Origin of the sequence: Streptomyces sp. MA5143a (genome assembly GCF_900290235.1) — a bacterium.
Lineage (GTDB): Bacteria > Actinomycetota > Actinomycetes > Streptomycetales > Streptomycetaceae > Streptomyces.
This window is the reverse complement of the sequence record NZ_OLMK01000028.1, coordinates 170273-227072: the sequence shown is the minus strand read 5'-3', so window position 1 is coordinate 227072 and position 56800 is coordinate 170273. Positions and strand designations below refer to the sequence as shown.

The window sequence follows — 56800 nt, the reverse complement described above, 5'->3', positions numbered from 1 at the left end:
GCACAGGCTCTCCTTGCAACGCGAAAACACCCCTTGGACCAGGGGTTTCCGACGGGTTGGACGATCACGATGGTGGCACAGGGTGCATTGATCAATGAAATAGCTACACTCGGTCGGGTTGATCGAATGTAGTTATCAGTGACTGTCAGTGAAAGGTGGGGTCATAGGTGCGGCCTCCCGTGAACGGTGCCGTCCGTCGCCGGCCCAGCCTCTCCCAGTTGCGGGCCTTCGCGGCCGTCGCCGAGCATCTGCACTTCCGGGACGCCGCGACCGCGATAGGGATGAGCCAGCCCGCCCTGTCCGGCGCGGTCTCCGCGCTGGAGGAGACGCTGGGCGTGACGCTGGTCGAGCGGACCACCCGCAAGGTGCTGCTCTCGCCCGCCGGCGAGCGCCTTGCCGTACGGGCGCGGGCGGTGCTGGCGGAGGTGGCGGCGCTGATGGAGGAGGCCGAGGCGGTGCGGGCGCCGTTCACCGGGGCGCTGCGCCTGGGCGTGATCCCCACGGTGGCGCCGTATCTGCTGCCGACGGTCCTCAACCTCGTCCACGAGCGCTACCCGGACCTCGACCTCCAGGTGCACGAGGAGCAGACCGCGAACCTGCTCGACGGCCTCACCACCGGCCGTCTCGACCTGCTGCTCCTCGCCGTGCCGCTGGGCGTCCCCGGCGTCACCGAACTGCCGCTGTTCGACGAGGACTTCGTGCTCGTCACCCCGCTCGGCCATGAACTGGGCGGCCGGCAGGGCATCCCCCGCGAGGTGCTGCGCGCGCTCAACCTGTTGCTGCTCGACGAGGGCCACTGCCTGCGCGACCAGGCCCTCGACATCTGCCGGGAGGCCGGTCGCGACGACGTCCCCGTCACCACGACCGCGGCCGGTCTCTCCACCCTCGTCCAGCTCGTCGCCGGCGGACTCGGGGTGACCCTGTTGCCGCGCACCGCCGTGACGGTGGAGACCAGCCGGAACCCCCAGCTGCTGACGGGACGCTTCGCGCACCCGGCCCCGAGCCGCCGCGTCGCCCTCGCCATGAGGGCGGGAGCGGCGCGCGGGGCCGAGTACGAGGAACTGGCCGCAGCGCTCAGGGAAGCGCTGCGGCCGTTGCCGGTCCGGGTGCTGTAGCCGCGCCTCGCGAACGGGCCGGACCGCTCCGTCTACTCCGTGCGGAGCCCCTCCGGCCGCATCAGCCTCAGCAGCGGCGGCATGCTCAGGGCCGTGACCAGGACGACGACACCCGCGCCGATGCCTGCCATCGACAGCACGCTCGCCCAGTCGACGCTCACGGAGGCGTTCGTCATCTTCAGCAGGACGGCGCCCAGGGTCAGGCCGACCGCCAGGGCCAGGACGAGGCCGAGGGTGATCGGGATCGCCGTCTGCCACAGCACGGACAGCCCGAGGGTGCGGCGGCGGGTGCCGAACGCGACCAGCGCGGACAGCAGCTTCCTGCGTTCCCTCAGCTGCTCCAGCTGGGAGACGAGGAGGCTGGCGCCGATCAAGACGAGGACGGCGGTCGCGCCGACCAGGAGTCCGGTGCGGATGTCCGTGAACTGCTCCGCCTGCTGGGTCGACTCCCACTCCCAGGTCCGGATGAGCGGATCGATCGCCACGGCCGCGTTGCGCACCTCGTCGAGCGCGTCCGGGACAGCCGGATCCGGCCGTACGTACACGGTGCTGGTGAAGTCCGACGCGGTCTTCGCGGGCAGGGCGCCCGGGGTCACCAGCAGCCCCCACGCCCCCGGCATCAGGGAGTCGGCGCGCTCGGACGCCTTCCTCATCCCGGCCGGCAGCTTCCAGGCGATCTCGGCGCCCGGCGGCTCCTCCCCGCTGTAGGACGGGCCGAAGTACACGGTGCGGCCCGCGGTGGCGAGGTTCGCCGCGGTCGGGTCGGTCGGGTCGGGCACCACGAAGACGTCGCCGTCGTGGCACGAGGGGATCCTCGCGAGCTCGCGCAGGGCGGCGCAGTCGCCGACGGTCACCCCCAGCCACTGCTCGGGGTCCTTGGCGGTGGCGGCCACCTGCGTCGTGGACAGCGCCGCGGTGGTCGCCGCGCCCTTGACCCCCCTCAGCTTCTCCCCGACGCCGATCATCGAACCGTCCTGCGGGAGGGCCAGCTCCAGCCGGGCGCGTGAGGTGTCCTTGCCTGTCGACGCCGTGAACCGGCCCTCGACCCCGGCGAACAGCATCTGCAGGGCGATCGCGCCGGCCACCGCCACCGCGATGCCGTTGACCATGCGGGCCGCCGAACCGCTGCTCAACTGGAGTCGGCGGACGGCGAGTTGCCAGGAGACCGAGCCGGAGCCGAGCCGGGCGACGAAGGCCTCGACGGCCCAGGGCAGCAGCGCCGTGATGCCGAAGAGCAGCAGGACGACACCGCCGGTCACCAGGTATTCGTTGAACTCGCCGTTCTCCGAGCCCTGGCCGAGCATCGGGTAGAGCAGGGCGAGGCCGCCGAGCGGCAGCAGCAGCCGCCACCAGAGCCTGCGGCGGGCGGGTTTGGCCGTGCGGACCACACCGAGGGGTTCGATGACGACGCCGCGCAGCGCGAACAGCGTGACGAGGACGGCGGCGGCCGGCACGGCGAGCGCGACCAGCAGCGCCAGAGCGGGGGAGGGGTTGAGGTCGCTGGGGAACACGCTGACGCCGAACACCTCGACCGAACCGGCGACCTCCCTGCCGACCAGGAAGAACCCCGTCCCGAAGAGCAGCCCCAGCACGGACCCGGCGAGGGCCTCGCCCGCCGCGATCCGACGGGTCATCCGGCTGTCGGAGCCGACCAGCCGCAGCGCCGCGAGCCTGCGGTCGCGCCGCTCGCCGCCGAACCGTACGGCCGTGGCGATGAAGACGGCGACCGGCATCAGCAGCACCGTGAAGACGACCACGATGAGCAGCAGCAGGATCGGGTCGAGCTCCTGCTCGGGCTGGTCCGTCGAGGCACCGAACCGATCGATGCGGGCCACCACCGAGCCGTCGAGCCGCTCGCCGAGCCCCTTGGCACCGGCGTAGTAGCTGAGGTCGCCCGAGCCGATGAGCCCGGCCTGGCCGACGGTCCCCACCGTCTTGTACGGCAGCCGCTCGCGCAGCAGCTTCCCGGCGTCGGAGCCCAGCAGTTCGGAGAGGGCGGGGGAGACGACCATCTCGCCGGGAGCGGGCAACTTCGCGACCCCCGGCGGCAGCGGCGCGTCGGCGCCCTCGGGTTCGAGGAGCCGTCCGCGGATCTCCTGGTACTGGTACTCGGTGTCCGTGTCGGCGATGAGCAGACTTCTGTCGGTCGGCTTGGACTCGGTGTTGTTCTCGAGGTAGCCGATGCCCCGGTCCTGCCGGGCCTCCTCGCGGGCGTCCCGCGCGGACAGCACGTTCGGCACGGCCGCGGTGAGCAGGAGCAGCGCCACACCGAGGCCCACACCGAACGCGGTGAGCACGGCGCGCACCCACCCCTCACGGCCCCCGGTGAAGGTGAACCGCACACCCATCGCCAGGTCCCGGTACCACTGACCGACCACGGCGGACCTCATATGACGCGCTCCATGTCCCGCGACTTCCCGTCCCGTACGACGATCTCGCGGTCGGAGTACGCGGCCACCCGCGCCTCGTGGGTGACCAGGACGACCGCGGCGTTGGCGGACCGGGCGGCCTCCGTGAGCAGCTCCATCACCCGCTCGCCGTTCAGCGAGTCGAGCGCGCCGGTGGGTTCGTCCGCGAACAGCACCCGCGGACCGGTGACCAGCGCCCGGGCGACGGCGACCCGCTGGCCCTGACCTCCGGAGACCTCGCCGGGGCGCTTGCGGGCGAGGTCGTCGACCTCAAGGCGTGCCATCCAGGACAGCGCCGTCCGCTCGGCCTCCTTGCGGGAGGTGCCGTTCAGCCGCAGCGGCAGCGCCACGTTCTCCACGCAGGTCAGCTCGGGCACCAACCGGCCGAACTGGAAGACGAAGCCGAACTCGCTGCGCCGCAGGGCGCTGCGCTGGGCGTCGTTCATGGTGGCCATCTCGTGGCCGTTGTACGTGATCGACCCGGAGTCGGGCGTCACGATCCCGGCGAGACAGTGCAGCAGGGTCGACTTGCCGGAGCCGGAGGGCCCCATCACCGCGACGACCTCGCCGGGGTGGATGGAGAACCCGGCGCCGTCCAGCGCGGTGGTCGGGCCGTAGGCCTTGCGCAGATCGGTCGCGACGAGCAGGGAGCCGGCGGGCGGCGGGGTCATCGGGTCACCACCTCGGCCAGCTTGCCCAGTCGGGCGGCGGTCAGCTCCAGCCATCGCAGGTCGGCCTCCAGATGGAACAGGGCGTGGTCGCAGATCAGTTGATCGGCGAGATCGCCCTTGCGTTTGCGGTCGGTGAGGATGCGCATCATGCGCAGGTGCTCGGAGCGCTGGGTGTCGAGGATGTCCGCCGCGTCCCGGTGGGTGAGCAGGGCGAGCACGACCTTCGTGTAGAGGGTCGACTGGAGGTACGGCTCCGGCTTCTCCGGCGTGGCGAGCCACCGCTGGACATCCGTGATGCCCGCCTCGGTGATCGCGTACCGCTTGCGCTCGGGACCGCCGCCGGGCTCGATGCCGTCGACCTCGACCAGGCCGTTCTTCAGCAGCCGCGACATCGTCGAGTAGACCTGGCCGTAGTGCAGGGGCCGGTCATGACCGAACTTCTCGTCGAAGGCCCGCTTCAGGTCGTAACCGTGTCGGGGCCCGGACTCCAGGAGTCCCAGGAGTGTGTGACCGATGGACATGACACGACTGTACACACCGCGTATACACACCACGTATACCTGCCGTGTATAGGTGGCGTCGGCCGGTGGATCCGCCGCAGGTCATACGCGAATGTCACGGTTCTGTCACCGATGCGGCCCGCAACTCGTGGGCCTGCTGGGGCAACCATCGGGCCTGCTGGAACGTCCGTTCCGGTGGGACTAGGTATGCGAGCTTCCGTTGCGCGTGCGCATTGTCACGCCGGACGAGGCCCTATCGACTCCTCTTTGTCACAGTCCTCGGTGTTAGCTTGCTGAGCTGACATTGACCTGAGTGACGTACGAGACCGAGCAGAGGCGGAGCGGACCGGAGTCATGGGACGAGCGGAAGAAAGACGAGCGCGGCAACGCGGCGGTCGCCGCGCGGCGCCCAAGCGCTCGTCCGGCGGTGAGGCAGGGGCGACCGCGGTCATAGAGGCGCCCGCGGGCGGTGGCAGGGCGGCGGCCCGGGCCGCGGCCAAGGGCGCCAAGGGTGGCGGGAAAAAGAAGAAGACCGGGATACGCCGCTTCTTCACCTGGAAGAAGATCCTCGGCACGTTCTTCGGTCTCTGCCTGCTCATCATGGGCGCGTTCGTCGTGCTGTACCTGATGATCCCCATCCCCGAGGGCAACCCGGACGCGACCAAGGAAAGCAACGTCTACCAGTTCGAGGACGGCAAGCTCCTCGCGCGCACGGGCAAGGGCACGACCGCTCGCGAGATCGTCGGACTCGACCAGGTGCCCCCGGCTGTTCAGAAGACCTTCGTCGCCGCCGAGAACAAGAGCTTCTACGACGACCCCGGCGTCGACCTCAAGGGCATGACCCGCGGTGTGATCAACACGCTGTCCGGCAAGGGCAAGCAGGGCGGCTCGACGATCACCCAGCAGTACGTCAAGAACTTCTATCTGACGTCCGACCAGACGGTGACCCGCAAGCTCAAGGAGCTGGTCATCTCCCTGAAGCTGGAGCGCAACGAGACCAAGGACACCATCCTCGCGGGCTACATCAACACCAGCTACTACGGCCGCGGTGCCTCCGGCATCCAGGCCGCGGCCCAGGCGTACTACCGCAAGGACGCCAAGGACCTCACCGTCGCCCAGGGCGCGTACCTCGCCGCCCTCCTCCAGGCCCCCAGCCAGTACGACCTGGCCGTCGCCTCCCCGACCAGCAGGAAGCTGGTCATGGCGCGCTGGAACTACGTCCTCGACAACATGGTCGAGATGAAGTGGCTGAAGGCATCCGAGCGCGAGGGCATGAAGTTCCCCAAGCTGAAGCCGCCGCAGGCCACGCCCGACATGGCCGGTCAGACCGGCTATCTGGTGGAGGCCGCCAACAGCGAGCTGGCCCGCCAGCTCGTCGCCAGCAACAGGGTGGACAACCGTGAGCAGGCCATAGCGCTCATCGACAAGGGCGGCTGGACCATCAAGCTCAACATCGACCCGAAGAAGCAGGCGGCGCTGGAGAAGGCCGTCAAGCAGCGGCTCACCAGCAAGCTCGACCCCAAGAAGCGCAAGGTCGACGCACACATCCAGGCCGGCGCCGTCTCGGTCGACCCCAAGTCCGGCAAGGTGCTCGCCATGTACGGCGGCATCGACTATGTGAAGCACTACCAGAACAACGCCACGCGCCGGGACTACCAGCCCGCCTCCACCTTCAAGCCGGTGATCCTCGCTGCGGCCGTCGACGGACAGGCCGAGACGCAGGACGGCGACCCGATCGCCGCGAACACCCTCTACGACGGTGACAGCAGGCACCAGGTCCTCGACAACGGCACCAAGGTCGGCTTCGCCCCGCCCAACGAGGACGACGTCAACTACGGCGACGTCACCGTGCAGACCGCCATGAACAAGTCCATCAACTCCGTCTTCGCCCAGATGGGCGTCGACGTCGGGATGGAGAAGGTCATGGAGGTCGCCGGGAAGCTCGGCATGGACACCGAGGGCATGCAGGCGGTGCCCGCCCAGACCCTCGGCTCCATGGGCGCGAGCCCGCTGGAGATGGCCGGCATCTACGCCACCCTCGACAACCACGGCAGGAAGGTCACCCCGACCATCCTCGCCTCGGCCTCGCACCGGGACGGCCCGCTCGAGATGGCCGACCCGATCGGTGAGCGGGTCATCACCCGCGAGGCGGCCGACACGGTCACCTCGGTCCTCACCGGCGTGGTCGACGACGGTACGGCCAAGATCTCCGTCCGGGACAACCCCGCCCGGGGCGGCCAGCAGGTCGCCGGCAAGACGGGTACCTCCGACGAGAACCGCTCCGCCTGGTTCACCGGCTACACCCCGAGGCTGGTGACCTCGGTCGGCCTCTTCGGCGAGGACATGAGCAAGAACGGCAAGCACGTCCCGATGTACGGGGCGGCCGGCGTCGAACGCGTCAACGGCGGTGGCTTCCCCGCCCAGATCTGGGCCACGTACACCTTCGGCGTGATGGGCCAGAAGACCAAGTTCGACCTGGAGACCACCCAGGGCGCCGCGGTCGAGCCGACGGAGTCGCCGAGCCCGAGCCCGACCCCATCGGAGTCCCCGGAGGCGAGCCCGTCCAAGTCCCCGGAGGCGAGCCCGTCCAAGTCCCCGGAGGCGAGCCCGTCGAAGTCCCCGGAGACGACGCCTGAGGAGACTCCCGAGACCACGCCGGAGGAGACCCCCAGCGACGGCGACATCGACCTGCCACCGGACCCGAACGACCCACAGTCAGGCGGCTAGCCACACAAGGTCACACAAAAGGGGGCGCCCGGTGAAAACCGGGCGCCCCCTTCCGTAGTTAAGGGGCGCGGGGAACTGCGCGATCAACCACACACAACCCGCAGCCCGCAGACCACGGCCGCCCCCCGAGTCGGCCCCGAGCTATGACCGGCCCAACCCAGCGGAGCGCTCACGCCTGGTTCAGCTCGAACCAGACCACCTTCCCCGCACTCAACCGCGTCGCCCCCCACCGCTTCGCCAACCGGTTGACGAGGTAGAGCCCGCGCCCGCCCTCGTCGGTCGCCCGGGCCTGCCGCAGCCGCGGCAGCTGGGGCACGTCGTCGGTGACCTCGCACCGCAGCACATCGGTCCGCAGCAACCGCAGCGTCACCGGCCGCGTCGCGTACCGCACCGCGTTCGTCACGACCTCACTGATCAGCAACTCGACCGAGTCGGTCAGTTCCTCCAGCCCCCAGCGGGACAGGGCGTGACGAGCGAGACGACGGGCCCGCCCCGGAGCCATCTCCTCCGGTTCCAGGAACCAGTAGGCGACGTCACTGGGAGCGATCCCATCGAACCGTGCGGCGAGCAGCGCGATGTCGTCGTCCCGGTCACCCGGACCGAGCATGTCGAGCACCTCGTCGCACAACGCCTCCAGCGGCGGCGGGTGATCCGGCCCGGTCAACTGCGCGGTCGCGGCGAGCTTCTCGCGGAGCTGCTCTATCCCCGTCCACACGTCCCGGAGCCGGGACTCCACCAGCCCGTCGGTGTACAGCAGCAGCGTGCCCCCGGCCGGTGCGTCCAGCTCCACCGCCTCGAAGTCCACCCCGCCCACACCGATCGGCGCGCCCGGCGGCACCCGCAGCACCTCGGCACGCCCGCCCAGATGCAGCAGGACCGGCGGCGGATGCCCGGCGTTGGCGATGGTGATGCGGTGCGAGACCGGGTCGTAGACCGCGTACAGACAGGTCGCCATCCGGTCCGTGCCCAGCCGCTGTGCCTGCTCGTCGAGGTGGTGCAGCACCTCCTGCGGAGGAAGGTCGAGGCCCGCCAGCGTCTGCGCGGTCGTCCGCAGCTGGCCCATGATCGCGGCGGATGTCATCGAGTGGCCCATGACATCGCCCACGACCAGCGCGACCCGGCTCCCCGGCAGGGGAATCGCGTCGTACCAGTCGCCGCCGACCCGGGCCGTCTCCGCGGCCGGCAGATACCGGTGCGCGAGCCGGACGCCGGTGCACTTCGGCAGCGCCTCCGGGAGCATCGTGCGCTGCAACTCGTCCGCGATGTACGCCTCACGCCCGTACAGCACGGCCTTGTCGATACCGAGCGCGCTGTGGGTGGCGAGCTGCGCGGCGACCAGCAGGTCGTCCTGCTCGAACGCCATCCGCTCCGGGCGGCGCAGGAACACGGCCGCGCCGATCACCCGGCGCCGCCCGCGCAGCGGAGCGAGGATCGCCCGCTGCCCCGTCGGCACCGTCAGCTGCGCGTCCGGGCCGAGCAGCTCCGGCAGCGCGTCGTGCGCGGCGGGCGCGTCCGCGAAGACCGGCCGCACCCCGCGCAGCACCTCGGCGAGCGCCCCGCCGGGCCGCACCTCGCACTGCTCGGCGGTGACGACCGCCAGATCGAGGGGCTCGGGCTGGAGCGCGGGCATGAAGCCGCCCTCGGTGTCCCGTTCCTCGGGGATCCGGTCGGTGCGGCGCAGCCGCAGCAGCATGGGGCCCGTGGGCCGTTCGTCACCGACGGGCAGCGGCTCGCGCAGATAGACGAGGATCGCGTCGGAGAACGTCGGCACGGTCGCCCGGCACAGACCCATGACGATCTCGTCCAGGTCGATGCCGCGGGCGATCCGCCGGGTCGCGGCGCCGACGAACCGCAGCCGGTCGCCGTCGCGCCGCATCGGCATGGGGGCGCCCGGCGGGACACCCTGTCCGCTGCGCCGCTCCAGGCCGCCGACCGTGCCCGTGGACCGCTCCGCCTCGCCGCCGGGCTGCGCCGGAATGGTCTCCGGTGCCGGGCGCGGGCGGTGCGGGTCGGGCTCGGTGGCCGCGGGCTGCGAATGCTCGGAGAGCGCCGGCTGGGCGTGCTCCGAGGGGGCTTCGCCGTTCTTCGGGCACGGGGTCGCCGTGCCCGGCTCGGCGGCCGTGTCACCCGTACGGGCCTGTGCGTCACTCATGCGCGCCTGTGCGGGTAAGGCCCCGGCGGGCGCCGCGCGCAGCGGCTCCTGGGTACGCAGAACCGCCCCGCGGGCATCCGCGGGGCCGGCGCCGCTCTGAGGGCGCTCGTGGGAGGTGGGGTGCTCCGTCACGCGTGTCGAATCCATCCGTCCGGGACTGCGCGAGCTACGCGCAGTTCGTCCCGCAGCAAACCCGATACTTCGTCCCGCAGAAAGGCCGATACCCGGATTACGTGCCCCAGGAACGGATTTCCCGCGTGGTCAGAGGCAGTTCCTGTGCCACACACGGTACCGGCGGACCCGCCGAACGACAGTACTGACCGTCCGTCTGGCCTTCTCCGGTTTCTGCCGGTGTGGCCCTCGTACCCCTTGATCACGTCCTGCCGCCCCTCGGTGACGTATGGTCAAGCACTGCGCGAACTGCGGGACTTACCCCTGTGCATCCTCGCGGAGGACGATCCTACGGTTGTGGACCGGGGGCGCATCAAGGGTCTCATGAGGACAAGTGCGCAGGCGTACGGTCCCAGTCGTCAGGGAGAGACGGTACTCCCCATGCGGGATTCGGGCGCCAGTGCTGCCATCCGTCCGAGAACGGCGGGCCCCAGGCGCGGATCGTCTCCACCGCCGAACGCCCCGCCTCCCGCACCCTTTCCGCCGCGTGACCGTCCATCAGCCCGTCCTGCTGGGCCTGCGCGAACTCGTCCTCGTCGCGCCAGTCCCAGGACCGGTCCGGATACACGCAGATGTCCAGGAAGTGATCCACGGAGTCCACACCACCGTCCCAACGGGCCAGTGGTGTCTCCAGGTTGACGTACCAGTTCTTGAAAAGCCAACCCGGGTCCCAGAACAGCCACACCGACCACGGCTCGCCCGGCCGGGCGAGCTTCAGCACACCCGTGCCGAACCAGCGGTCGCGCTGGACCTCGCGCGGCTTCTTGTAGCGGGTGGCGAGGGGCTCCGCGTGCGGCGGGGTGCCGTCCGCGAGGACGGGCTTGACGCACTCGGTGCCGGGTGCCATCCACACGGCCAGCAGTTCCTCGTCGTCACGGACCACGGTGACGGGGCGCGCGATGTGGAAGCGCTCGCCCGCGTTCTCCCGGTAGCGCCACAGGATGTGACGTCCCGGCTCCCAGAACGCCGTCGGGCCGCCCGCTTCCACTCGTCTCACCGCTCCACCATCCGCCATGCACAGATATTAGGTGTCATGCGCATATGACGCTGCGGTGCCGGTGATGGTTCACGCCTGCGCGGGAATCGGTTACCCGTGTGTCACCCGGGACGGCCGCCGTGCGCCGCCCGGTCACGGCCGCGTCATCCTGAGGACATCGAGCGCCTCGTCGAGCTGTTCCACCGTCAGATCGCCGCGGTCGACGTAACCGCTCTCCAGGACGACCTCGCGAATGGTCTTCCGCTCGGCCAGCGACCTCTTGGCGACCTTCGCCGCCTCCTCGTAGCCGATGTACTTGTTGAGCGGGGTGACCACCGACGGCGACGACTCGGCGTACTCCCGGGCCCGCTCCCGGTGGGCGACGATCCCGTCGACCGTCCGGTCGGCCAGCAGCCGGGAGACGTTCGCGAGGAGCCGGATCGACTCCAGGACGTTCTTCGCGATGACCGGCAGCATGACGTTCAACTCGAAGTTGCCGGAGGCGCCGGCGACGGCGACCGTCGTGTCGTTGCCCGTGACCTGGGCGGCGACCATGAGGACGGCCTCCGGGACCACCGGGTTGACCTTGCCCGGCATGATCGAGGAGCCCGGCTGGAGGTCCGGCAGGGAGATCTCCGCGAGCCCGGTGCGCGGCCCGGACGCCATCCACCGCAGATCGTTGGCGATCTTGGTGAGGGACACGGCGATCGTACGGAGCTGCCCGGACGTCTCGACGACGCCGTCCCGTGCGCCCTGCGCCTCGAAGTGGTCGCGCGCCTCGGTCAGCGGCAGCCCGGTGGCCCGCGCGACCTCGGCGATCACGGCGGCGGAGAACCCGGGAGGGGTGTTGATGCCGGTGCCCACCGCCGTACCGCCCAGGGGCAGTTCGGCGAGCCGGGGCAGCGACGCCCGCAGCCGCTCCACGCCGTACCGCACCTGGGCCGCGTATCCGCCGAACTCCTGGCCGAGTGTGACCGGGGTGGCGTCCATCAGGTGTGTGCGGCCGGACTTCACGACGTCCGCGAACTCCTCCGCCTTGCGGGAGAGCGCCGCCGCGAGGTGGTCGAGCGCCGGGATCAGATCGTGGGTGACGGCGGCGGTCGCGGCGATGTGGAGGGAGGAGGGGAACACGTCGTTGGACGACTGCGACGCGTTGACGTGGTCGTTGGGGTGGACGGGCCGGCCGAGCCGCTCCGTCGCCAGGGTGGCGATGACCTCGTTGGTGTTCATGTTCGACGACGTGCCGGAGCCGGTCTGGAACACGTCCACCGGGAAGTGCTCGTCCCAGCGGCCCTCCGCGACCTCCGCCGCCGCTTCCCGGACGGCCTCGGCGATGTCCTTGTCGAGGACCCCCAGCTCGGCGTTGACCTTCGCCGCGGCGCCCTTGATCCTCGCCAGGGCCTCGATGTGGGCGCGCTCCAGGCGCTGGCCCGAGACCGGGAAGTTCTCCACCGCCCGCTGGGTCTGCGCACGCCACTTGGCGTCCGCCGGGACCCGGACCTCGCCCATGGAGTCGTGTTCGACGCGGTAGTCACTCATGACCGGTACAGCGTCCCGGCCCGTCCCGATGTTCCCGGATTCCCTCGGACGAGTGAGGGCGCAATTCCCGGGCCCTTGTCGGCGGTGTGCAGTAGCGTCGCCCCGTTGACCCAACGGTCGAACGAACCTCGACGAAAGAACGTGCATTGAGAAGCGCTGTCATACGCCGGTCCTGCGCGGCCGGTGTCGCCGTCCTGTCGCTGACCCTGCTGGCCGGCTGCTCGGACTCCGGTGAGGACGGGAAGGAGGCGGGCAAGGGCGGTTCCGGCTCCGCCGGGAAGAAGACGCCCGCCCTGTCCGCCGCGGACCTGGAGAAGGTCGTGCTGAAGGACGGCGACGTCAAGGGGCACAAGGTCACCGCCCCCACCGTCACCGTCGAGCAGAAGGACATCACCACCGAGGACAAGGCGTGCGCCCCGCTGGCGTACGCGACGATCGGCTCGGTCGTCGACCGGCCGGGCGCCACCGTGCAGCGTGAGACGGCGAGCGTGCCGAACCCCGCGGACCCCAAGAGCCTCGACATCACCCGCACCCTGATCCGTCTGTCCTCCTACGAGGGCGACGGCGCCAAGACCGCGCTGGCCTCCCTGACCAAGTCCGTGGACGCCTGCGGCAAGGGCTTCAAGGTGACCGCCGACGGCACGGACCAGCAGGTCACCAAGGTCGCGAAGACCGACGCTCCCGGTGGCGCCGACGAGGCGGTGGCCCTCGACATCGTGTCCGAGGCCGAGGACGCCAAGGTCCCGATGAAGGTCGTCGTGGTCCGCAAGGGCGCGACGGTGGCCTACTTCACCGCGCTGAACATCGGATCCCTCGCCACGGGCAAGGACTTCGACTTCCCGACCGAGATCGCCGACGCGCAGATCGCCAAGCTGGCCTGACGGCCCGCCGGGCGACCGCGGCTCGCAACGACGCCCGCGCCCCCGAAGGCTCGGCCTTCCGGGGGCGCGGGCGTCGCCCTAGGCCAGGCCCGGTCCGCGGACCGGGATGGTGGTGAACGTCGGTGCGGGCGCCGGGTCCTTGAAGAAGTCGTTGCCCTTGTCGTCGACGACGATGAACGCCGGGAAGTCCTCGACCTCGATCTTCCAGACGGCCTCCATGCCGAGCTCCTCGTACTCGACGACCTCGACCTTCTTGATGCAGTCCTGGGCGAGGCGGGCCGCCGGGCCGCCGATGGAGCCCAGGTAGAAGCCGCCGTGGCTGCCGCAGGCGTCGGTGACCTGCTGGGAGCGGTTGCCCTTCGCCAGCATCACCTTGGAGCCGCCCGCCGCCTGGAACTGCTCCACGTAGGAGTCCATGCGGCCGGCCGTCGTCGGGCCGAAGGAACCGGAGGCGTACCCCTCGGGGGTCTTCGCCGGGCCGGCGTAGTACACCGGGTGGTCCTTCAGGTACTGCGGCATCTCCTCGCCCGCGTCCAGCCGCTCCTTGATCTTGGCGTGCGCGATGTCGCGGGCCACGACCAGCGGACCGGACAGCGACAGCCGGGTCTTGACCGGGTACTTGGTCAGCTCCGCGAGGATGTCGTCCATCGGCTGGTTGAGGTCGATCCGCACGACGTCGCCGGCCTCGTCGAGGTGCTCGTCCGTGGTGTCCGGCAGGAACCGCGCCGGGTCCGTCTCCAGCTGCTCCAGGAAGACGCCCTCGGCGGTGATCTTCGCGACGGCCTGGCGGTCGGCGGAGCAGGACACGGCGATCGCGACCGGGCAGGACGCGCCGTGCCGGGGGAGCCGCACCACACGCACGTCGTGGCAGAAGTACTTGCCGCCGAACTGCGCGCCGATACCGATCTTCTGCGTCAGCTCGAAGACCTTCTCCTCCAGCTCCTTGTCCCGGAAGCCGTGCCCGAGCGGCGACCCCTCGGCGGGGATCTCGTCCAGGTAGTGCGCGGAGGCGTACTTGGCGGTCTTGAGCGCGTACTCGGCGGACGTGCCGCCCACGACGATCGCCAGGTGGTACGGCGGGCAGGCGGCCGTGCCCAGCGAACGGATCTTCTCCTCCAGGAACTTCATCATGGAGGCCTCGTTCAGGACGGCCTTCGTCTCCTGGTAGAGGAACGACTTGTTGGCGGAGCCGCCGCCCTTCGCCATGAACAGGAACTTGTACGCGCCGCCGTCCGTCGCGTACAGCTCGATCTGCGCCGGGAGGTTGGAGCCGGTGTTCTTCTCCTCCCACATGGTGAGCGGAGCCATCTGCGAGTAGCGCAGGTTCAGCTTGGTGTACGCGTCGTAGATGCCCTTCGACAGGGCCTTCTCGTCCCCGCCCTCGGTGAGGACGTTCTGGCCGCGCTTGCCCATGACGATCGCCGTGCCGGTGTCCTGGCACATCGGCAGGACGCCCGCCGCCGCGATGTTCGCGTTCTTCAGCAGGTCCAGGGCGACGAACTTGTCGTTGCCGGACGCCTCGGGGTCGTCGATGATCCGGCGCAGCTGCGCCAGGTGGGCCGGGCGCAGGTAGTGCTGGATGTCGTGGATGGCCTCGGCCGCCAGCTTGCGCAGCGCCTCCGGCTCCACCTTGAGGAAGGTGCGTCCGTCGGCCTCGAAGGTGGAGACACCCTCGGAGGTCACCAGCCGGTACGGAGTGGTGTCCTCTCCCATGGGGAGCAGATCGGTGTACTCGAACTCAGGCATCGGTGCCCATTCCTCACTAGACAGGCTGATTCAGGCGCGGCTCGCCTCCGGGGCGCCGAAGCCTGTGGCTCACACGGGCGGCCGGCCTCCATCGACGGCGTCCACCAGCGTAGAACCTGCGGTCGGCGGCGGGCTTGTGAGGTAAGGCTCAGTTCCACACCTGCGGGGTCTATCGCGATCTATCGTGTGTGGGTACGCTGCTGCCGTGGACCTTCAGAAGCAGACCGGCGCGCGCGTCGCCGCCGCCGAGTTGCGCGCCTCGGACGCCGACCGTGACCGCATCACCGACATCCTTCGGGACGCCCTCGCCGAGGGGCGCCTGACCGCCGAGGAGCACGCCGAGCGGGTTGAGGGCGTGCTGGCCGCCAAGACGGTCGGCGAACTGGACGTGTTCATCCGGGACCTGCCCGCCGCGCACAAGCCGTCGGCGTACGCGCAACCGTCCTCCGTGCCGCACCGCCCCACCCCCGGCGCCATCCCGGTCGACGCGGACGAGCGTCTGCTCGCGGTCTTCAGCTCCTCGGTCCGCAAGGGCCGCTGGCGCGCGGGCCGCCGCATCCACGCGTACGCCGTGTTCGGCAGCGTCGAGATAGACCTCAGCGAGGCCCTCTTCGAGCACCGCCAGGTGATGATCAGGGCCGTCTCCCTCTTCGGCAGCGTGGAGATCCGCGTCCCGGAGAACGTCTCCCTGCGCGGCAGTGGCGGCGGAGTCCTCGGCTCCTTCGAGGTGGACAACCTCGATTCCGGCGAACCGGACGCCCCGGTGGTCTACGTGGACGGCTTCGCCGTGCTCGGCAGCGTCGAGGCGAAGCCCCGGCGCGGCAAGATGATCGCCGACCTCCTCGGCCGGGTCACCGATCATGTCGTCCGCAAGGTCGACGGCGGTTTGCGCAAACACCTGGACCGTTGACGTCTGTGAAGTGGATCACTTTCGGACCGTTCCCGAAGGGGTTCGGTCCACTTGTGACCGCTTGGTGAGAGCCCGGAATTCCGGCGGTTGGGGACTCAGTGCATAGGCCCGCGCACAGCGGGTAGGCCTTGCTGCATCGTCTCTCGCTCGCGAAGCCGTCGTCAGGAGTAGACCGTGCTGCAACCGCCGCATTCGTCCCTGCAGGTCGCTGCCGTTCCGCCCCAGCGGGTGCCAGTGCGAGACAGGGATCAGGAAGCCCCGTGGCATACGGAGGCCGTGTGCCGGCGTGACGAGGCCGGCCTGTTCTTCGCCCCCTCCAAGGAGCCCACCGCGGCCCGGCTCTCCCGCGAGGAGGCCGCCAAGCGCGTCTGCGCCCGCTGTCCCGTCATGGTCGAGTGCCGGGAACACGCACTCCTGCAACCGGAGCCGTACGGCGTCTGGGGCGGCCTGACCGCGGCGGAACGCCGCGTGGTGCTGGCCCGACGGCGCCGCCGCGACCTGGAGTTGAAGAAGGCGGCACGGGCGGCGGGGACGATAGCGGCGGCCGGCTAGCCGCACCACACGCGCGCGCGAAAGGCGCCCTCTTCCGCACAAGAGGGCGCCTTCGTGACGCCGGTCGCCCGAAGGTCTTGAGGGGCGCGGGGACCTGCGCGACAAGCCACGACGCACCCCGCGGACGACAGCGCACCGCAGTCCCCCCGACCCCAACCGCTTGACCGGCGGAGCTACTTCGCCTTTTCGAAGTCGATCGAGCTGTAGGCCCGCAGCTTGCTCAGCCGGTGCACCGAGTCGATCCGCCGCACCGTCCCCGATTTCGACCGCATCACGATCGAGTCGGTCGTCGCGGTCTCCGACCGGTACCGCACACCCCGCAGCAGCTCGCCGTCGGTGATCCCCGTGGCGACGAAGAACACGTTCTCCCCGGAGACCAGGTCGTCCGTGGTCAGCACCCGGTCGAGGTCGTGCCCCGCGTCGATCGCGCGCTGCCGCTCCTCGTCGTCCTTCGGCCACAACTTGCCCTGGATCGTGCCGCCGAGGCACTTCACCGCGCAGGCCGAGATGATGCCCTCGGGCGTACCGCCGATGCCGAGCAGCATGTCGACCCCGGTGCCCTCCCGCAGCGCCAGGATCGAGCCCGCGACATCACCGTCCGAGATCAGCTTGATGCGCGCCCCGGTCTCCCGGATCTCGTTGATGATGCCCTCGTGCCGCGGCCGGTCGAGGATGACGACGGTGACGTCCTCGGGCGTGGACCGCTTCGCCTTGGCCACCCGGCGGATGTTCACCGAGATCGGCGCGTCGATGTCGACGAAGTCGGCGGCCTCGGGGCCGGTCACGAGCTTGTCCATGTAGAAGACGGCCGACGGGTCGAACATCGTGCCCCGGTCGGCCGCCGCGAGCACGGCGATCGCGTTGGTCATGCCCTTGGCCGTCAGTGTGGTGCCGTCGATCGGGTCCACGGCGATGTCGCACTCCGGGCCGGTCCCGTCACCGACGCGCTCCCCGTTGAAGAGCATCGGGGCCTCGTCCTTCTCGCCCTCCCCGATGACGACGACGCCGTTCATCGAGACGGTGGAGACGAGGGTCCGCATGGCGCGTACGGCGGCGCCGTCGGCGCCGTTCTTGTCCCCGCGGCCGACCCAGCGGCCCGCGGCCATCGCGGCCGCCTCGGTCACCCGGACGAGCTCCAGGGCGAGGTTGCGGTCGGGGGCCTCGGAGGGGACTTCGAGCTCGGAGGGCAAATGATGATTCTCGGTCATCGGAGCGCACCTTTCTGATACGACGACGGCCGGATGGGGGTTCGGCTCGACTCTATCGTCAGGCTGACAAATTGAGCAGGGGACCCCACGGATGAGCAGACCGGTGCACCTGCGACGATGAGGGCGTGGCAGGTACGAAAGGCAAGCAGACCGTTCGCGACATGGTCCTCTCCCTGGGACTCATCGTGCTCGCGGCCTGGGTCATCTATCTCTTCATCCCGCACGACGAGACCGAGCAGGAGCTCAAGCGCGTCGACTACCGCGTCGAGCTGCTCACGGCACGCCGCGCCGCCTCCTACCCGGTGGCCGCGCCCGTGGGCCTGCCCGACACCTGGAAGGCGACGTCCGTCCGCTTCAGCGGCGCCGACTCCGACCACTGGCACCTCGGGTTCCACGCCCCCGACGGCCAGTACGTGGCCGTCGAGCAGTCCGCGGGCAAGCCGTCCCGGTTCATCCCGGACGCCACCCAGGACGCGAAGAAGACCGGCACCACGCAGGAGATCGGCGGCGAGACCTGGACCCGCTACGAGGGCGACCGCTACGACGCCCTGGTCCTGCGGGGCGAGGAGGCGACGACCGTGGTCGCGGGCAGCGCGTCGTTCGAGGAGCTGACGAGGATGGCGAAGGCGCTGAGCACGGAGTGACGCGCCCATGGAGACCGCGACATGACGCGCCCATGGACAGGGACGCGGAAGGGGCCCCCGGCAGTCGTGCCGGGGGCCCCTTCCGCGTGGTGCCCGAGGATCAGACGGTCGTGATGACGTCGTCGTAGGCGAGGCGCGGGGAGCGCGGGTAGGAGGCGCCCTCGCCCGGCTTGCCGATGTTGACGACCATCAGCGGGGTGTGGTCGGCGTCCAGGAACTCCTTCTGGACGCCGGCGGCGTCGAAGCCGGTCATCGGGCCGGCGGCGAGCCCCGCGGCACGGACGCCGATGATGAAGTACGCGGCCTGGAGGGCGGCGTTCAGCCCGGCGGCGGACTCACGGGCCGGGCGCTCCGCGAAGAAGAGGTCCTTGGCCTGCGGGAACGCCGGGAACAGGGTCGGCAGCTCCTCGTGGAACTCGTTGTCCGCGGCGAGGATCGCGACCAGCGGCGCGGTGGCGGTCTTGGCCTGGTTGCCCTCGGCCATGTGCGCCACCAGACGCTCGCGGGCCTCGGCGGAGCGGACCAGGACGATACGCAGCGGGGTCTGGTTGAAGGCGGTGGGGCCGTACTTGACCAGGTCGTAGATCGCCTGCACCTGCTCCTCGGTGACAGGCTCGTCGGTGAACGCGTTCGCCGTGTGCGCCTCGCGGAACAGCAGGTCCTGGGCGGCGGGGTCGAGAACGAGAGACATGGAACAACCTTCGTAAAGACGTGCGCTGACGGCATCGAAGGTACGCAATGGAAGTTCAAGGTTCAACCAAAAGCGGCTTGGGGTGATCCGCTTCACAGGAACCAGGATCTACGCCGTACCCGGAAGGGGGAACCGGTGCGTACCCGGAAGAGGGGGTGAGCCGGTGCCGCACCCGAAAGGGCGGGGCGGGGTCAGCCGCGGCCGTCGCCGGAGGCGTCCGTCTCCTCGTCCTCCGCCAGCGCCGCGTCCAGCCGGGCCCGGGCGCCGTCCAGCCAGCGGCGGCACACCTTGGCCAGCTCCTCACCGCGCTCCCACAGCGCGAGGGACTCCTCCAGTGTCGTACCGCCCGCCTCCAGCCGCCGGACGACCTCGATCAGCTCGTCACGCGCCTGCTCGTAGCCGAGGGCCCGGTCGGCCTCGGACGCTTCGGCCGCCCCGCCCGTCACGGTCGTCTCCTCGGCCTCGCTCACGTTGCTGGTCATGCGGCCCACCTTATGCGTCCCCTCCGACAGTGCCCTCGACCCGGACGGCGAACTCGCCCTCCGCGACCCGCGCCCGCAACGGCTCCTCGGCCGTGACCTCCCCGGGCGCGCGCACCACGTGCCCGTCCGCCTTCTGGAGCACCGCGTATCCCCGCTTCAGGGTCGCGGCGGGGGAGAGGGCCACCACGCGCGCGTGCGTGTGCGACAGCTCCGACACCGCCCGGTCCAGATGGTGGCCGAGGCAACGGCGCCCCCGGTCGAGCAGGGAGGCCACCTGGTCGGCGCGCTCGTCGATCATGCGGTGCGGATCCTCTATCGAGGGGCGCGCCAGGGCGTGCGCGAGCCCCCGCTCCTCCCGCTCCACGAGCGCCTCCACGCACCGCCGCGCCCGGTCCCGCAGCCATCGCACCCGCTCGTACTCCTCGCCGACGTCCGGGACGACCTTCTTGGCCGCGTCGGTCGGCGTGGACGCCCGCAGGTCCGCGACGTAGTCCAGCAGCGGGGTGTCCGGCTCGTGCCCGATCGCCGACACCACCGGCGTACGGCAGGACGCGACGGCCCGGACGAGCTGCTCGTCGGAGAACGGCAGCAGGTCCTCCACGCTGCCGCCGCCGCGCGCCACGACGATGACGTCCACGCCCTCCATCGCGTCCAGCTCCTTCACCGCCTGCACCACCTGCGGCACGGCGTGCACGCCCTGCACGGCGACGTTGCGCACCTCGAAGCGGACGGCGGGCCAGCGGTGCCGGGCGTTCTCCAGCACGTCCCGCTCGGCCGCGGAGGCCCGGCCGCACACCAGCCCGATCAGCTGCGGCAGGAACGGCAGCGCCTTCTTCCGCTCCGGCGCGAACAGCCCCTCCGCCGCCAGCGACTTCTTCAACTGCTCCAGCCGGGCGAGCAGTTCCCCCACCCCGACCGGCTTTATCTCGGTGGCCCGCAGGGACAGCTGACCGCGCGGCGCGTACCACTCGGGCTTCGCGTGCACGACGACCCGGGCGCCCTCGCTGACGACATCCGCGATCGCGTCGAACACCTGTCGGTAGCAGGTGACGCTCACGGAGATGTCGTGCGACGGGTCCCGCAGCGTGAGGAAGACGACGCCGGCGCCGGGGCGCCGCGACAGCTGAGTGATCTGCCCCTCGACCCACACCGTGCCGAGCCGGTCGATCCAGCCGCCGATGAGCCGGGAGACCTCACCGACGGGCAGGGGGGCGTCGGCGGATGTGTTGAGAGCCATGTGGGGAGCGTATCGGGGGGTGCGGACAGCGCCTCATGTCTCGGGGGGCGGGGTTCGTCGGCGGGTGCGGGTTCGTTGTGGTTTCTCGCGCAGTTCCCCGCGCCCCTGAAGCATGGGCCTGCGGCCCGGCCTTCAGCGGGATGGCGCCGAAAAGCACGGGGCGCAGCCCCGGTCGCTTTTCAGGGGCGCGGGGAACTGCGCGACAAGCCCCCACCCACCCGCACCCGGCACACCCCCGCACACCCCCGAGCTCACCCCCCGCTCCCACGGCGGAGCCGCCCGCTCCCACGGCGGAGCCCCCCACGGGGAACCCCCTACGATGGGTGCATGACCGCTTCGCCTGGCCGCCGCCGTGTCCTCCTCGCCGCTCCGCGCGGCTACTGCGCGGGTGTCGACCGTGCCGTGATCGCCGTCGAGAAGGCCCTCGAGCAGTACGGGGCCCCGATCTACGTCCGCCACGAGATCGTCCACAACAAGTACGTCGTGCAGACCCTGGAGAAGAAGGGCGCCATCTTCGTCGAGCAGACGGAAGAGGTCCCCGAGGGCAACATCGTGATGTTCTCGGCGCACGGCGTGGCCCCCACCGTGCACGAGGAGGCGCAGCGCGGCAGGCTCGCCACCATCGACGCGACCTGCCCCCTGGTCACCAAGGTCCACAAGGAAGCGATCCGCTACGCGGGCGAGGACTTCGACATCCTGCTGATCGGGCACGAGGGCCACGAGGAGGTCATCGGCACCTCCGGCGAGGCCCCGGACCACATCCAGCTCGTCGACGGCCCCGGTGACGTCGAGAAGGTCGAGGTCCGCGACCCGTCGAAGGTCGTCTGGCTCTCCCAGACCACGCTCTCCGTCGACGAGACGATGGAGACCGTCGGCGCCCTCAAGGAGAAGTTCCCGCTGCTCGTCTCCCCGCCGAGCGACGACATCTGCTACGCCACGCAGAACCGTCAGCTCGCCGTGAAGCAGATGGGCGCGGAGGCCGAGCTGGTCATCGTCGTCGGCTCCCGCAACTCCTCCAACTCCAAGCGGCTCGTCGAGGTCGCCAAGCTCGCCGGCTCCCGCGAGGCGTACCTCGTGGACTTCGCGAGCGAGATCGACGAGGCCTGGCTGGAGGGCGTGGAGACCGTCGGCGTCACCTCGGGCGCCTCCGTGCCGGAGGTCCTCGTCGAGGAGGTCCTGGAGTGGCTCTCCCAGCGGGGCTACGAGGACGTCGAGCTGGTGAAGGCCGCCGAGGAGTCGATCACCTTCTCGCTGCCGAAGGAGCTGCGCCGCGATCTGCGCGAGGAGGCGGCCGCCCTGGTCGCCGAGCGCACCGGACAGGGCGCCGCGGGCGCCTGAGCCCCACTGCCCCCGTACGGCCCCGGAACGTGAAGGTTCCGGGGCCGTACGCGTACGACGACGTGAGGGTTCCGGGACCGGGCTGCGGCCCGGTGGCCCCGGGCCGTGACTGTCAGTCGTACGACGTAACGTAGGGCCATGCACATCTTCGGCGTGGACATCGGTGGATCCGGGATCAAGGGCGCTCCCGTGGACCTGGACCTGGGCGACCTGGCGGACGAGCGGTACAAGGTGCTGACCCCGCACCCGGCGACGCCGGACGCGGTGGCCGACGGGGTGAAGGAGGTCGTCGACCACTTCGGCTGGACCGGACCGGTCGGTATCACCTTCCCCGGCGTGGTCACGGGTGGCGCCACGATCCGTACGGCGGCCAACGTCGACAAGGGCTGGATCGACGTCGACGCGCGCGCCCTGCTCGGCGATCGGCTCGGCGGCCTCCCGGTCACCGTGGTGAACGACGCGGACGCGGCGGGCGTCGCCGAGGTGCAGTTCGGTGCGGGTCGCGACCGCCGGGGCACGGTCATCATGCTGACCTTCGGCACGGGCATCGGCAGCGCCGTCTTCAGCGACGGCGTCCTCGTACCCAACACGGAGCTGGGCCATCTGGAACTGGGCGGCCACGACGCGGAGACCCGCGCCTCCACGAAGGCCAAGGACGACCACGAGCTGACCTGGGAGCACTGGGCTAAGCGCGTCACCAAGTACCTCGCTCATGTGGAGATGCTCTTCTCCCCGGAGCTGTTCATCGTCGGCGGCGGCGTCAGCCGCAAGTCCCACAAGTTCCTGCACCTGATCGAGGGCATCCAGGCCGAGATCGTCCCGGCCCAGCTCCAGAACAACGCGGGCATCGTGGGCGCGGCGATGCGGGCGGTGAAGGCGGGCTGATCCCGGGAGGGCGCGCGGACTCGTTCCGGGGCCGGCTGATCAGAAGAGGCCCGGAAAGAGGCCCGGACAGAGGCCCGGACTGGCCCGAGGGTGGGTCAGGAGCCGCGGGGCGCCGTGCGGCGGGGTTGGGCCGGAGGCCTCGGGGTCCGCGGCCGGGCCGGGGCGTGGTCGTACGAGGGGTGGGGCTGGGCGCCGGCTTTTCCCGGTCGTCCGAGCCCTCCCGGTGCCTCCGACCCTCGGGACGTCGCCGCCTCCCGCTCTCCCGTTCTCCCGACTCGCCGCTCCCCGGCCGTCGCCCCCTCCCGCTCCGCCGCCCGCCGGGCCATCAGGCGCAGCTTGCGTGCGGTCACGATGAGGCCGGCGATCAGCGTGCCGCCGTAGAGCCAGCCCGCCGCCATCGCGAGGGCGGTGACCAGGCCCATCAGATACCCGGCGGGGCCTCCCTCGCCCCCGGCGATCGGCGGCAGCCCGGCCGCGAACGCGATGGGCACCACCACCGGCCCGCTCGCGAGGTCGCCTCGCCGCACCCACACCGCGGTCAACGCGCTGACCGGCAGGAACAACACCCCGTACAGCGTGAGTGACGCGCTGAACAGCAGCCGGTCGAGGCAGGCCAGCGCGAACATCGACACCGCGCAGAACAGTCCGCCGCCCAGCCCGGTGAGCCGGGGGTTCGGCATCCGGCGCACGGCGCGGGAGACGCGCCGCACGGCTCGGGCCGGCGCCGGGACGGGCCCGCGCGCGACCGGGGCACGACGCGGCGCCCCCGCGCCGCCCCGCTCCCGGCCGCCTCTGACCAGCTGCGGCGGAAGGGGAGTGCCACGCTGCGGTCCGGTCCGAGGGGGATGCGTCCTGTGCTGCTCCACTCGACCAACTTAGGTCGGTTAATGTGCCGAATGGGTGCACAGACACGCCGTTGAGGGGACCTTGGCCAAGCGTTCGATACGCCGCCGGGCGGGGCGCGGGCACGCCGTAAACTGGGGGACCGGCCAGCCCTCTGGCCCCTGGGGCACGATCCGCCGGACCGCACCCCCAGGCTCCGCCGCCCCAGGCCACCGGCCGCCTGGCCCTCCTACGTACGGGAAGTCGTAAACGTGTCGCTCACGATCGGAATCGTCGGTCTGCCCAACGTCGGCAAGTCGACCCTGTTCAACGCCCTGACCAAGAACGACGTGCTGGCGGCCAACTACCCGTTCGCCACGATCGAGCCGAACGTCGGCGTCGTCGGCGTCCCGGACGAGCGTCTGACGAAGCTGGCCGAGATCTTCGGGTCGCAGCGTGTCCTCCCGGCGACCGTCGACTTCGTCGACATCGCGGGCATCGTGCGCGGCGCCAGCGAGGGTGAGGGACTCGGCAACAAGTTCCTGGCGAACATCCGTGAGTCCGACGCGATCTGCCAGGTCATCCGCGCCTTCAAGGACGAGAACGTCGTCCACGTCGACGGCAAGGTCTCGCCGAAGGACGACATCGAGACGATCAACACCGAGCTGATCCTCGCCGACCTCCAGACCATCGAGAAGGTCCTGCCGCGCCTCCAGAAGGAGTCGCGCATCAAGAAGGACATCGCGCCGAAGGTGAAGGCCGTCGAGGAGGCGAAGGAGATCCTGGAGAAGGGCGACACGCTCTTCGCGCACGGGATCGTCCAGGGCAGCGAGCGCAACGAACTGCTGCACGACCTGCACCTGCTCACCACCAAGCCCTTCCTCTACGTCTTCAACGTCGACGAGGAGGAACTGGTCGACGAGGACTTCAAGAACGAGCAGCGCGCGCTGGTCGCCCCCGCCGAGGCGATCTTCCTCAACGCCAAGCTGGAGGCGGACCTCGCCGAGCTGGACGAGGAGGACGCGCTCGAACTCCTCCAGTCCGTCGGCGCCGACGAGCCGGGCCTCGCGACCCTCGCCCGCGTCGGCTTCGACACCCTCGGCCTCCAGACGTACCTGACGGCCGGCCCCAAGGAGTCCCGCGCCTGGACGATCAAGAAGGGCGCCACCGCCCCCGAAGCCGCCGGCGTCATCCACACGGACTTCCAGAAGGGCTTCATCAAGGCGGAGGTCATCTCCTTCCACGACCTGGTGGAGACCGGTTCGGTGGCGGAGGCCCGCGCCAAGGGCAAGGCTCGCATGGAGGGCAAGGACTACGTGATGCAGGACGGCGACGTGGTGGAGTTCCGCTTCAACGTGTGATCGCAGCGTTACTGCGAGTCAGGCCCTTCGTCGTGTTCGCGGAGGACAGGGGGACCGGCTTTCAGGGAGCCGGCCCCCTGCTGTTTCCCGTGCGGGGACGGTGCCGGGAATCCTGCTCCTCGGACCTCTGTCTTCGCATCGCCGTTTCTCGTGGCTGTGCGCAAGGGGACTGGGGGCGGGTGGACGCTCCCCTGCCGCGGTGTGCGGCGAAGGGGAGCCTCGGAGCGCCGACCGTCTACCGGATCAGATCCTGTTCTCGTCGTCCTCGTCCCATGGGCCGGGTTCGGTGGGCCGGTGCGGGCTGTGAGACGGGTCCCAGAAGTGCTGAGACGGAATATCTTCCTCGCTCGTCTCCCACCGACCCCGGTCCTCGGCGTTTGCGCTGCCCCCTGCCGTCCTCGGTGTGAACGTGCTCGCACCAGCAGCCACGTCCGGGTCGGTGAACGGCGGTCCCTCGGGGGCCGGTGAGCGGGGCGGCCAGGGGCCGGTGGTGTTCCCCTCGCCCGAAGGGTCGTCCTCCGGGCTCTCGTCGGAAGCCAGGCCAAAGGCCCGCCTGATCTCGTCGGCGGCCTCGTCCAGCCCCTCTGTTCTCAAGAACCTCATCACGCGGTGCGCGAGCACCGTGTACCCGTCCATGTCCGGCTTCAGGCCCGCCTCCGTCAGCAACAGGCGCAGTCGATCCGATACCCCTACTTCCTCCTCGCGGTCGAACACCCCTCCTCCGTGGTCGTCCCCGTCCCACAGCGGGCCCCCGACGGTCGCTTCGTTCCGTGCGCCCACAGGCGGGACGAGCAGGTGGCGAAAGAGTTCGGGCACTTCCTCGTCGTTGGCCGCCGCCGCGACCTGGGCGAGCGGGCCGATCATGTCGACCGCCTTCTCGATGTCGTCCTCGTGGCGGGCGAGCCACCACACCACCGCGCTGCCCGCACTCTTGAGCACGTCGTCACCGAGGTAGCGTCGCTTGTTGCGCTCGTGCTGACGCTCGTACTCCCAGATCTCCTCGTCCTTGCGAAGGTCGTTCAGCTTCTGCAGGCGTTCGCGGTCGGCGGGGGCGAGGGTCAGCATCACATCGGCCGCCATGGCCTTCACCCGTCCGCTCAGGTCGGGGAGCAGGATGCCCAACTGCCCCTCCAAGAGGTACCGCGCGGAGCTTGCCCGGTCGGGTTCCTCGTGACGGACGACCTCCAGGGCCCGGGTGACGATCGAGGACACGGCGAGGGCTGAGGAGGCGCTGTCTGCCTGGCCGGCGTGGCCGGGGACCGGCCTCCACCACACGGTGGCGGAGAAGAGGAAGTCATAACCGTTCGTCGCGCTCGACAGCGCCGCGTCGACCACCCGTGCCTCCTGGTACGGCTGCTCCGTTGGCACCGCGGGCGGCTCGGGCTCCCCGGGCTCGTACGGGTCGGCGGGCGTGTGGCCACCGCTGAGGAGCGTCATCACGAGCAGCAGGGAACCGGAGACCGTGACCATGGACATAAAGCCCCACAACCATGCCGACCAGTCCAGAAAGTGTCCGAGCACAGCTGGTGTGAGGCCGCAGAGAGCGACGAACAGCAGGCTGGGAAAACGGTGTTTCATCGTTCCTCTTCCGTGGTCCGTGGTTCGGCGCCCGCACGCTCCGCACTCTCCGGGCGGGCGTACTGCGCTTGGTCGATGTGCCGCCAGAAGAGGGCGGCGACGGCCGCCCGGGACGGGTGGCGCGCGGACCGTGCCCAGCCGCAGGCGATGACGTAGAGGCGGTGGAGGGCGGCCGTGCGGCCGTGCGTCGCCCTGACCATCACGTTCAACGCCATCTCTTGCGTTCGGTCGTCCGCCACGGCGTCCAGCCAGCTGTTCACCAGCGGGTTCCAGAGTTCCGTCGGCGGTTGCGAGAACACCGTCTTCCAGCCCAGGAACAGGTCCGGCCAGCGGGGTGGGTCCGGTGCTCGGTCACTCCTCAACAGCTCTGCGAGCAGGTGGAGATGGGAATGTGCTCCGGGTTGTTCCTGACGTGCCCGGTCCCGCAGGCGGTCGATCAGCAGTCGGTAGAGCCGACGGTCACGGCCGGCGAGGTCGAGAAGCGCTTCCCGGGCCCCGTGCGCTGCCCCCTCCCTCCGCACGGCGAGGTGGTGGAGGCGCACCACTGCTTGATCCGGGTGCGTCGCGCCGAGGCTCTGGTGACAGGCAGTTGTCAGGACACGGGCCAGGCCGTCAGACAAGGAGCCGGACCTAGTGACGCACTCGTACATCCGCCTGCGGAACCAACCGCCGAACTCCTCGTGGCGGAGACCGATTTCGAGAGCTGTCGCGGCTCGCGGATCGCCGGACGCTCTGGCCGCGTCGTTCGCCCAGCGCACCATGAGGTCGAAGAGGTCGTCGGGCCGCCGGACGGCCAGAGACCGCTCGCCGAAGCGGACGACGACGTCCACCTGGTCGTCGGTGGTCAGGCCGTTCAACTCGGCGGCAGAGCCGATCCAGTCCCTGAGGCCGTTGCGTACCCCGGGGAAGTTCGCCCAGAAGTACGTCCGCACCGCGTCGGCGTAGGCCAGCCGCTCGAAGCGTAGCCGTCCGTCCGGGTCCCGTTCGATCCCGAGCGCTTTCAACCGCTCCCCGAAGTCCGTCTGCGCGAACTCGGAGGTCACCTCCTCCTTGTGCCCCACCTCCTTCAACAGGCCTTGCCATGCCTCGTAAACGGTGTCGGCGCGAGTTCCCTCGAACACTGCCGCCGCAAGCAGCAGGGCCCGCTCGGGTGCGGTGCGGACCGCGACCATCTGCTGACACACCTCACCGGCACGGTCGGTCACCGCGTGTATCGCCTGGTTGAGCCATCCCGCGAAGTCGGATCCGAACCGGCCACTGTCGCGGGCGGCCTTCACCAGCCCCGCGAGCCGCGCCAGTTCCCGCATGGGGGAGCGGTCACACAGGCGCTGGAGGTCGGCGCTCCTCAGATCCGCAGGGTGGAAGGCCATCCGGTCCATGCGGAGGTACCGGGTGACGACAGCGACGCCCCGGGGGCGCTCCAGCTTCACCCTGTGCGGTTCGAAGTCCGGCGCATGGGCGTGCTCCATGACCGATGGCAGGACGACGACCATGTGGGCCCCCGCCTCCTTGACCTTCGACCGGTGCACGGCCAGACGGTGCTGGGCCCGGGTGTACTCCTCTTCGTCGGTGATCCCGGAGAGGTCGAGAAGGAAGCGGTCCCCCTCACCGGGGGTTATTGGCTTGTCGTTCCTGTTCTCGTCCTTGGCCGTGGCGGGAAGCTCCTCGACCCGGCCCCTTTCCTCGTCGGTGCTCCTGTCCTCACCGAACCCGTGCAGCAGCATGATCGCCGCGGCACGGCGGCCGCTGCCGGGCGGTCCCTCCAGCAGCACCACCGACCCCGGTTTCTCCAAGTGGTCGGCGGCGATGCGGTAGCCCCTGGGGGGAACGAACCGGTTGGCCAGGCGCGCCCGGTCCTCGCGGGCGATCCGGAGGGACTCGACTCCTTTGCGGGTCATCCAGTCCGTGGCGGCGCCGTAGAAGACGTACTGGTGCCCCTCGCCGTTGTTCACCGGGCCGCGCGGATCGTTGACGGTGACGCGGTCCTGCTCGGTCATCGCCCGTCGTCCGAGCGCCGGCGCTCGCGCTCGAAGCGCTGGTGGACCGTACCGCTGTTGTCGCCGGCGGTGAACTGGACCCCGGTGTTGTCGCCCTCGAAATGAGGTGCGTTGTACTGGTGGCCCCGGCCGGTGTTCACAGGCCCCTGCGGCTCGTTGACGAAGGTGCCGGACAGGTCTCCGTTGAGGTTTCCGATGCCGCCGCGCACGCGCTGTTCGACGTCACGCGTCCGCATCCTGATGTGCCCGATGTCCTGGGCCGACTTCTCGCGTGACTTCGCCTCCGTCCGCTCCCTTGCCGCACGGCCGTCGCGATCCACCCTGCTCAGCTCGGGCAGCAGCCGGGCGAGGGTGTCCCCGAGCGTCGTCAGGTCCGATTCGGCGTTGCGGTGGTCGAACCGCCTGTACTGGAAGTCCGCCAGCTCCAGCAGATCGTCAGGAAGGACGGTGCGGTCGATCCGCGTGACCTTTCCGACGAGCACGGGGATCACCAGGATCCCGCGGTCGAGCGCGGTCTGGATCTCGCGACGGGTCCAGTCCTGTTCGGCTTCGAGCGCGGGGCGGCCGTCGGTCCCTCGTACCTCCGCCCAGCGCGGGCCGATCACGGCGAGGAGCGCCTCGCATCCCTCCACCGCCCTGACCAGTTCCGCTGGGAAACGGCGTCCGGGATCAATCGAGTTGCTGGCGAAGAAGATCCGCTCGTCGCCGAACCTCCGGGCGAGTTCCCGGGCGATCATTGTCGCGGCGGATTCCTCGTCGCCTGTGCGGTAGTTGACGAAGACGTCGGGCATGAAGGTTCCCTTCCTGAGAGAAAGACGAGTGAACGGGCACGGGGCTGTGGACCGGGGTTCCGGTTCGCCCGAGCCAGAGGTCCCGACCGTGTGACGGCATGGCGTGTCCACGAGAGGGCATGCGAATGAAGGGGCACCGCCTGTGCGTCACTGGCTGCGGGCAGCCCGGAGAAGCCGGGAGGCGCGATGCGACGCGTCCGGCGGGAACCAGAGAGGCCCGCGGGGATCATGGGATCCGGAGGGCCGGAGGGGTGGGTAGTGGGGCGAGCCGGGCGGCTCGAGTCCGTGTCGGTCGTGGAGCGGCTGTCAGCTGTGCGTGGGGGCGAGTACGCGTGCCAACGCGGGCAGCAGATCACGTACGCCGCGGCAGCTCCGGAACCGGGACAGTTCCCGCGCGAGGCGTCGGACGTCGCTGTTCACCGTCGCCGAGGGCACGGCCGGCATCACTCCCAGGAGCTCCCCGGCAATCGCGCACGCGTGCTCTACCTCCCCGGAGGCGGCATGTGCCAGGGACCTGCGGAAGCCGTACCGGGCGCGGGTACGCAGCGCGTGCGGCGGGAGGCGGCGATACTCCCGGTCGAGCACCTCGGCAGCGGCCTTGGGGCGCCCGAGGTCGTGTAGACACCAGCCGGTCGACATCGCCGCCGGATTGCTCACGTGTGAGGTTCCGATCACGGGCTCGGCGCCGTTGAGGGCGTCATCCTCGGAGAGCAGTTCCCGCGCCCTGTCGAGGCTGCGGAGGCAGTCGACTTCGTTGCCGACGAGCGCGTGCCCTTGGGCCTCTCGTTGGGCAGCGAGCCCTCTGATGCGCGGTGGGAGTTCGCTGCCCTGGGCTCGGCGGGCCAGGGCGACGGTGCTAGCGGCGTCCCCGCCGTACATCGTGACCAGGGCGCGCCGCACCAGTGCGTAGGAACCCAGGTACGGGTCGCCTCCGGCGCGCGCCAGTTCGACGGCCTCGCCCGTCCAGCCGAGTGCCCCGGCGCTGTCCCCGGCCTCCTGGGCCATCCAGCCGGTGAACTCCGCGAACCGTGAGGCGAGCAGGAGTGCGGAAGCCCGGGAGGCGGACCCGGCATCGGAGGCGAGTCCGGCGACCATGCGAGTCTGCGTCTCCAGCAGGGGCAGAAGGATCTTGGGGGCGGTGGACTGACCGAGCTTCCGCAGCTGGTCGAACTGCATGCGGTAGGAGCCCAGGAGGGGGTCGTCGGCGGAGGACAACGCTTGACCGCCGAGTTTCAGGCTGAGGTCGATCAGCACTCCTGTACCCGCCGAGAGGGCTGCCCGACGCCCGACGAGCCAGCGGCTCGGACCGGCGGGGGATTCGGCGGAGCCCGAGTCCGAGTCCGCTTCAGGGCGGGTGGCCAGGCGCTGTAGCTCGCCGTCCGCGCCGAGGAAGGCGTCACACCGCCGGGCCAGTTCGGGGGACGGGGAACGCTCTCCGCGTTCGACCTTGCTGAGGTGTCCCTTGTCGTAGTTGAGCGCCACGGAGAACTCGGTAAGAGACAGCCCCGCTTCCACTCGTAAACGGCGAAGTTCCGGGCCGAAACGTAAAGTCGTGCTCATCATCAGCCTCCCCTTGAACAGTGACCGCGAGAGCCGTCCGCCCTCACGGGAGCCGTCATCAGACGATCACCGGTCGACGCGAAACTCGACGGTGAACACCTGCTGTAACGGCGTGGTTCCGCTTCGCGTCCGAAACTGAGTCTGGCACGACCCTTGTCTGGAGAATCGGGGTTCGGCAGTGTTGCCCGTTGCCTCTTTCGTTCTTCGCTGTTCCCCTCCCGTTCCTTGGAGCGACCGGGATTGACCATGATCGGAACAAAGTGTTCGAGAGTGACAGGGTCATGGGCGGGTTCCCGTCCTTCACGAAGTCGCAGTGCTCGATTACGTAGCCGCAGCTGGTCTCCGCGGGTGTCGGAACGGCATCGGCCACCTCGCCGGGGACAGGTCGGCAGGGTCGATCCAGGTGGGGGCCACGAAGATGTTGTCGCCGGTGGGGGCTTCGGAGGCCCCCGGCAGGGACCAGGTGTGGGACTCCGCCACCAGGTGCTCCCAGGGCGCGGCCCATTCGAGTTCCCAGTTCAGACCGGTGCCGGAGATGACGTACGTGCGGCTGGCGGCCACCCGCCAGAACTGGAAGTAGAGGATCACCTGGGTGTGGTCGGCGAGGTGGTTGATGATCTCGGCGAAGTGGGCCGAGGACCAGGCAGGCACGCTAGGCGGCTCGACCGTGCCTTCGATCTCCAGGCTCGCCAGGGTCATTACCGCCCATTCCCGGACGGTGGAGTCGTCGCTGCGCAGGAGGGCGATCAGGTCAGGGCTGTCAATCGAACTGGCTCTGGGCTGCATCGGGTGGTGACCGAGTGCTGGTCGAGCCGGTAGATGTCTACCCGGGCCAGCTGTCTCTCCACCCACACGTCCAGAGTGGCGGAGCCCTGAACGACGAGTCGAACTGGGCGCATCGCTGCGCGTGGCTATCGTCGCTGTGCGTCACCGCTGGATGTGAGTCAGAGTCGAACGATTACGGTCACGCGGCTGGACTACTAGACGGTGCGGATGACAGGGGCGGGTTTGATGTCCTGGGCGTCGACGAGGGTGCGGATGTCGTTCGGGTCCGAGGTCCAGATGATGGCGCCGAGGCTGGCTGCCATGGTCACGACGGTGGCGTCGACGATGTCGGAGGTGCCGGCCTTGCCGCAGAGGATGCCCGCGGCTTTGGCGGTTTCGATGCCGACGGGTGCGACGTGGCACCCGGCGAGGAACTTGCCGAGTCTGACCTGGCGGCGGGAGTCCCGCCATGCCTGGCTGACGACGATGGATGGGATGTGGATGTCCCGGCCGTCTTCGAGGGCCAGGCTGTGGCGGGCCCACATGCGTCGGTCGTCGTTGTCGATGGCGATGAGCGCCCCGGCGTCGTACAGGTAGGGGATGTTCACGCGGCCGAGACTCCCGGGTCGCTGAGGTATTCGGCGTCGGCGGCGGCAAGGTCCGCGCGGGCGGCGGCGAGCTCCTCGGGGGTGAAGGCGCCGTGTTCTGCCTGCCACTCCTGGATGACGGCCCGGCCGGCCCGCAGGCGCAGCTCGCGTTCGGCTGCTCCGGCGACGAGGCGGGAGAGTGGGATGCCTTCTTCCTCGGCGGCTTCGGCCAGGGCTTCGACCAGAGATTCGTCGAGAGTGATAGTCACCTTCTTGGTAGCCATACAACAACCATAGCGTGGTATGGCCTTCAATGCTGGTGCACGGATCACCTGCCCGGTGCGTACCACGTGCGGTCGGGGTCATACGGTGCGGTCGTCACGACCAGATCCGGCTCCGGACGGTTTCGCTCGTCGATGCGGATCGTCATCTCCCGTTCGACCTCGAAACCGGCGGTCGCGGCGGCCATGAGCATGGTGGTGAGGGAGGTGACGAGGCGGCCGTGCCAGGACCGTTGGGGCGACGCCATGAAGACGAGGGCGCCGTCGATCAGTTCGGTGTGGCGAGTGCCTCGGTCCAATCGAGTTCCCAGTCCAGGTTGGTGCCGGAGACGCTGTACTCGCGGCCGGCGTCCACCCGCCAGAACTGGGAGTACAGGATCACCTGGGCGTGGTCGGCCAGGTCGTCGATGAGGTCGGTGAAGTGAGCCGAGGGCCAGCGGGGGGCGTCGTTCGCCGCGGTGGCTCGTAGGCGTGCGGTGAGCGGCGGGACCGCAGGGGTGCGGGCGCCCAGTTCGGTCAGGGCCCAGCGAATGCCGTCCGGCTCGGTCCAGTCGGGCGGAGTCGCACGGTCCAGACACGCGCGGTAGGCGCGGCGCAGGGGCTCGACCGCAGCCTCGACGTCCAGGCTCGCCAAGGCCATGGCCGCCCATTCACGGACGGTCGGGTTGTCGCTGTTCAGCAGCCCGATGAGGGTGGGACCGCAGCGGGGATCGCCCACCTCCTCGAAGACCTCGATGGCGGTCAGCTGCCCGAAGCCGCCGAGGGAGGGCAGACCGTCGATGAGGGCGGGGAGGGCGTCGGCGCCCATGTCGATCAGTTCCGCGCGGGCGTCGTGCGACGGACCGGTCGCGTCGTCGAGCTGCTGGACGAGTCTCTCGACGTGCGTGGTCATGGTCGGTCCCGGCGCCAGAACGTGGGGAGCCACCAGCAGAGCACCGAGCGGTCGTCGGGCCACGGCGGCCGGTCCGGGTCGTCCCAGTCCTCGAAGGAGTCGCGCGTCAGGTCGATGGGGCGCCATGCGGGGTCGAGCGGCTCGTCCTCGGCCGGTGGGCGGACGTGCGGTCGGCTGCGCTGCTCGCAGGCGCCGAAGGCCCGGTAGTTGCGCTGGGCATCGACCAGGGAGACGTTGTTCGCGCCGCCGGCCATGGTCGGCCAGCGGAACTGGACCCCGTCGTCCTCCCAGAAGCAGACGGGGCAGATCTCGTACGAGCCGGGCATCGCTTCCAGCACTTGATGCCCGCAGCAGGGGCAGGGGTAGGGGGAGGAGGCGCTCATCCGGGCAGTCTCGTCACAGGGCCCGCCGATGTGCCACGGATTTCTCCGCGCTGCCGCGCCCCGTTCGAGTCCGGTTCATGGGGGTTTGGCGGGTTTCGATTTCGGCCGGTCGCGGTCGGTCCTGTGCGGCTCGTGGCCCCTCCGTCGTGGCCGGACGTGCCGCCTCGCGTCTCCCGTCCCGAGCCGCGCCCTGGGGGCCAGGTGAGTGCCGGATCGCTCATCTGTGGCGTTCGAAGGATCGGATGTGTCGGATGTATTGACGCGCCCTCTTTTCCGGATTTAGCCTCTGCCCGATTTCGCGAACAGTGTTCGATATGTCGTTCAACATGCCTGATCGGACAGTGAGTTGGCCATGAAGGCTTCCGGTTCAAGCGCCGCCCATCCGAAACGCCCGCACGGGCGCTGAGAAGGACAGACTCCCGGCCCCGTCCCGCAACCGCGCTCCACCTGTGCTGATGCGTGTGCTCGCGCCCCCTGACCCGCCGTCACCACGGCGCCATGGGGCCAAGCGGTGACCCACCGTCGTTCGGATTCGTCCTTCCGGTCAGCGCGGGGGCCGGGTCCTGTCCCGCCCGTTCCGAGACCACGTTCCCCCGCCACCCCGCTCCCCCTCCGCCCGGCGGTGGCCACCCGCACACGACAGGAGATCCCATGTCTGCGCTCCGCGCCCGGCTGACGGTGATATTGCTCGCCGTCTGCCTCCTCTTCACCGGGCAAGCCCTGACTACGCCCCAGCGGGCGGCCGCCGCCGACCCCGGCTATCTGATGGTGCACTTCACCGGCGACTCCGCGACCGGTCAGATGCTGTACCTCGCGCACAGCGCGGACGGCATGCACTGGAACGACCTCAACGGCGGAGCGCCGATCCTCAACTCCAAGATCGGCACGAAGGGGGTGCGCGACCCCGCACTGGTGCGCTCCCCCGACGGCAGCAAGTACTGGATCATCGCGACCGACCTGTGCATCCGCTGCGGCTCGACGTACACCAACGGCAGCCCCAACTTCGTGGTGTGGGAGTCGACCGACCTGGTGACCTGGTCGAAGCCGTGGCTGCTGAGCGCCGCCGGACTGATCCCCGGCGGAAAGAACGCGTGGGCGCCGGAGGCGATCTGGAACCCCGAGACCAACGACTACGTCCTGTACTGGGCGACCAACGCCTCGGTGAACGGCATCTTCAAGTACCGCATCTACTCCGCCCGTACCAAGGACTTCCGCACCATCACGACCCCGCAGATCTGGATCGACCCGCCCGGCAGCACCCCGGTCGTCGACACCCAGATGACCGAGGTGCCCGACGGCACAGGCCCCTACCGCTACCTGAGGGTCTCCGGCGACGGGCAGAACAACGTCGAGGGCAGCAACTCGATCCTCGGGACGTGGACCAACCTCGGCAACCTCTCCAGCATCGGCCTCACCGGCAACGTGGTCGAAGGCCCGGTCTGGATGAAGTTCAGGGACCGCGACGAATGGGCCCTCTACATCGACTACAACAACCCGCAGGGCGTACGCGAGTACAGGCCGATCCTGACGACCAACCCGTTCGACGTCAGCACCTACCGGCCTCAGCCGACGACCACCTACGACATGGGCGGCACCGCCAAGCGCCACGGCGCGATCATGACCCTCACGGCAGCCGAGGAGAGCCGTGTGCTCTCCCGCTGGCCCAACAGCCCCGCGCAGCGGCTCCAGTCGTACAACTTCCAGGACCGGTACGTGCGCCAGCTCGACTTCGACGTGCGCATCGACCCGAACGTCACCCCCGTCGAGGACTCCCAGTTCCGGATCAGGCCCGGCCTGGCAGGCACCGGCACCGTCTCCTTCGAGTCGGTGGCCCACCCCGGCTACTTCCTGCGCCACGCCAGCTACGACTTCCAGCTCGCCCTCAACGACGGCAGCAGCCAGTTCGCCGCGGACGCCACCTTCCGCAAGGTCGCCGGCCTCGCCGACTCCACCTGGTCGTCGTTCCAGTCGTACAACTTCCCCGACCGCTACATCCGCCACTACGCCTACCAGCTGCGCCTCGACCCGATCACCACCGCGACAGCCCGCGGTGACGCCACCTTCCGTGTGACGAACTGACCCCCGTCGCCAGGGGTGCCGGCGCCTCCAGTTCGGCGCCGGCACCGAGGCGCCACCGCAACCCCCCACATCCGCACGGCCGAACAAACAGGCACACGTCCGCTCACCCTCACACCCGCCTGATGAAGGAGCCCTGCATGATCAAGCCACCGTGGATACGCAGTGTCAGACGCGCGTTGCTCGCGGCAGGTGCCACCGCCGCGCTCGCCGCCGGTCTGCTCACCGCCACGGCCACCCCCTCGCAGGCCGCCACCCAGGGGCCGTGCGACATCTACGCCGCGGGCAACACCCCCTGCGTCGCCGCGCACAGCACCACCCGCGCCCTGTACGGGACGTACAACGGCCCGCTGTACCAGGTGCAGCGCGCCTCCGACGAGGCGACCAAGGACATCGGCCCGCTGACCGCCGGAGGTGTCGCCGACGCCGCGCAGCAGGACTCCTTCTGCGCGAACACCAGCTGCGTCATCAGCGTCATCTACGACCAGTCAGGCAAGGGCAACAAGCTCACCCGGGCGCTCAAGGGGTACTGGCCCGGCCCGGCCGAGGGCGGGAACGACAACCTCGCCAACGCCTTCGAGGCGCCGATCACGGTCGGCGGCCACAAGGCGTACGGCGTCTATGTCGCCCCCGGCACCGGCTACCGCAACAACAACACCAACGGCATCGCCACCGGCGACCAGCCCGAGGGCATGTACGCCATCTTCGACGGCACGCACGTCAACGGCGGCTGCTGCTTCGACTACGGCAACGCCGAGACGACCGGCAACGACGACGGCAACGGCACCATGGAGGCCATCTACTTCGGCACCAGCTCGGGCTGGGGCTCCGGCAGCGGCACCGGCCCCTGGATCATGGCCGACCTGGAGAACGGCCTGTTCTCCGGGGTCAACCGCGGAGTGAACGCGGGCGACCCCACCATCAACCACCGGTTCACGACCGCCATCGTCAAGGGCGAGCCGAACCACTGGGCCATCCGCGGCGGCAACGCCCAGTCGGGCAGCCTGTCCACCTTCTACGACGGCATACGCCCCACCGCCGGCGGCTACAACCCGATGAAGAAGCAGGGCGCGATCATCCTCGGCATCGGCGGTGACAACAGCAACACCGGCCAAGGCACCTTCTACGAGGGCGTCATGACCGCGGGCTACCCCTCGGACGCCACCGAGAACGCCGTCCAGGCCAACATCACCGCCGCCGGCTACAACAGCGGCTCGACCAGCACCGGAACCCTCACCCCCGGCTCGCGGGTCTCCCTGCAGGCCACCACCTCGCCCTGCTGCACCACGCACTACCTGCGGCACAACACGGCCGACACCAAGGTCGTCATCTCCAGCATCAACTCCGCCAGCTCGGCCACCGACAAGGCCAACGCGACCTGGATCGTCCGGGCCGGACTGGCCAACACCTCCTGCCTGTCCTTCGAGTCCGCCGACAAGCCCGGCCAGTTCCTGCGCCACTCCAACTACCAGCTGTACCTGAACACCGACGGCGGCGGCAGCTCGTTCGCGAAGGACGCCACCTTCTGTCCCACCGCGGGCAACAGCGGCGTCGGCACCTCCTTCCAGTCGGTCAACTTCCCGACCAAGTACCTCCGCCACTACAACTACACGGCCTACATCGCCGGCAACGGCGGCACCAACACCTGGGACAACACGAGGTCGTGGGCCCAGGACACCAGCTGGCTCACCGCGGCTCCCTGGAACTGACGAGTGACCGAACCCGTGGGCGGCTCCGGGCCGGGGCCGCCCACGGTTCTGGATCCGCCCGCACCTCCCCCACGCCCCGGAGGCACCAGATGAGCGCAACACCCCTTCCCTCGCGCCGGCTCTTCCTCGGCATGGCCGCGGCCGTGCCGCTGTCCACCACCGGCGTGCTGTCCCTCGGCAGCCAGTCGGCGATCGCCGCGACGACCTCCCCGTTCGTCATGGCGTACTTCACCCAGTCACCGAGAAACCTCGGCACGGACTACGGCCTGCACCTCGCCGTCAGCACCGACGCGCTGCAGTGGATGCCGCTGAACCAGAACAACCCCGTCGTCACCCCGACCGCGGGCGACGGCGGTCTGCGCGACCCCTTCATCCTGCCCAAGCAGGACGGCACCTTCGTCGTCATGGCGACCAACCTGAAGGGCACCGACTGGACCAGGAAGACCCCGTACATCCACGTCTGGGACTCCGCCGACCTGCGCTCCTTCGACAACTACCGCCTGCTGAAACTGCACGACATGGCCACCCACACCTGGGCGCCCGAGGCCTTCTGGGACCCCTCCCGCGGCCAGTACGCCCTCACCTACTCGGCCGTGAACAGCAGCGGACACAACGTGATCATGGTCAACTACACGACGGACTTCCAGACCGTGACGGCACCGCAGGTCTTCTTCGACCCGGGCTACGACATCATCGACGGCACCCTGGCCAAGGACGTGAACGGCGTCAACTACCTGTACTACAAGGGCCGCAACAGCCTGGTCGGTGCGAGGTCCACCTCCCTCGCGCCCGGCAGCTTCACCCAGTTCACCTCGGGCCTGGCGCCGCAAGGAGGCATCGAGGGCCCGATCCTCGCCGAGGCCGCCGGCACCTGGTACCTGTGGGGCGACGCCAACGCGCTCTTCTACGCCTACCAGACCAACGACCTCTCCACCGGCACCTGGACCGCCACCGACCGGCGCGTCTACACCCAGCCGCTGAACTCCAAGCACGCCGACATCAAGCCGATCCCCCAGAGGGTGTACGACAACATGATCGTCAAGTGGGGCAAGCCTGCCTGGAACCGGCTGAAGTCCTACAACTTCCCCGACAGATACTGGCGACAGGTCGACTCCCTCGGCCGCATCGACCCGTACCCGTTCGACCCCTACACCGACTCGCAGTGGAAGCTGGTGCCGGGGCTGGCCGACTCCTCCGGCGTCTCCTTCCAGTCCGTCAACCAGCCGACCCGCTACCTACGGCACGCCTACTACCAGCTGCGACTGGACACCAACGACGGCACCACCCGGTTCGCCCAGGACGCCACCTTCCACAAGACCGCCGGACTCGCCGACCCCTCCTGGTCGTCGTTCCGCTCCCACAACTACCCGGACCGCTACATCCGGCACTTCGACTACGCGCTGCGCATCGACCCGATCTCCTCCGCCACCGGCAGAGCCGACGCCACGTTCTCCGTCTGGTACTGAGGCCACGCGCCCGCAACGCGCCGCGCCCCCTCCGAGTGCGCCCGGATCGCGGTGGTTCGGGGGATGTCGATCTCTCCGCGCGGGCAGCCCTCGGGGAGGGGGACCGGCAGGTCGGGGGAGGGGGACTCATGTGGGTGGCGTTGGCGATTCTCGGGGTGCTGCTCGTGTTCAACGGTGAGGTGCGGGTGCTGGCGGTCGCCGCCGCGGTACTCCTGCTCTGGCTGGGCCACAAGCGCAGCAACATGCTGATGACGGCGGCCGGGGCGGGGGCCCTCGCCCTGCTGTGGTTCGTGGCGTTCTAGGGCCAGTCCCCGAGGCCCCGCCCGCCCGGCACCGCCGTCCGCACGCCTCCGCATAGGCGGCGGCGCTGATCCTGGCCGCGCTGGACCTGGGAGAAGCGGGCGCGGGCGACGGTGTTCGACGCGTGAGCGCGAGCTTGAGCGGGCGTGGGGGCGTCAGTCCGTCGCGGGGCGCAGCCGCTCGTAGCAGTCGTAGTTGCGCTGGGCGGTGATCCTTCCGTCGCGGAACTCGAGGAACGTCGCGATGTGGGCGCGCAGCACCTGCCCCGCGGCCAGGTCGCCGACGGGTACGGCCAGCGTGCCGGACCAGGTGACCTCCAGGGCGACCTGGGTGCCCGAGGCCACCGCGTTGATCACTTCGAAGTGCTGGTCGGCGAGCATGGACCGACCCTGCCGCGACGCGGCGATCAGGTCGGGCAGCGGGCGGACGGTGCCGTCCGGGAAGAGGGCGTTGGGCAGTTGCGTATGGACGGCGTCCGGGTGGAAGAAGGCGGCGAGTTCCTCGGCCGGGGCGAAGCGGGACACCGCCCGGTGGTAGCGGACGGCGGTACGGACATCGGGGTGCTCAGAGAACTCCGGCATGTCCACAACCTTAGTTGTACAACTTTGGTTGCACAATCGGGGTTGTCCAATGGCAGAGTGGGCCCATGCAGCAGCAGTCACTCGACCCGCGGGACCTCGACACCGGCACCCTCGCCCTCTTCGCCGGCCTCGCCGCCGCCTCCACCGTCCAGGACGAACTCGCCGGCCTCGGCTTCCCCGACCTGCGCGTGTCCCACGGCTATGTCTTCCAGCACCTCCTCCACGCCCGGCCGACCATCGGCGAGCTGGCCGAGAAGCTGGACATGACCCAGCAGGGCGCCTCCAAGGCGGTCGCCGAACTGGAGCGCCTCGGCTACGCCGAACGCCTGCCCGACACCCAGGACGCCCGCGTCCGGCGCGTCACGCTCACACCGCGCGGCCACGAAGCCGTCGCCGCCGCCCGCCGTGCGCGGGCGGTGCTGGAGGAGCGCCTCCGGCAGCGCTTCGGCGCCCCGGCCCTCGATGCCGCGCGCACTCTGCTCGCCGACCTCCTCGACACCCTCGGGGGCGCCGCGGCCGTCCGGCGCCGCGAGGTCAGGCCGCCCCGCTGACCCCGTGGCCGGTGCCCCCTCAGTTCCCCGCCACCCCCGACTTCAGCCCCGCCCCGCACAGCGGGACCACCGCTGTGCGGGTCCCCAGTGCCCCCTCCCGTACGGCGGCCCAGCAGGCCACCCCCGTCGCCTCGACGAACAGGCCCCGGGAGGCGAGATCGCGCTGGGCGTGGCGGAGTTGGTCCTCGGTGGCGGTGAGGAACCTGCCGCCGGAGTCCCGTACGGCCCGCAGGATCTGGCGGGCCCGGGGCGGGCGCGGGATGGCGATGCCCTCGGCGTGGGTCGGCGCCATGGGGGTGGTGCCGACGAGGTCGTCCGCACCCTCGGCCCACGCGTGGGCCAGGGGGGCGACCGCCGCCGACTGGACGGCGTACAGGGCCGGCCGGCGGTCGATCAGGCCCGCCGCGTGGAGTTCGGCGACGGCGAGAGCGGCGCCGAGCAGCAGTGTGCCGTTGCCCACGGGGACGACCAGGACGTCCGGGAGGCGGCCGCCGAGGTCCTCCCACAGTTCGTGGACGTAGGTCTTCGTGCCGTGGAGGAAGTAGGGGTTGTAGACGTGCGAGGCGTAGAAGACGCCCTCCTCGTCCGCCGCCTCACGGGCCGCTGCCGCCGCCGCCTCGCGGTCCCCCTCGACGATCCGGAGCCGCGCGCCGTGCACGTCGATCTGCTCCAGCTTCTTCGCCGAGGTGCCGACGGGGACGTACACCGTGCAGGGCAGCGCGGCGCGCGCGCAGTACGCGGCGACCGCCGTGCCCGCGTTGCCGCTGCTGTCGGCTACGACCCGGCTCGGCCCGAGCCGCAGCGCAAGTTCGGCGAGGAGCACCGCGCCCCGGTCCTTGAAGGACAGCGTCGGCATCAGATAGTCGAGCTTCGCGGAGATGCCGTCCGTGAGCTCGACGAGCGGGGTGCGGCCCTCGCCGAGTGAGACCGACGGTGTGGCGAGGGGAAGGCACTCGGCGTACCGCCAGAGCGAGTTCACCCGGCCGGCCAGGGACTTGAGGGGTGCGGGGGTGGGCGCGAAGTCGAGGTCCAGGGGGCCGCGGCAGGCCGGGCAGCACCAGGCGAGGGAGGCGGCGGGGACGCGGGTGCCGTCCGTCGGGCAGAAGCGATCCGGCAGAGGTGTCATGCACGCAGGGTAAGTGGGTGCGTCGACGACGGTGACGTATGACGGTGTGTCATGGCAGCGGCACGACCGTCGTGTCGCGACCGCCGTTCCTCGGGTGCGGGGGCCCTGTGCACTTCCTTGTGACCGGTGCCGGGCCCCCGGGTCCGCGCCCCGCGTGTCGCCCCCGCCCGGCCCGCGCTTACCATGCGCCAAGCCGTACGAAAGTCGTACGCCAGTTCCCCTCACGCCGGCGCAAGGAGCACGCGACCCGTGGCCACACCCCCGCCCCCCGGGGCCCAGCCGCCTCAGGGTGGCCCGTTCCCGCCTTCGGGGCAGCCTCAGTCCGCGCCGGGACAGCCGTACCCGGTGGCGCCCCAGCCCTGGGGTCAGGCCTGGGGGCGGGCCTACCCGGCGCCGCTGCCCCCGCAGGTCAACGGGCTCGCGATCGCCGCGCTCGTCCTGGGCGTCATGTGCCTGCTGCCGGGCGCGGGTCTGGTCCTCGGCGTCCTCGCCCTGGTGCAGATCAAGCGGAAGGGGGAGCGCGGCAAGGGCATGGCGGTGGCCGGAATCGCCCTGTCGGCGACCGGCGCGCTGCTGATGACGCTCGCGCTCACCACGGGCGGCGCGCGCGACGCGTGGGACGGCTTCCGGGACGCGGCGAGCGGCGCGGGCACCACCTTCTCGGTGAAGAAGGGCGAGTGCTTCGACGCGCCGAACGGCTCCCTGGAGGGCTACACGTACGACGTCGACGTGGTGCCGTGCGAGGGGCGGCACGACGCCGAGGTGTTCGCCGAGTTCCGGCTGCGGGACGGGGAGTACCCGGGCGACGACGAGGTCGAGGACGCCGCCGACCGGTGCTACGACCTGTCCGCCTCGTACGTCATGGACACCTGGGCGATGCCGGCCGACGTCGACGTGTACTACTACACGCCCACCCGGCAGAGCTGGCGGTACGGCGACCGTCAGGTGGCCTGTGTGTTCGGCAACGAGGACGCGGAGGCGGGTCTGACCGGCTCGCTGCGTCAGGACGGGACCACCCTCGACGCCGACCAGTTCGCGTTCCTCCAGGCCGACGCCCTCCTCAACGAGGCCTTCGAGGGCCTGCCCGACACGGACTACGTCAGCGACGACCTGCCCGCCCACAAGGCGTGGGCACCCGAGGTGGTCGACGCCCTGGAACAGCAGGCGGCGGCCCTGCGGGCGCACGACTGGGAGCCCGGCGCCGAGAAGGCGGTGACCGCCTACGCCAAGGCCCTGGACCGGGCCCGCGAGGAGTGGCAGGGCGCCGCCGACGCGAGCGACGCCGACGAGTTCAGTGACCACTGGGACCGGGCGCACCGGCTGACCGACGGCCCCAAGGCGGTCACGGCCCGCGAGGCTCTGGGTCTGGCCACCACTCCCGAGATCAGCGACGAGGAAGGCGCGGGCGGCGGCGACGCCGAGAGAGAGCCCCGCGCGCAGGTGTGACGGCGTCCATAGCGGGGAGAAAGTGCCTGCGTAAAGGCCTCCCCGGGCACATGTCATCACATCGAGTGATTCCTTGGCCTTTGCTTGCATGGCACAACCGACGGTTGCCAGGCTGTTGCTGTCTGTAGAGCCTGATGGGAGCGGCCAGTGACTTTCGGTGAGCAGCCGGCGTATCTGCGTGTCGCGGGTGATCTCCGCAAGAAGATCGTGAACGGATCGCTGCCGCCGCACACCCGTCTCCCCTCCCAGGCGCGGATCCGCGAGGAGTACGGCGTCTCCGACACGGTCGCGCTGGAGGCGCGCAAGGTGCTGATGGCCGAGGGGCTGGTGGAGGGCCGCTCCGGATCGGGCACGTATGTGCGGGAGCGGCCGGTGCCGCGCCGGGTGGCCCGCTCCGGGTTCCGTCCCGTCGGCGGGGCCACGCCGTTCCGGCAGGAGCAGGCCGACGTCGCCGCCCGCGGCACCTGGGAGTCGCGCAGCGAGCAGGTCGTGGCGAGTGGCGCGATCGCGGAGCGGCTGGCCATCCAGCCCGGGGACCGGGTGATGTGCACGAAGTACACGTTCCGGGACGCGGGCGAGGTGATGATGCTCTCCACCTCCTGGGAGCCCCTCGCCCTCACCGGGCGGACCCCCGTGATGCTCCCCGAGGAGGGCCCGCTCGGCGGAATGGGGGTCGTCGAGCGCATGGCCGCGATCGACGTGATCGTGGACAACGTCACGGAGGAGGTCGGCGCCCGCCCCGGCCTCGCGGAGGAACTCCTCGCCCTGGGTGGCGTCCCCGGACATGTCGTCCTGGTCGTGCAGCGGACGTACTTCGCCTCGGGCCGCCCGGTGGAGACGGCGGACGTGGTGGTGCCGGCCGACCGGTACCGGGTCTCTTACCATCTGCCGGTCAAGTGAGCGACGCCATCGGCCCGTCGAGGCCTGTCGGTCCGCCGGGAATGCCCACCCGTCCCGGGAATCCGGAAATTCCGCGTGTATCGGACGGTGACGCGGGCATGGGTCAAGTGGCCTTTGCCTGAGGGAAGTTGGAGGCGTCGGCGCTTTCGGGGGCGTCCGAACGCCGTTCGGATCCGGTCGTTCTTGCCGTCGGGCGACGGTGTGCCCTGACGGCCTCCCGGTATGCCCTGGAGGTGCTGGACGGCTGCTCGTTGGGGCGCGAAAAGGTGCACGGGTGGTGAGCGGTGGCGCGTTCGACGGGGTGCGCCCCTCTCATCTTGGCTTGTTGCGTACCTCTTTGTGAAAAGACGGATTCGCTGCGTAAAGGTTAGGCGTACGCTCGGGCATATGCGGATTGCGGTTTCCTTAGGTGGCGGGGTGCGGCGGAATCCGGGGACGGGACTCGGATCGGCCGAGGTGGGAAGGAGCGGTGGGGGTCGATGAACGACGGCACGATCACTCTTCCCTGGCTCGTCATACGGCAGGACGACAACGGCAATCGCTATCGCGTCGGCCGGTACGCGACCCGCGCCGAGGCGCAGAAGATCGCGGACAGCCTCGACAGTCGCGGACACAAGCAGCTCTACTGGGTCGAGCGCATCGGGCAGAACGGCCAGAACGGTCAGAGTGGGAGCAAGTGATTCACCCCGCCCGACGCTGCCGTCCGCTCCCGTAGGCTCCCGCGCATGACCGAACCGATCGTGGTGGTGGGTGCCGCCCTGCTGAAGGACGGCCGGCTGCTCGCCGCGCGTCGCAGCGCGCCGCCCGAGCTGGCCGGACGCTGGGAGTTGCCCGGCGGCAAGGTGGAGCCCGGCGAGCCCCCCGAACAGGCCCTCGTGCGGGAGCTGCGCGAGGAGCTCGGCGTCGAGGCGAAGTCCGCCGAGCGGGTGCCGGGGGAGTGGCCGGTGGGCTCCGGCTATGTCCTGCGCGTCTGGATCGCGCATCTCCTCTCCGGTGAGCCCCGGCCGCTGGAGGACCACGACGAGCTGCGCTGGCTCAGCGCGGACGAGGTGTGGGACGTCGACTGGCTCGACCAGGACGTTCCGGCCGTGATGGAGACCGTGCGACTGGCCTGGGGTCCCGGGGGCGTCTGAGCGCCCCCGCTTCGGGGTTCCGTGCGCCCCTTTCTGACGCGTCGCGTGCGGGGGGATGCGCTCACTGCGCTGTTTGTGCCACAGTGCGCCCTCATGCGCGGTACTCGAGGTTGGATATCGGGTATGTGCCCATTAACCCCATGAAACCGGACAGGGTCCGCTTCTGACTGGGAAGTGATCGGCGTGATCGACAACGGTGACGACTGCGCCGAGTGGACCTTTCCCGCGGAGCCCGGCGCCGTGCGGACCGCCCGTGCCGTGGTCCGCGACCGGCTGCGCGCATGGGGGCTCGACTCCGTCGGGGACATCGCCGCCCTGCTGGTGAGCGAGTTGGTGACCAACGCCCTGCGGCACGCCACCGGCCCCATCGGCGTACGCCTCGTACGCTCCGACGGCTCGCCCGGCACTCTGCTCGTCGAGGTCTCCGACCCGCTGCCCGACCCACCGCGCGAGCGGACCGCCGACCTGGACGACGAAGGAGGCCGAGGACTGCGACTCGTGGCCTGCTCCGCGCGGGCCTGGGGTACCCGGCCCGGTGAATCGGGCAAGACGGTCTGGTTCGAGTTGGCGGTTCCCGACTGACCGCACCTGTGGGCGTACGAGGTGAAAGACCTGGTGCACGACCGGCGTCCACGGCGTACGGACCGGGCAAGGGGCGGCTCCCCGGGGCGCGCGTGCGACCGATCGGTTCAAGCCAGTAGCGCTGGCTGGAGTCTTTGGTTCGAGCGGGCAACGCCTGGTTAGAAGACTTGGGAGTATGTCCCAGCCGGTCCAAAAACGATCGGGACCGTGCTGTGATCGTGAACACCGTGTTGCGCGGCGCCGTAGTGCTGGATACTGCGGGCAGCCGCCCCTGGTGACCGAAGCCGGACGCGGTGAGCTGGAGGGGACGGTTCGCGTGAGCGAGATACCAGCGAAGGCCACGGAGTCCACGGAGCCGAAGGGCCCGAGGGACCGCGCGAGGCCCGAGGCCGCAGACGATTCCGGCCTGGGCCGCGCCGCACGCGACGACGTCACGCGCGAGGATGGAAGCGCTTCCGCCGCCGCGGACGGTGGCGCCCGGGGGCCCGCGTCCGGAAGTCGACCGTCGGCCGGCCGTCCGGCGGCGGTCGGGGGTGAGGCCGCCGACGCCGTCGCGGCCGCCGGTGTCCTGGCCGGTCAGGGGCCCGGCGACCCGATGTGGCAGACCAGCCCGCCCGGATCGATATACGACTACATCAAGGTGGCCTCGTTCTCCATCGGCCCGGACGGTCTCGTCGACCAGTGGAGCCTGCGCGCCGAGCAGTTGTTCGGTATCTCGGCCGCGCGGGCCGTGGGCATGGACCCCATCGAGGCGTTCGTCGACCCCGACCGGCGCGAAGAGGGCCAGCGGAAGATGGCCGAGGTCCTCGACGGCCGGGAGTGGACCGGAGTGGTGCCCTTCCGGGTGCCGGGACCCGAAGGGGTCGAGGGGCTCGCCGAGGTCTACGTGATGCCCACCACCGTCGAGGGCGGTGAACGGGCCGCCGTGTGCATCGTGGTGGACGTGCGCACACTGCGCCGCATCGAGACCGACCTCGCCGCCTCACAGGCGATATTCGGCCAATCTCCCTTCGGCTTCCTGCTGATAGACACCGACCTCCGGGTGCGGCGCGCCAACCAGCGGTTCGCCTCCATCTACGGCGGCCATGTCGACGACCACCGCGGCCGGGGCGTCCACGACTACCTCCGGTCCCCGGAGGCCGAGCGGGTCGAGGCCACCCTGCGCCGGGTCCTGGAGACCGGTGACTCCATCACCGACATGCACATCTCCGGGTTCGTGCCCGGCTCCGAGGAACGCCGCCACTGGTCCGTCAACCTCTACCGGGTGCACAGCGGCACCGGCCGCCCCATCGGCATCGCCTGGCTCGGCATCGATGTGACGGCCCGCCGCGCCGCCGCCCGCGAGGCCGCCGCCGCACGGCGCAATCTCGCCCTCCTGAACGAGGCCGGTTCGCGCATCGGCAACTCCCTCGACCTGGAGACCACCGCCCGCGAACTCCTCGACGTGGTCGTCCCCAACTTCTGCGACCTGGCCGCCGTCGACCTCTACCAGGGCCTCCTCGTCGGCGACGAGACCCCGCCCGGACTCGCCGACGGCAGCGCCGAACTGCGCCGCGTCGCCTTCGCCAGCGCCGTCTCCGACGCGCCCTTCGTCGGCGGGCCCGCCCCGGTGCGCGTCGGCGCGGTCCACCACTACCCGTTCAACTCGCCCTGCGCGGACGCCCTGCGCACCGCCCGCCCCCAGCAGGTCCCCGAAGAGGGCAACCTCATCCAGACGACGCTCGCCGTGCCGATGGTCGCCCACGACACCGTCGTCGGGCTCGTGCAGTTCTCCCGTACCAAGGGCAGCGAACCGTTCGGGGAACGCGACCGGGCCCTCGCGGTCGAACTGGCCGCCCGCGCCGCCGTCTGCATCGACAACGCCCGCCTCTACCGGCGCGAACACGAACGCGCCCTCATCCTGCAGCGCTCCCTGCTGCCGCCGGGCGACCCCGAGGCCTCCGGCCTGGACATCGCCTGCCGCTATCTGCCGGGCAACGCGGCCACCGAGGTGGGCGGCGACTGGTTCGACGTCATCGAACTCCCCGGCCACCGCACGGCACTCGTCGTCGGCGACGTCATGGGCCGGGGCCTGCGCGCCGCGGTCGCCATGGGTGAACTCCGCACGGCCGTCCGTACCCTGGCCCTGCTCGACCTCGAACCCGCCGAGGTCCTCTCCGCGCTCGACGAGATCGCCCGCGGCCTCGGCAACCCCGGCGGCGTCCAGTCCGCCTCCCGCACCGCCGCCAGCCGGCCCCGCGACAAGGACCTCTCCGAGGTGTACCTCGCGACCTGCGTGTACGCCGTCTACGACTCGGTCACCCGGCGCTGCACCTTCGCCAACGCGGGCCATCTGCCGCCCGTGCTGGTCGAGCCCGGTGAGAGCGCGCTGATGCTCGACGTGCCGCCCGGCATGCCGCTCGGCGTCGGTGGTGAGCCGTTCGAGGAGGTCGAGGTCGAACTGCCCGAGGGCGCGCTGCTGGCGCTCTACACGGATGGACTGGTCGAATCACGCGACCATCCCCTCGACGAGGGACTCCAGGCGTTCGTCGGCGCCCTCACCGACCCCGCCCAGCCGTCGGCCGCGGGGCGCTCCGACGGCCCCCGATCGCTGGAGGACGTCTGCGACCACGTCCTCAACACCCTCGACACACATCACGGCGAGGACGACATCGCCCTTCTGATGGCACGTGTCCAGGGGCTGCCGTCCGACTCCGTCGGCGACTGGACCCTGCCCCGTGAGCCGCGCAGCGTGGGACGCGCCCGGGAGTACGCCCGGGGTCAGTTGCTCAGCTGGGACCTCGAACCACTGGTCGACACGGCCGAGTTGCTCGTCAGTGAGCTGGTCACCAACGCGCTGCGCTACGGCGAGGGCGAGATACGGCTCCGGCTGCTCCTCGACAGGACCCTCGTCTGCGAGGTCTGGGACGCCGGGCTGGTCCAGCCGCGCCGCCGCCGCGCCCGCGACACGGACGAGGGCGGCCGGGGGCTCCAACTCGTCGGTCTGCTCTCCGCCGCGTGGGGCTCCCGCCGCACACCCCGCGGCAAGACCGTGTGGTTCGAACTGCCGCTCCCCGGAGAAGAGGGCGGCCTCACGGACCCGGCGGAGGCGTTGCTGAGCCTGTTCTAGGGCAGAGGGGGCACGCCGCTCGGCCACGGGCCCGCAGGACAGAGGCACGTGAGAGCCGACGCCGACCTAGGGCCTGTCGTTTGGATCACGCCTGGGCCGCGGGGCTTGGCACGCGCGTCTGCGGCGTTGTACCTAGCCCGGGGTCGCCGCCCTGCGGGCACGGGTCGCCGTGCCGCCGAAGCAGGCCGGGCCCCGTGGGGTGATCCGGCCGCCGCCCCGGGTGTCCCCGAGGATGACGCCGCCCAGCAGCGCCCCGGCCATCCCGTCGCCGACCGGCCCCTCGTACGGCTCGCCGTACTCCCGCACGTCCTGCTCGGCCAGCCGCCACGCCTCCCGGGCAAGGGAGTGGGCACGCCGGGCACTCTCGACATCAGTGGTCTCCACGGCGGCCGTCTCATCGCCCTGGGGCGCCGTGTCTCCCTCGGCGGTCCAGTCAGCCGAGGCGGCCGCCTCCCCGGCCGCGCCCCCCTCGGCGGTCCCGTCACCCAGGCCCACCGCATGGCCGGCCGCGCCCTGCTCGGCGGTCCCCTCCTCCGGGGAGGACGCCTCCCCGGCCGCGCCCTCCGAGACGGTCCCGTACTCCGAGCGCGCTGCCTCGCCGGCCGCACCCGCCCCGGCACTCTCGTCGCCCGGAGACGCCACCGCGTCGGCCCGATAGGCCTCGTCAGCCCCAGACCCTTCGGCCCCCTCGGCCCCGTCAGCCCCGGCCCGCTCGGCCGCGTCGACCCCGGAAGTCTCGGCCCCTCCGGCCCCAGGCCCCTCGCCCCTGTCGACCCCGTCCGCCTCGGCCCCCTCCACCTCGTCGGCCCCCTCCGCTCCGGTCGGCCCTTCCCGGAGGGCCGCCGCCTCGGCGATGGCCGCGCAGCGCTCCGCTTCCGCCAGGCGGGTTCTTGCCGTTGCTCCCACCGCTCCGCGGTGCGTCGTGACGTAGTCCCTCGTGGTGGCCACCACGCTGCGGGCCGGGAGCAGCCAGCGGTCCTCTCGGCAGAGGGTGTCGAGGGGGTCGGCGTACGTGCCCTCACGGGGCGCCCCCTGTTTCGTCGCGCCGGCGGCGCGTGCCAGCTCCGCGGCGAGCCGCTCCACCCCCGTCACGAGGACGTCCGCCTGGTCGATGGCGCCCTCGGCGGCCCGCAGATGCACGGCGGCGGTGAGCGGGTCACCCGCGTAGGTGAACTGGCGGGCCCGGTTCAGCTCGGCCGTCGCGAACACCAGCCGGTCCTCGGCGTGTTCGGCGTGACCGGTGACGGGGAGGACGACGTCGGGGGCGTAGCGCTCGCGGAGCCCGGCGAGGGTGGCGGCCGCCGTCGCCGTACGGCCGGTCAGCTCACGGAAGCGGGCCTCCGCGCTCTGTAGCGCCGGGACCGCGTCGCGTTCCAGGGCCCGGAGCTGGTCGAAGGCGGGGGCGGCGATGTCGAGGCGTCGCTGGGCCATCGTGCAACGGGCGAGGATCTCCTCCAGCAGGGCGCGCTCCTCGTCCGGCGGCAGCGTGCCGGTGGTGTCGTCGAGCCGCTGCCGGAGCCGGAAGGCCGCCTCGACCTCGCGGCGCGCGTCCGTCAGGGCGTCGGTGAAGGGCTGGGCCGCCCGAGGGCCCGCCCGGGCGACGGCGAAGCGGAGTTCCTCGGCGCCGGTACGGACGCAGTCGTCCGTCTCCACCAGCAGACGGCGGCCCCGTCGGTGCAGGTCCGGCAGCGGGGGCAGATGCTCTTCGAAGGTCCCGGCCGGTGTCGTCGTCCGCAGCGCCGCGCGCCGCTTGCGCCGGACGAGTGAGTACACGGCGAACCCGGCGACCACCGCGGCGACCGCGACCGGCAGGATCAGATCCGTCGCCGAACTCCCGTCGTCGGCGGGCGCCGCGTCGTCCGCGCCGACGGCCACGGCCCGCCGGGCGCCGACCGGGAACGGCGACGGGCCGATGTCCGCGGACCCCACGGACCCTCCCGACCACTCGGCGACCGCCGGGGACGCGGCCGCCGCCGCGGGCGTCCGGTGGCCCGTGTCCGGCGAGTCCGTCAACGGGGCCAGCAGCAGCCAGACCAAGGCGGTCATCCCGCCGAACGCGGCGTGCGCCACCCGCACCCCTATGTGCGACGTGGCGCCGCGCGATCGATTGCTCCTCGAACGCGACGTCACATTTGGGAGCGTATGGCCGGACCCGCCGGGTCGCGACCGGGAGGAGGCAAAGACGTCCCGGACGCGGCCCGGTCGCCCGGCGTCGCGGTGCGGCGCCGGGCGGGGGCGCTCAGTCCGCCGGGGAGCGCCTCCTGATCTTCGAGCCGAGCCAGACGAGCGGGTCGTACTTGCGGTCGACGGCCCGTTCCTTCAACGGGATGAGCGCGTTGTCCGTGATCCGGATGCCCTCGGGGCAGACCTCCGTGCAGCACTTGGTGATGTTGCAGTAGCCGAGGCCGTGCTCGTCCTGCGCGGTGCGCTTGCGGTCCAGGCCGGTGTCCTCGGCCGCGTCCAGCGGGTGCATGTCCAGTTCGGCGACGCGCATGAGGAAGCGGGGGCCCGCGAACGCCGGCTTGTTCTCCTCGTGGTCGCGGACCACATGGCAGGTGTCCTGGCACAGGAAGCACTCGATGCACTTGCGGAACTCCTGCGGACGGTCCACGTCCTCCTGCATCATCCGGTACTCACCGGGGCCGAGGCCCTCCGGCGGTACGAACGACGGAACCTCCCTCGCCTTCTGGTAGTTGAAGCCGACGTCCGTCACCAGGTCCCGTACGACGGGGAAGGCCCGCAGGGGAGTGACCGTGATCGTCTCGTCCCGCTCGAACACCGACATCCGGGTCATGCACATCAGCCGGGGACGGCCGTTGATCTCCGCCGAGCACGAACCGCACTTGCCGGCCTTGCAGTTCCAGCGGACGGCGAGGTCCGGGGCCTGCGTCGCCTGGAGGCGGTGGATGATGTCCAGCACCACCTCGCCGTCGTTGACCTCGACCTTGAAGTCCTCCAGGCCGCCGCCCCCGACATCGCCCCGCCACACCCTGAAGTGGGCCGTGTAGCCGCTCATGACCGTGGCTCCTCGTGGCTGCTCACTCGTACAGCTCCTCTTCGGCGAGGTACTTGACCAGCTCCTCCTTGTCGAAGAGGGCGAGCAGGTCCGGGCGGATGGGATCGGTGGTCTCCCGCGTCAGGGAGATCTGGCCCGCGACGGGGTCGGTGGCCGCGAGCCCGCCCGTCGGGTCGGTGAGCCGGCACAGCAGGTTGAGCCGCCGCCAGTCGCGGTCCATCGCCGGGTGGTCCTCGCGGGTGTGGCCGCCGCGCGACTCGGTGCGCTCCAGCGCGGCCCGCGCCACGCACTCGCTGACCAGCAGCATGTTCCGCAGGTCCAGGGAGAGGTGCCAGCCCGGGTTGAACTGCCGGTGTCCCTCGACGCCGGCCCGGCGCGCCCGCACCCGGAGATCGGCCAGCTTCTGAAGGGCCTGCTCCATCTCGCCCTCGCGGCGGATGATGCCGACCAGGTCGTTCATGGCCTGCTGGAGCTCCTGGTGCAGGGTGTACGGGTTCTCCGGCGGCTGCCCTTCGGGGCGGACCTCGCCCTCGGCGGAGAACGGGCGCAGCGCCTCGGCGGCGGCCGCGTCGACCTGCTCGTCGTCCACCGGGGGCCGTGCCCCGGCGAGGCCCGTCGCGTACTCGGCCGCGTGCAGCCCGGCCCGGCGGCCGAACACCAGCAGGTCGGACAGGGAGTTGCCGCCCAGCCGGTTGGAGCCGTGCATCCCGCCGGCCACCTCCCCGGCCGCGAACAGCCCCGGCACCCCGCGCGCCGCCGCCGTGTCCGACTCGACGGCGATGCCGCCCATCACGTAGTGGCAGGTGGGGCCGACCTCCATGGCCTCCGCGGTGATGTCGACGTCGGCCAGCTCCTTGAACTGGTGGTACATCGAGGGCAGTCGGCGGCGGATCACCTCGGCCGGCATACGGGTCGACACATCCAGGAAGACCCCGCCGTGCGGGGAGCCCCGGCCCGCCTTCACCTCCGCGTTGATGGCGCGGGCCACCTCGTCACGGGGGAGCAGCTCGGGGGGCCGCCGGTTGTGGTCGGGGTCCTCGTACCAGCGGTCGCCCTCCTCCTCGGACTGCGCGTACTTCTCCTTGAAGACGTCCGGGATGTAGTCGAACATGAACCGCTTGCCCTCGGAGTTCCTGAGGACCCCGCCGTCGCCGCGCACCGACTCGGTGACGAGGATGCCCTTCACCGACGGCGGCCAGACCATGCCCGTCGGATGGAACTGCACGAACTCCATGTTCAGCAGCGGCGCCCCCGCGAGCAGCGCCAGCGCGTGCCCGTCGCCCGTGTACTCCCACGAGTTCGACGTCACCTTGAAGGACTTGCCGATGCCACCGGTGGCGATGACGACGGCGGGCGCTTCGAGGACGAAGAAACGGCCCGACTCGCGCTCGTAGGCGAAGACCCCGGAGACACGGCCGCCGTCCTTGAGGACCCGGGTGACCGTGCACTCCTGGAAGACCTTCAGCCGGGACTCGTACTCCCCGGTCTCCTTGTGGTCCTCCTGCTGGAGCGCCACGATCTTCTGCTGGAGCGTGCGGATCAGCTCCAGTCCCGTGCGGTCGCCGACGTGCGCGAGCCGCGGGTACTCGTGGCCGCCGAAGTTGCGCTGCGAGATCCGGCCGTCCTTCGTACGGTCGAACAGCGCGCCCCAGGTCTCCAGCTCCCACACCCGGTCGGGGGCCTCGCGGGCGTGCAGCTCGGCCATGCGCCACTGGTTGAGGAACTTCCCGCCGCGCATGGTGTCGCGGAAGTGGACCTGCCAGTTGTCACCGGAGTTGACGTTGGCCATGGCGGCCGCGATGCCGCCCTCGGCCATCACCGTGTGGGCCTTGCCGAACAGCGACTTGCAGATCACCGCCGTGCGGGCGCCCCGTTCGCGGGCCTCGATCGCGGCGCGCAGCCCGGCTCCGCCGGCGCCGACCACGACGACGTCCCACTCCTGTCGTTCGACCACGGACATCTCAAGCACCTTTTGTCGTCAGAAGAGGGTCGGGTCGTCGAACGCGCCGGACGCGAGCAGGTACACGTAGAAGTCGGCGAGCGCCACGCTCACCAAGGACGCCCAGGCCAGTTGCATGTGGCGTGCGTTGAGCCTGCCGACCCACTGCCACATCCGGTACCGCACGGGATGCTTGGAGAAGTGCTTGAGCTTGCCGCCGACGATGTGCCGGCACGAGTGGCAGGAGATCGTGTAGGCCCAGATCAGCACGATGTTGATCAGGAAGACGAGCGTGCCGAGGCCCATGTGGCCCCACTCGTAGTTCTCGTCGCGGAACGCGAGGACGGTGTCGTACGTCAGGATCCCGGCGACGACGATCGCGGCGTAGAAGAAGTAGCGGTGGATGTTCTGCAGGATCAGCGGGAAGCGGGTCTCACCGGTGTACTTCTTGTGCGGCTCGGCCACCGCGCAGGCGGGCGGGGACGCCCAGAAGCCGCGGTAGTAGGCCTTGCGGTAGTAGTAGCAGGTCAGGCGGAAGCCCAGCGGGAAGATCAGGATGATGATCGCCGGTGAGACGCCCCACCAGGTGCCGAAGATCTCCCAGTTGGGGCCCGCGTGCATCGGCTCGCAGCGCTCCGCCAGACACGGGGAGTAGAACGGCGAGACATAGGGGGCCGCGTAGTAGTGCGCGTCAGAGAAGGCCCGCCATGTCGAGTACACGATGAAGGCGAGCAGACCGGCCGCGGTGCCGGCCGGGGCCAGCCACCAGCGGTCGGTCCGTAAGTGCGGTGCGGTGATCGCGGCGCGTGTACCGCTGTGCACGCCGCCGCGCTGGGGATGGGGTTCTGTGCCTGGCGGTTCCGTACCAGTGGCCAACGGGGACTCCCGGTCGGTTCTTCTCGGTTGTCGGGCGCTCGGCGTGCCGGGTGCTCGGGGTCAGGGGGCGCGGCGGTCGCGGGCGCCGAGTCCCTCGTCGTCCGAGTCCGTCCACAGCGAGTCGTCGTACGGGGTGTCGGGGATGGGGACGAGTTCGGGGTGCTTGGTCGACGAGCGGGCGACGGCCCCCTCGCGCAGCAGCGCGACACTCTCGCGCAGGTGATCGGCGTCGGCGCGGACACGGCGCATGTCGAGCCCACCGCTGCCGATCTGTTGTTCCAGGCGTCCCACCGACCGGTAGAGGTCGTCGAGGCAGCGCTGGACCGATGTCAGTTCATCTTGCACGGACATGACTTGCCCTCACTTCCGCGGATCGTCGAGGACCGAGGCGGCAACGTTCATGCGCCTGCGAGTGTTGCGCGTCACACGTTGCGCTGGGAAGGGATGTGCATCGATTGGCGGATTGCGGGCCTCCTCCGCACGCCCATGCGCGCTCGGTGTGCGCCGGGGATCACCTTCGGCGCATTGCGCCGCACGAGTGGCTTTTCGCTCCCCGTCGCCGTGTCTCCCTCGGTCGGTGAACCCCTTCCTCTTCAGTGTGTGGCCGTAGATGTGATCAGCTCCATATGCACCCAAAAGTGATCATAACGCCCTCCTGGTGGAGGGTGCGGTCCTCCGGAGGTAGCAGTGATGTCCCACCACGGCGTCGGACCACGTGCGGTGATGCGCTCGGTCGCCTTCCTGACCGCGGGTGTGCTCGCGGCGCCCCTGCTCACGGCCTGCGGCGAGGAGGACCCCGCGGGCAGGCCGGCGGCCGGCCCCGACATCGCGCCGGCCGCCCGTGACCGGATCGCCGACGGCGGCACCCTGCGCTGGGCCGTGGACGCCGTACCGGAGACGTTCAACACGTTCCAGGCGGACGCCGACCCCACCAGCGCGCGCGTCGCCGACGCCGTCCTGCCGTCGATGTACCGCCTCGACGCCGGGGGACGCCCCCAGGTCGACACCGACTACCTGGAGTCCGCGAAGATCGTCGAACGCGAACCCCGGCAGGTCGTGCTCTACAAGCTCAACCAGCAGGCGGTGTGGAGCGACGGCCGGGAGATCGGCGCCGCCGACTTCGTCGCCCAGTGGCGGGCCCTGTCCGGCAAGGACTCCGCGTACTGGACCGCCAGGAACGCCGGCTACGAGCGCATCGCAAAGGTCGAGCGCGGCGGCGACGACCTGGAGGTCCGCGTCACCTTCGCCCGCCCCTACGCCGACTGGAAGTCGCTGTTCTCCCCGCTCTACCCCAAGCAGGTGACGGGCACCCCCGACGCCTTCAACGACGGCGCCCGAAAGAAGCTCAACGTCACCGCCGGCCCCTTCGCCGTCAAGGACATCGACCGCAAGGGCGACAAGGTCACCCTCACCCGCAACCCCCGCTGGTGGGGTCGCCGGGCCAAGCTGTCGGAACTGGTGCTGCGCGCCGTCCCCCGCGACAAGCGGGCCGAGGCGCTCGCCAAGGGCGAGGTGGACATCGCCGAGATCGACTCGTCCCAGGCGCAGCGGGTCATGCTGGCCGGCAAGGAGGCCCAGGGCCCCGAGGGCTCCGCGGGCCCCCGCGGCTCCGCCGCCCCGAAGGGCTCTCCGGACGTCCGGGGGGCGGCGCGGGGCCTCGGCGGTCCCCTCGCCGGGGTCGGCGGCACCCTCCTCCAGGGGCCCGGCGCCGCACTGACGCCCGCGCGGTCGCTGCGGTCCTGGGCGATCGCGCACGGCTCCGACGAGAAGGCCGCCGACAAGGAGACCAGAGCCCGGAAGAAGCGGCGGGCGGCGCTCGCCGCCTACACCGCGCAGCAGTCCGCCCTGAGCGGTTTCGAGGTGCGCCGCTCCCTCGAACCGGCCTTCACCCAGCTCGCTCTCAACGGCGCCGACGGCCCCCTCGCCGACGAGCGCGTCCGCCGTGCGGTGGCCCGCGCCCTCGACCGTGAGGAACTCGCCGCCCTCGTCCTGAAGCCGCTGGGCCTGCCCGCCGTCCCGGTCGGCAGCCACCTCGCCCTCTCCGGCCAGTCCGCCTACGCCGACAGCAGCGGTGCCCTCGGCGGCCAGGACACCGACGAGGCCCGCTCCCTCCTCGCCGACGCCGGCTGGGAGGAGGGCG

50 protein-coding genes and 1 pseudogene (2 of these 51 cut by a window edge) are annotated in these 56800 nt (G+C 70.7%); 21 read left to right on the top strand and 30 right to left on the bottom strand.

The features are described from left to right. Positions 1–4: the 5' end (the start) of a peroxiredoxin gene (locus SMA5143A_RS14625; RefSeq protein ID WP_107463335.1), read on the bottom strand. It extends 551 nt beyond the left edge of the window; 4 of the gene's 555 nt are visible here — the first part of the coding sequence; it begins with the start codon at positions 2–4; the stop codon falls past the left edge of the window. Between the two features lie 175 nt (positions 5–179). On the opposite strand from SMA5143A_RS14625, the gene SMA5143A_RS14620 reads away from it, so the two are divergent. After that, complete coding sequence (locus SMA5143A_RS14620) at positions 180–1115, top strand: LysR substrate-binding domain-containing protein (RefSeq protein ID WP_258193525.1); 936 nt, start codon at positions 180–182, stop codon at positions 1113–1115. Between the two features lie 32 nt (positions 1116–1147). Here SMA5143A_RS14620 and SMA5143A_RS14615 read toward each other — a convergent pair whose 3' ends face one another. The 3 genes from SMA5143A_RS14615 to SMA5143A_RS14605 are packed head-to-tail and all read right to left on the bottom strand — an operon-like array spanning position 1148 to position 4715. Next, positions 1148–3505: an ABC transporter permease gene (locus SMA5143A_RS14615; protein ID WP_107463334.1), complete on the bottom strand. Its 2358-nt coding sequence runs from the start codon at positions 3503–3505 to the stop codon at positions 1148–1150. Beyond that, a complete protein-coding gene (locus SMA5143A_RS14610; protein WP_107463333.1) occupies positions 3502–4194 on the bottom strand; it encodes an ABC transporter ATP-binding protein in 693 nt (230 codons plus the stop codon). Before SMA5143A_RS14610 ends, SMA5143A_RS14615 begins: the two co-directional genes overlap by 4 nt. Then, complete coding sequence (locus SMA5143A_RS14605) at positions 4191–4715, bottom strand: PadR family transcriptional regulator (RefSeq protein WP_055521151.1); 525 nt, start codon at positions 4713–4715, stop codon at positions 4191–4193. Before SMA5143A_RS14605 ends, SMA5143A_RS14610 begins: the two co-directional genes overlap by 4 nt. A 333-nt stretch (positions 4716–5048) precedes the next feature. On the opposite strand from SMA5143A_RS14605, the gene SMA5143A_RS14600 reads away from it, so the two are divergent. Further along, positions 5049–7421 (top strand): transglycosylase domain-containing protein, encoded by a 2373-nt coding sequence (locus tag SMA5143A_RS14600; RefSeq protein WP_107463332.1) that lies wholly within the window; start codon positions 5049–5051, stop codon positions 7419–7421. Between the two features lie 169 nt (positions 7422–7590). Here SMA5143A_RS14600 and SMA5143A_RS14595 read toward each other — a convergent pair whose 3' ends face one another. The 3 genes from SMA5143A_RS14595 to SMA5143A_RS14585 all read right to left on the bottom strand — a co-directional run bounded on the left by SMA5143A_RS14595 (position 7591) and on the right by SMA5143A_RS14585 (position 12259). Beyond that, positions 7591–9720 carry an ATP-binding SpoIIE family protein phosphatase gene (locus SMA5143A_RS14595; RefSeq protein ID WP_181361853.1) on the bottom strand — a complete coding sequence of 710 codons (2130 nt, stop codon included), beginning with the start codon at positions 9718–9720 and terminating at the stop codon, positions 7591–7593. A gap of 346 nt (positions 9721–10066) precedes the next feature. Further along, positions 10067–10759, bottom strand: a complete 693-nt coding sequence (gene fomD / locus SMA5143A_RS14590; RefSeq protein WP_181361852.1) for a cytidylyl-2-hydroxypropylphosphonate hydrolase — start codon at positions 10757–10759, stop codon at positions 10067–10069. Positions 10760–10873: 114 nt separating this feature from the next. Continuing rightward, positions 10874–12259, bottom strand: coding sequence for a class II fumarate hydratase (locus SMA5143A_RS14585; RefSeq protein ID WP_107463329.1), 1386 nt, complete (start codon positions 12257–12259; stop codon positions 10874–10876). 146 nt (positions 12260–12405) lie between these two features. On the opposite strand from SMA5143A_RS14585, the gene SMA5143A_RS14580 reads away from it, so the two are divergent. Then, positions 12406–13140, top strand: coding sequence for a hypothetical protein (locus tag SMA5143A_RS14580; protein ID WP_107463328.1), 735 nt, complete (start codon positions 12406–12408; stop codon positions 13138–13140). Positions 13141–13218: 78 nt separating this feature from the next. Here SMA5143A_RS14580 and SMA5143A_RS14575 read toward each other — a convergent pair whose 3' ends face one another. Continuing rightward, a complete protein-coding gene (locus SMA5143A_RS14575) occupies positions 13219–14886 on the bottom strand; it encodes a fumarate hydratase (RefSeq protein WP_107463327.1) in 1668 nt (555 codons plus the stop codon). A gap of 205 nt (positions 14887–15091) precedes the next feature. On the opposite strand from SMA5143A_RS14575, the gene SMA5143A_RS14570 reads away from it, so the two are divergent. Together SMA5143A_RS14570 and SMA5143A_RS14565 are read left to right on the top strand one after the other, a co-directional pair. After that, entirely contained in the window at positions 15092–15796 is a 705-nt protein-coding gene (locus tag SMA5143A_RS14570; RefSeq protein WP_107463326.1) for a DUF1707 SHOCT-like domain-containing protein, read from the top strand. A gap of 174 nt (positions 15797–15970) precedes the next feature. Continuing rightward, positions 15971–16348: a WhiB family transcriptional regulator gene (locus SMA5143A_RS14565; RefSeq protein WP_079049771.1), complete on the top strand. Its 378-nt coding sequence runs from the start codon at positions 15971–15973 to the stop codon at positions 16346–16348. 173 nt (positions 16349–16521) lie between these two features. Here the strand turns inward: SMA5143A_RS14565 and glpX are convergent, their stop codons facing one another. Continuing rightward, positions 16522–17556, bottom strand: a complete 1035-nt coding sequence (gene glpX, locus SMA5143A_RS14560) for a class II fructose-bisphosphatase (protein ID WP_055516998.1) — start codon at positions 17554–17556, stop codon at positions 16522–16524. A gap of 125 nt (positions 17557–17681) precedes the next feature. On the opposite strand from glpX, the gene SMA5143A_RS14555 reads away from it, so the two are divergent. Beyond that, positions 17682–18200 carry a DUF4245 domain-containing protein gene (locus SMA5143A_RS14555; RefSeq protein WP_107463325.1) on the top strand — a complete coding sequence of 173 codons (519 nt, stop codon included), beginning with the start codon at positions 17682–17684 and terminating at the stop codon, positions 18198–18200. Between the two features lie 100 nt (positions 18201–18300). On the opposite strand, the gene SMA5143A_RS14550 is transcribed toward SMA5143A_RS14555, so the two are convergent. From SMA5143A_RS14550 to xseA, 3 genes are all read right to left on the bottom strand, one after another. Next, positions 18301–18891 carry a malonic semialdehyde reductase gene (locus SMA5143A_RS14550; protein ID WP_107463324.1) on the bottom strand — a complete coding sequence of 197 codons (591 nt, stop codon included), beginning with the start codon at positions 18889–18891 and terminating at the stop codon, positions 18301–18303. Between the two features lie 191 nt (positions 18892–19082). Continuing rightward, positions 19083–19373, bottom strand: coding sequence for an exodeoxyribonuclease VII small subunit (locus SMA5143A_RS14545; protein ID WP_055516991.1), 291 nt, complete (start codon positions 19371–19373; stop codon positions 19083–19085). Between the two features lie 10 nt (positions 19374–19383). Then, positions 19384–20610 (bottom strand): exodeoxyribonuclease VII large subunit, encoded by a 1227-nt coding sequence (xseA, locus tag SMA5143A_RS14540; protein ID WP_107463323.1) that lies wholly within the window; start codon positions 20608–20610, stop codon positions 19384–19386. A gap of 327 nt (positions 20611–20937) precedes the next feature. Here xseA and SMA5143A_RS14530 point away from each other — a divergent pair, with 327 nt between their 5' ends. After that, positions 20938–21948 (top strand): 4-hydroxy-3-methylbut-2-enyl diphosphate reductase, encoded by a 1011-nt coding sequence (locus tag SMA5143A_RS14530; RefSeq protein ID WP_107463321.1) that lies wholly within the window; start codon positions 20938–20940, stop codon positions 21946–21948. Between the two features lie 138 nt (positions 21949–22086). Then, positions 22087–22833: a polyphosphate--glucose phosphotransferase gene (ppgK, locus tag SMA5143A_RS14525; protein WP_107463320.1), complete on the top strand. Its 747-nt coding sequence runs from the start codon at positions 22087–22089 to the stop codon at positions 22831–22833. A gap of 95 nt (positions 22834–22928) precedes the next feature. Here ppgK and SMA5143A_RS14520 read toward each other — a convergent pair whose 3' ends face one another. Next, positions 22929–23513: a DUF6542 domain-containing protein gene (locus tag SMA5143A_RS14520; protein ID WP_258193524.1), complete on the bottom strand. Its 585-nt coding sequence runs from the start codon at positions 23511–23513 to the stop codon at positions 22929–22931. A 414-nt stretch (positions 23514–23927) separates the two neighbouring features. Between SMA5143A_RS14520 and ychF the strand changes: the two genes are divergently transcribed. Beyond that, on the top strand, positions 23928–25016 hold the full coding sequence (ychF, locus tag SMA5143A_RS14515) for a redox-regulated ATPase YchF (RefSeq protein ID WP_055511817.1): 1089 nt from the start codon (positions 23928–23930) through the stop codon (positions 25014–25016). Between the two features lie 243 nt (positions 25017–25259). Here the strand turns inward: ychF and SMA5143A_RS14510 are convergent, their stop codons facing one another. The 10 genes and pseudogenes from SMA5143A_RS14510 to SMA5143A_RS14465 form a co-directional block, all read right to left on the bottom strand. Further along, positions 25260–26492: a hypothetical protein gene (locus SMA5143A_RS14510; RefSeq protein ID WP_308812034.1), complete on the bottom strand. Its 1233-nt coding sequence runs from the start codon at positions 26490–26492 to the stop codon at positions 25260–25262. A gap of 98 nt (positions 26493–26590) precedes the next feature. Beyond that, positions 26591–28591, bottom strand: a complete 2001-nt coding sequence (locus tag SMA5143A_RS14505; RefSeq protein WP_107463317.1) for a hypothetical protein — start codon at positions 28589–28591, stop codon at positions 26591–26593. Beyond that, a complete protein-coding gene (locus tag SMA5143A_RS14500) occupies positions 28588–29382 on the bottom strand; it encodes a toll/interleukin-1 receptor domain-containing protein (protein ID WP_107463316.1) in 795 nt (264 codons plus the stop codon). Before SMA5143A_RS14500 ends, SMA5143A_RS14505 begins: the two co-directional genes overlap by 4 nt. Positions 29383–29688: 306 nt before the next feature. Beyond that, on the bottom strand, positions 29689–30942 hold the full coding sequence (locus tag SMA5143A_RS14495) for a helix-turn-helix domain-containing protein (protein ID WP_107463371.1): 1254 nt from the start codon (positions 30940–30942) through the stop codon (positions 29689–29691). A 321-nt stretch (positions 30943–31263) separates the two neighbouring features. Continuing rightward, positions 31264–31641, bottom strand: coding sequence for a hypothetical protein (locus SMA5143A_RS14490; protein WP_181361851.1), 378 nt, complete (start codon positions 31639–31641; stop codon positions 31264–31266). A 281-nt stretch (positions 31642–31922) separates the two neighbouring features. After that, complete coding sequence (locus tag SMA5143A_RS14485; RefSeq protein ID WP_107463315.1) at positions 31923–32315, bottom strand: twitching motility protein PilT; 393 nt, start codon at positions 32313–32315, stop codon at positions 31923–31925. After that, positions 32312–32578, bottom strand: a complete 267-nt coding sequence (locus SMA5143A_RS14480) for a ribbon-helix-helix protein, CopG family (RefSeq protein ID WP_107463314.1) — start codon at positions 32576–32578, stop codon at positions 32312–32314. Before SMA5143A_RS14480 ends, SMA5143A_RS14485 begins: the two co-directional genes overlap by 4 nt. A gap of 53 nt (positions 32579–32631) precedes the next feature. Next, positions 32632–32886, bottom strand: a pseudogene (locus SMA5143A_RS14475) (Uma2 family endonuclease); the annotation flags it as partial. Further along, positions 32844–33467 (bottom strand): HEAT repeat domain-containing protein, encoded by a 624-nt coding sequence (locus SMA5143A_RS14470; RefSeq protein ID WP_107463313.1) that lies wholly within the window; start codon positions 33465–33467, stop codon positions 32844–32846. The pseudogene SMA5143A_RS14475 and the gene SMA5143A_RS14470, both read right to left, overlap by 43 nt. Next, positions 33464–33850 carry a CPCC family cysteine-rich protein gene (locus tag SMA5143A_RS14465; protein WP_107463312.1) on the bottom strand — a complete coding sequence of 129 codons (387 nt, stop codon included), beginning with the start codon at positions 33848–33850 and terminating at the stop codon, positions 33464–33466. The genes SMA5143A_RS14470 and SMA5143A_RS14465 overlap by 4 nt, the downstream gene beginning before the upstream one ends. 651 nt (positions 33851–34501) lie before the next feature. Here SMA5143A_RS14465 and SMA5143A_RS14460 point away from each other — a divergent pair. The 4 genes from SMA5143A_RS14460 to SMA5143A_RS42980 all read left to right on the top strand — a co-directional run bounded on the left by SMA5143A_RS14460 (position 34502) and on the right by SMA5143A_RS42980 (position 39403). Next, positions 34502–35929: a glycoside hydrolase family 43 protein gene (locus SMA5143A_RS14460; RefSeq protein WP_107463311.1), complete on the top strand. Its 1428-nt coding sequence runs from the start codon at positions 34502–34504 to the stop codon at positions 35927–35929. 137 nt (positions 35930–36066) lie between these two features. Further along, positions 36067–37635: an alpha-L-arabinofuranosidase B gene (locus SMA5143A_RS14455; protein ID WP_107463310.1), complete on the top strand. Its 1569-nt coding sequence runs from the start codon at positions 36067–36069 to the stop codon at positions 37633–37635. 89 nt (positions 37636–37724) lie between these two features. Then, positions 37725–39101, top strand: a complete 1377-nt coding sequence (locus tag SMA5143A_RS14450; RefSeq protein WP_107463309.1) for a glycoside hydrolase family 43 protein — start codon at positions 37725–37727, stop codon at positions 39099–39101. Positions 39102–39235: 134 nt separating this feature from the next. Continuing rightward, positions 39236–39403 carry a hypothetical protein gene (locus SMA5143A_RS42980; protein ID WP_181361858.1) on the top strand — a complete coding sequence of 56 codons (168 nt, stop codon included), beginning with the start codon at positions 39236–39238 and terminating at the stop codon, positions 39401–39403. 153 nt (positions 39404–39556) lie between these two features. Here SMA5143A_RS42980 and SMA5143A_RS14445 read toward each other — a convergent pair whose 3' ends face one another. Then, positions 39557–39982 (bottom strand): nuclear transport factor 2 family protein, encoded by a 426-nt coding sequence (locus tag SMA5143A_RS14445; protein WP_107463308.1) that lies wholly within the window; start codon positions 39980–39982, stop codon positions 39557–39559. Between the two features lie 65 nt (positions 39983–40047). Between SMA5143A_RS14445 and SMA5143A_RS14440 the strand changes: the two genes are divergently transcribed. Continuing rightward, positions 40048–40533, top strand: coding sequence for a MarR family winged helix-turn-helix transcriptional regulator (locus SMA5143A_RS14440; protein ID WP_107463307.1), 486 nt, complete (start codon positions 40048–40050; stop codon positions 40531–40533). Between the two features lie 19 nt (positions 40534–40552). Here SMA5143A_RS14440 and SMA5143A_RS14435 read toward each other — a convergent pair whose 3' ends face one another. After that, complete coding sequence (locus SMA5143A_RS14435) at positions 40553–41659, bottom strand: pyridoxal-phosphate dependent enzyme (RefSeq protein ID WP_107463306.1); 1107 nt, start codon at positions 41657–41659, stop codon at positions 40553–40555. A gap of 249 nt (positions 41660–41908) precedes the next feature. Here SMA5143A_RS14435 and SMA5143A_RS14430 point away from each other — a divergent pair, with 249 nt between their 5' ends. From SMA5143A_RS14430 to SMA5143A_RS14405, 6 genes are all read left to right on the top strand, one after another. Beyond that, entirely contained in the window at positions 41909–43105 is a 1197-nt protein-coding gene (locus SMA5143A_RS14430) for a DUF4190 domain-containing protein (protein WP_181361850.1), read from the top strand. Positions 43106–43252: 147 nt separating this feature from the next. Beyond that, complete coding sequence (locus SMA5143A_RS14425; RefSeq protein ID WP_099967308.1) at positions 43253–44005, top strand: GntR family transcriptional regulator; 753 nt, start codon at positions 43253–43255, stop codon at positions 44003–44005. A gap of 479 nt (positions 44006–44484) precedes the next feature. After that, positions 44485–44685, top strand: coding sequence for an SPOR domain-containing protein (locus SMA5143A_RS14420; RefSeq protein ID WP_055713409.1), 201 nt, complete (start codon positions 44485–44487; stop codon positions 44683–44685). 45 nt (positions 44686–44730) lie between these two features. After that, complete coding sequence (locus SMA5143A_RS14415) at positions 44731–45138, top strand: (deoxy)nucleoside triphosphate pyrophosphohydrolase (RefSeq protein ID WP_055713410.1); 408 nt, start codon at positions 44731–44733, stop codon at positions 45136–45138. 174 nt (positions 45139–45312) lie between these two features. Then, a complete protein-coding gene (locus SMA5143A_RS14410) occupies positions 45313–45720 on the top strand; it encodes an ATP-binding protein (RefSeq protein ID WP_107463304.1) in 408 nt (135 codons plus the stop codon). A 316-nt stretch (positions 45721–46036) separates the two neighbouring features. After that, complete coding sequence (locus SMA5143A_RS14405; RefSeq protein ID WP_375136487.1) at positions 46037–48829, top strand: SpoIIE family protein phosphatase; 2793 nt, start codon at positions 46037–46039, stop codon at positions 48827–48829. 132 nt (positions 48830–48961) lie between these two features. On the opposite strand, the gene SMA5143A_RS42975 is transcribed toward SMA5143A_RS14405, so the two are convergent. The 5 genes from SMA5143A_RS42975 to SMA5143A_RS14380 all read right to left on the bottom strand — a co-directional run bounded on the left by SMA5143A_RS42975 (position 48962) and on the right by SMA5143A_RS14380 (position 55011). Then, a complete protein-coding gene (locus SMA5143A_RS42975; protein WP_181361849.1) occupies positions 48962–50959 on the bottom strand; it encodes a hypothetical protein in 1998 nt (665 codons plus the stop codon). Between the two features lie 109 nt (positions 50960–51068). After that, entirely contained in the window at positions 51069–51845 is a 777-nt protein-coding gene (locus SMA5143A_RS14395; protein ID WP_107463303.1) for a succinate dehydrogenase/fumarate reductase iron-sulfur subunit, read from the bottom strand. Between the two features lie 22 nt (positions 51846–51867). Then, entirely contained in the window at positions 51868–53805 is a 1938-nt protein-coding gene (locus tag SMA5143A_RS14390) for a fumarate reductase/succinate dehydrogenase flavoprotein subunit (RefSeq protein WP_107463302.1), read from the bottom strand. An 18-nt stretch (positions 53806–53823) separates the two neighbouring features. Further along, positions 53824–54660, bottom strand: a complete 837-nt coding sequence (locus SMA5143A_RS14385; RefSeq protein WP_107463301.1) for a hypothetical protein — start codon at positions 54658–54660, stop codon at positions 53824–53826. A gap of 60 nt (positions 54661–54720) precedes the next feature. Further along, positions 54721–55011: a hypothetical protein gene (locus tag SMA5143A_RS14380; RefSeq protein ID WP_055540190.1), complete on the bottom strand. Its 291-nt coding sequence runs from the start codon at positions 55009–55011 to the stop codon at positions 54721–54723. 339 nt (positions 55012–55350) lie between these two features. Between SMA5143A_RS14380 and SMA5143A_RS14375 the strand changes: the two genes are divergently transcribed. Beyond that, on the top strand, positions 55351–56800 hold the 5' portion of the coding sequence (locus SMA5143A_RS14375; protein ID WP_107463300.1) for an ABC transporter family substrate-binding protein. It continues 851 nt past the right edge of the window; 1450 of the gene's 2301 nt are visible here — the first part of the coding sequence; its start codon is at positions 55351–55353; the stop codon falls past the right edge of the window.

Coding starts and splice junctions, on each gene's coding strand:
- SMA5143A_RS14520 (WP_258193524.1), bottom strand. CDS start 23,513: ATGCCGAACCCCCGGCTCACCGGGCTGGGCGGCGGACTGTTCTGCGCG.
- SMA5143A_RS14445 (WP_107463308.1), bottom strand. CDS start 39,982: ATGCCGGAGTTCTCTGAGCACCCCGATGTCCGTACCGCCGTCCGCTAC.
- SMA5143A_RS14455 (WP_107463310.1), top strand. CDS start 36,067: ATGATCAAGCCACCGTGGATACGCAGTGTCAGACGCGCGTTGCTCGCG.
- SMA5143A_RS14585 (WP_107463329.1), bottom strand. CDS start 12,259: ATGAGTGACTACCGCGTCGAACACGACTCCATGGGCGAGGTCCGGGTC.
- SMA5143A_RS14610 (WP_107463333.1), bottom strand. CDS start 4,194: ATGACCCCGCCGCCCGCCGGCTCCCTGCTCGTCGCGACCGATCTGCGC.
- SMA5143A_RS14395 (WP_107463303.1), bottom strand. CDS start 51,845: ATGAGCGGCTACACGGCCCACTTCAGGGTGTGGCGGGGCGATGTCGGG.
- glpX (WP_055516998.1), bottom strand. CDS start 17,556: ATGACCGAGAATCATCATTTGCCCTCCGAGCTCGAAGTCCCCTCCGAG.
- SMA5143A_RS14505 (WP_107463317.1), bottom strand. CDS start 28,591: ATGACCGAGCAGGACCGCGTCACCGTCAACGATCCGCGCGGCCCGGTG.
- fomD (WP_181361852.1), bottom strand. CDS start 10,759: ATGGCGGATGGTGGAGCGGTGAGACGAGTGGAAGCGGGCGGCCCGACG.
- SMA5143A_RS14575 (WP_107463327.1), bottom strand. CDS start 14,886: ATGCCTGAGTTCGAGTACACCGATCTGCTCCCCATGGGAGAGGACACC.
- SMA5143A_RS14460 (WP_107463311.1), top strand. CDS start 34,502: ATGTCTGCGCTCCGCGCCCGGCTGACGGTGATATTGCTCGCCGTCTGC.
- SMA5143A_RS14605 (WP_055521151.1), bottom strand. CDS start 4,715: ATGTCCATCGGTCACACACTCCTGGGACTCCTGGAGTCCGGGCCCCGA.
- SMA5143A_RS14465 (WP_107463312.1), bottom strand. CDS start 33,850: ATGAGCGCCTCCTCCCCCTACCCCTGCCCCTGCTGCGGGCATCAAGTG.
- SMA5143A_RS14480 (WP_107463314.1), bottom strand. CDS start 32,578: ATGGCTACCAAGAAGGTGACTATCACTCTCGACGAATCTCTGGTCGAA.
- SMA5143A_RS14435 (WP_107463306.1), bottom strand. CDS start 41,659: ATGACACCTCTGCCGGATCGCTTCTGCCCGACGGACGGCACCCGCGTC.
- SMA5143A_RS14615 (WP_107463334.1), bottom strand. CDS start 3,505: ATGAGGTCCGCCGTGGTCGGTCAGTGGTACCGGGACCTGGCGATGGGT.
- SMA5143A_RS14450 (WP_107463309.1), top strand. CDS start 37,725: ATGAGCGCAACACCCCTTCCCTCGCGCCGGCTCTTCCTCGGCATGGCC.
- SMA5143A_RS14530 (WP_107463321.1), top strand. CDS start 20,938: ATGACCGCTTCGCCTGGCCGCCGCCGTGTCCTCCTCGCCGCTCCGCGC.
- SMA5143A_RS14440 (WP_107463307.1), top strand. CDS start 40,048: ATGCAGCAGCAGTCACTCGACCCGCGGGACCTCGACACCGGCACCCTC.
- SMA5143A_RS14390 (WP_107463302.1), bottom strand. CDS start 53,805: ATGTCCGTGGTCGAACGACAGGAGTGGGACGTCGTCGTGGTCGGCGCC.
- xseA (WP_107463323.1), bottom strand. CDS start 20,610: ATGGCTCTCAACACATCCGCCGACGCCCCCCTGCCCGTCGGTGAGGTC.
- SMA5143A_RS14470 (WP_107463313.1), bottom strand. CDS start 33,467: ATGACCACGCACGTCGAGAGACTCGTCCAGCAGCTCGACGACGCGACC.
- SMA5143A_RS14415 (WP_055713410.1), top strand. CDS start 44,731: ATGACCGAACCGATCGTGGTGGTGGGTGCCGCCCTGCTGAAGGACGGC.
- SMA5143A_RS14490 (WP_181361851.1), bottom strand. CDS start 31,641: ATGACCCTGGCGAGCCTGGAGATCGAAGGCACGGTCGAGCCGCCTAGC.
- SMA5143A_RS14510 (WP_308812034.1), bottom strand. CDS start 26,492: ATGTCCATGGTCACGGTCTCCGGTTCCCTGCTGCTCGTGATGACGCTC.
- SMA5143A_RS14545 (WP_055516991.1), bottom strand. CDS start 19,373: ATGACCAGCAACGTGAGCGAGGCCGAGGAGACGACCGTGACGGGCGGG.
- SMA5143A_RS14500 (WP_107463316.1), bottom strand. CDS start 29,382: ATGCCCGACGTCTTCGTCAACTACCGCACAGGCGACGAGGAATCCGCC.
- SMA5143A_RS14380 (WP_055540190.1), bottom strand. CDS start 55,011: ATGTCCGTGCAAGATGAACTGACATCGGTCCAGCGCTGCCTCGACGAC.
- SMA5143A_RS14550 (WP_107463324.1), bottom strand. CDS start 18,891: ATGTCTCTCGTTCTCGACCCCGCCGCCCAGGACCTGCTGTTCCGCGAG.
- ppgK (WP_107463320.1), top strand. CDS start 22,087: ATGCACATCTTCGGCGTGGACATCGGTGGATCCGGGATCAAGGGCGCT.
- SMA5143A_RS14595 (WP_181361853.1), bottom strand. CDS start 9,720: ATGGATTCGACACGCGTGACGGAGCACCCCACCTCCCACGAGCGCCCT.
- SMA5143A_RS14420 (WP_055713409.1), top strand. CDS start 44,485: ATGAACGACGGCACGATCACTCTTCCCTGGCTCGTCATACGGCAGGAC.
- SMA5143A_RS14600 (WP_107463332.1), top strand. CDS start 5,049: ATGGGACGAGCGGAAGAAAGACGAGCGCGGCAACGCGGCGGTCGCCGC.
- SMA5143A_RS14495 (WP_107463371.1), bottom strand. CDS start 30,942: ATGAGCACGACTTTACGTTTCGGCCCGGAACTTCGCCGTTTACGAGTG.